Consider the following 57,671-nt stretch of genomic DNA (forward strand, 5'->3'; position numbering starts at 1 on the left):
GGGCGTAGCCCGAGGCCACCTCGAACAGGATGGCGTGGCGCGCGGCAAGCGCGGGCACGTCCGTGGAATAGCCACCGCCGATGACGCCGCAGACCGGAATGCCCTGCGTGCGAAAGTGGCTGATCACCATGTCGTCGCGGGCCCGCAGGCCGTCATCCGATAGCGCCAGCCGGCCAAGCCGGTCCTCGGCATGGACGTCGACGCCGGCATTGTAGAACACGATGTCCCAATGCGCCTGGGCGGACAGGTCCGGCAGGATGGCGGCTAGCCTCTCCATGTAAGCTGCGTCATCCGTGCCGTCGGGCAGCGCGACATCGAGGTCGGAGGCGATCTTGCGCACGGGGTAGTTGCGGTCGCCATGCATGGAAAAGGTGAACACGCGCGGATCATCAGCGAGAATATCCGCCGTGCCGTCGCCTTGATGCACGTCGAGATCGACGACCAGGATGTTTTGTGCCGAGCCTTCGGCAAGCAGGACCAGCGCGGCGACGGCGACATCGTTGAAGGTGCAGAAGCCCGCACCTTGCGCGCGCCGCGCATGATGGCTGCCGCCGGCGGTGTTGCAGGCAATGCCGTGGCGCAATGCGAGCCGCGCCGCCAGCATCGTGCCGCCGGCGGCAAGCTGCGCGCGCAGCGAGACACGCGGGGTCACCGGAAAGCCGATCTCGCGTTCGATTTTTTCGGGCACCGAACAGCTGATGACCTGGGCGACATAGTCCGCCGCATGCGCAAGCTCCAGCCATGACGCCGGCGCCGGTTCGGCGGTGTTGAGCGTGTCGCGTCCAGCCAGTCCGCGTGCACGCAAGGCGTCCATCAGCAGCGGATATTTACTCATCGGAAAGCGATGGTTGGTGGCGAAGCCGGCGTCGTAGTCGGGGTGATGGACGATCTGCAGGGGCATGAACTGGATCCGGCGGGCTCGCGCCAGACCGGGGAATTCGGTTGGCCCTCGCGGGAAGAATGATTGCGCGGTGGCCGGAAAATGGGGCACATCGGCTGTTCGATCAAGCTCAAACAGCAAGGCAGCAATCCTTGGACAAGGGTGCAACCCCAGTCGACGCCAGATCCTCAATCGGCCTCGGATCTTTTGTCGTCACCAACCGTTCCGTGCTCGCCATCGCCGTGCCGATGACGCTTGCCTATCTGACGACGCCGATGCTCGGTCTGGTCGACACGGCTGTCGTCGGTCAGTTCGGCGACGCCGCCCTGCTCGGCGGCCTGGCGGCCGGCGCACTGGTCTTCGACGTCGTTTTCACCTCCTTCAATTTCCTGCGTTCGGGCACCACCGGGCTCGTCGCCCAGGCTTTCGGGCGCGCCGATGCCCTGGAGGAACAGGCGGTGTTCTGGCGTGCCGTGCTGATCGCGGTCGTCGCCGGCATCGTGCTCGCGGCCCTTGCGCCCCTGGTCGCCATCGCCGGGCAAAAATTCATGGGCGCCGAACCGCGCGTCAGCGAGGCGATGGCCGTCTACATCAGGATCAGGCTGCTTGCTGCCCCCTTTTCGCTGATCAACTATGCCATCCTTGGCTATGTGCTGGGGCGCGGCGAGGGCGGGCTCGGGCTGATGCTGCAACTGGTGCTCAACGGCATCAACATCGCGCTCTGCTTCCTGCTCGGGCTGGAGCTTGGCTGGGGCGTCGCCGGCGTCGCCTGGGCGACCGTCACCGGCGAGTTCCTTGCCATGCTGCTCGGCCTGGCGATCGTGATCCGCCGGTTCCGCGCGGCGCCGCCTTTGCCGCGCCATCGCCTGCTCGACATGGCCGCCTTCCTGCGCATGCTGTCGCTCAACCGCGACATCATGATCCGCTCGTTCTCACTGCTCGCCGCTTTTGCGCTGTTCACCCGCCAGGGCGCCCAGTTCGGCACGGTGACGCTGGCCGCCAACGCCGTGCTGATGAACTTCTTTCTCGTCGCCGGCTATTTCCTCGATGGCTTCGCCACCGCCGCCGAACAGCTGGCGGGCCGTGCCGTCGGCGCGCGCGCCGCCGCACCGTTCCGGCAGGCCGTGCGGCTGACCCTGTTCTGGGGCTTTGGCTTGGCCGGGGCTGCAACTCTGGTGCTGCTGTTTGGCGGCGCCAATCTGGTTGCTCTTGTGACGACGTCGCAGGAAGTCCGTGCAGTGGCCGACACCTACCTACCGTGGGCGGCGTTCACCGCGCTGAGCGGTGTGCTGGCGTTCCAGATGGATGGCGTCTTCATCGGCGCGACCTGGTCGCGCGACATGCGCAACATGATGCTTTTGTCGTTTCTCGCCTTCAGCGCCGCGCTGCTCACTTTGGCGCCCGCTTTCGGCAACAATGGTTTGTGGGCGGCGCTGCACGTCTTCCTGCTGGTGCGAGGCTTCAGCCTGCTCACCATTCTGCTGTTGCGGATGCAAACGGCGTTCAGCTGAGCGGCCTCATTGCCCATCGATCGAGATGGCTGTCGCGCAACTCGCGAATGGATCTGAGCCGTTCCGTGCCGGCAAAGCGTGCCATCGCGGCGACAATCCGGCCCGGCAGCGCAGGCCCGGCATAGATCATGCCGGTGTAGAGCTGCACCAGATCGGCGCCGGCACGGATCTTGTCCAGCGCGGCCTCGGCAGAATCGACGCCACCGACGCCGATGATGGCGCGGTCTGGGCCAAGCAGCTTGCGCATCTTCGCCAGCACGATGGTCGAGCGTTCGAACAAGGGTTTGCCCGAGAGTCCGCCGGTTTCGCGCGCGGTGTCGCCGCTGCGCAGTGCCGGTCGGGAGATGGTGGTGTTGGAGACGATGACGCCGTCGATCCGCTTCTCGGTGACCTCTGCGGCGATGTCCTCCAGCTCTGCCTCGACCAGATCCGGCGCGATCTTGAGGAAGACCGGCGGCTGGGCTGTTGCCGTGGCGCGCGCGGCCATGACACGCGACAAAAGTTCGCCAAGCTGCTCGCGCGCCTGCATGTTGCGCAGGCCCGGCGTGTTGGGCGAGGAGATGTTGACGGTGAGATAGCTGGCGTATTGCGCAAACCGGGCGACACCGCGCTCGTAGTCGCCGATGCGGTCGCTGCTGTCCTTGTTGGCGCCGATGTTGACGCCGACGATGCCGCCACGCCCCTTGCGTGCGGCAAGGCGCTTTTCGGCCGCTACATGGCCTTCATTGTTGAAGCCCAGCCGGTTGATCACCGCTTCGTCCGCCGTCAGCCGGAAAATGCGCGGCTTCGGATTGCCGGCCTGCGGCAGCGGCGTGATCGTGCCGACCTCGGCAAAGCCGAAACCCAGGCCAAGCAGCGCGTCGGGCACCTCGGCGTTCTTATCGTAGCCCGCAGCCATGCCGAGCGGATTCGGAAACTCGAGGCCGCAGACCGTCAGCTTCAGCCGCGCGTCGAGCGTCGTCCGCGCGCCGACCGGCAGGCCGCATCGCAACGCCGCGATCGACATGCCATGCGCGGTTTCCGGGTCGAAGGTGAACAGCAGCTTCTGGCCAAGCCGGTCGAGCACGCTCATTGCCCCTCCAGTGCCGGGAACTGATGCACACCATCGGCGCCAAGCGGCAGTTGTCGGACCCACAGCACGGCCTTTAGATCGAGCGGACCATAAAGATGCGGAAACAGTGCGCCGCCGCGCGAGACTTCGTATTTCAGCGCCGCGCCCAGGCTGGTCCCGTCGATGGCGACCAGCAGCAGGTCGGTCCGGCCGGCAAAGTGCTTTGCCGCGGTTTCCTTGACCTGCGCCGCGGTGGAGAAATGGATGAAGCCGTCTGCGACATCGATTGGCGCGCCGGTGAAGCGGCCATGTGTTTCGGCCTCGCGCCAAGGCGCTTGCGGGGTTATCTTGTAGATAATCTGAGACATGGTTGCGCTATAGTCCGAACCAGCCACGTGGGAAAGGCCACGCCAAGGGTCTTCCCCATTTCCGGCGCAAACATGCGATATTTCAGGCCTTGGCCATGGAGGACAACATGCGTCTGCAGCACATCTTGATCCCCGCCGCGCTCGTTTCGCTGGTCGCGGCTTCAGCTTATTCGGAAGAAACCGACCGCTACCGGCTGGAAAAGTCTGATAACGGCTATGTCCGTATGGATACGCAGACCGGCGCCATGTCGATCTGCGAGGAACGCTCCGGCCAGCTTGTCTGCAAGATGGCGGCCGACGAACGCGCTGCTTTCCAGGACGAGGTCGACCGCTTGCAGACCTCTATGAAGGCGATGGACGAGCGCGTCACCAAGCTCGAGAATTCGCTCTCCGCCCGCCTCGAATCGAAACTGCCGAGCGAGGAGGATTTCAACAAGACGATGAGCTACATGGAACGCTTCCTGCGCGGCTTCATGGGCATCGTCAAGGATATGGACAAGGACAACGGCGCCCAGCTCAATTCGCAGAAGACCTGAGCGTCCAAAGCAGGGAAAACGCGGCGCGCTGGCTTTGCCGCTTGAAAACAGCGCGCAGCCCCTCATAATCGTCCAACTGATCCCGAAAAAAGCAAAAATTATCGGGGGATTCGGGGAGGGACATTTGCCGGCCGGCTATTCTTTCGTCATCGCCGACGATCACCCGCTGTTTCGTGGTGCGCTGCGCGAAGCGCTTGCCGGCATCGGCAATGTCGCAGCCATCCACGAAGCCGGCGATTTCGAGAGCGCCAAGGCGCTGGTCGTAGCCAACGAGGATGTCGATCTGGTGCTGCTCGACCTGTCGATGCCGGGCGCCAGCGGCCTCTCCGGCCTGATCGCGCTGCGTGGCATCCATCCGACGGTGCCGCTGATCGTGGTGTCGGCGCGTGACGATCCGGCGACCATCAGGCGGGCGCTCGATCTCGGCGCTTCCGGCTTCATCTCCAAATCGGCCAGCATGGAAGAGATCCGCGGCGCCGTGCAATCGGTGCTTGCCGGTGACATCGCCGCGCCCGTCGGCGTCGATCTTGGCGTCGAGCGTGATCCCGAAATATCCGACCTGATCAAGCGGCTGCAGGCCCTGACGCCGCAGCAGACCCGGGTGCTCGGCATGCTGGCCGAGGGCCTGCTCAACAAGCAGATCGCCTATGAACTCGGCGTCTCCGAGGCCACCATCAAGGCGCATGTCTCCGCCATCCTGCAGAAGCTCGGCGTCGACAGCCGCACCCAGGCGGTGATCCTCCTGTCCAAGATCGGCAGCGACCCGCTGCAGCCGACGAGCTAACCTATTCGGCGGCCGATGCCAGCGGCCTGACCCTGGCCATCATCGAGCGCAACACGGCCGGCTTCAGCGGCTTGTTGATCACCGCAATCTCGAGGCCGCCCGCGGCCGTGCGCACCTCGTTGGAGCGGTCCGCGGTGACCAGCACGGCCGGCAGGTTGTCGCCGTGGATCGCGCGCAGCCTGACGATGATATCGAGACCGGTTTCGCCGTCGAGATGGTAGTCGGCAAGGACGATGTCCGGGCGGTGCATCGCGGCTCCGTCCAGATCCCTTGAGCCGGACACTGTATCGACGTTGCACCCCCAGCCTTCGAGCAGCAGCCGCATACCTTCGAGGATGCGGGCATCGTTGTCGATGCAGAGCACGTGCAGCCCAGCCAGCGAAGCTGTCGCACGCGCAGGGGCTCTGGTCTCGATCTCGCGTCGCGGCTCCTGCACGGCCGCCACAGGCAGGATGACGGAAAAGCGCGTGCCCTTGCCCGGATTGGAAAAGATCCGGATCTCCAGGCGCAACACCCGGGCGATGCGGTCGACGATGGAGAGGCCGAGGCCGAGGCCCTCGGCCTCGCGCGCGCCTTCGTCCAGCCGGGTGAATTCGTGAAAGACGGTGTTCAGCTTGTCGCCGGCGATGCCGATGCCGGTGTCGATCACCTGGATTTCGGCCAGTTCGCCGCGCCGCCTGACGCCGACCAGCACACGGCCGTGGCGCGTGTATTTAATGGCGTTGGAGACCAGGTTCTGGATCAGGCGCCGCAACAGGTTGCGATCCGTCGTCACGGTCAGCGATGACGGCATGATCGTCAGCTCGAGCTTCTTTTCGGCGGCGAGCGGCCGGAAGTCGTTGCCGATCTGGCGCAGCAATCCATCGAGGTTGAAGGCGGTATCGTCCGGCTTCATCGCACCGGCGTCGAGGCGGGAGATGTCGAGCACGGCGCCGAGAATGGTCTCGACCGATTCCAGCGAGGATTCGATGTTGACCGCTGCCTTGCCGGTCGGCCCCTTGCCGGCCTTCTCGATCAGCGACGAGCAATAGAGCCGGGCGGCGTTCAGCGGCTGCAGGATGTCGTGGCCGGCGGCGGCGAGGAAGCGGGTCTTGCCGAGATTGGCCTCCTCGGCCAGCATCTGCGCCTGCGCCAGCTCTTCGTTGACGCGGGTCAGCTCGATAGTGCGGGTCTTGACGCGCTGCTCCAGCGATTCATTGGCGCGTTTCAGCGCCAGATCCTGCTCGACGCGTCCGGAAATGTCGGCATAGGTGGCGACGATGCCGCCGTCCGGCATCGGGTTGGACCGCAGCTCCAGGATGCGGCCCGAGGTTTTCAGCTCCATCTGCCATGGGCTGACGAAGCTGGTCAGCCGGTTGAGCATGGCCACGCGCTGCTCCGCCGGAATGTCGCCGCGCTCCGAGAGATGGCGCAGGATGCTGTCGAGCGAGACGCCGACCTGGCCCATCTCGTCGGGCAGGTCGAACAGGGCCCGGTACTGGCGGTTCCAGCAGATCAGGCGGAAGTCGCGGTCGAAGACGGTGATGCCTTGCTCCATCTGGTCGAGCGCGATCTGCAGCAGGTCGCGATTGTGCTGCAGCGCCTCGGTGGCGTCATCGAGTAAGCGGAAGGCATCCCTGGATTCGCGGTCGTGGCGCCGAAACAGCAGCGACAAGATCAGCCGCGCCGAAGACGAACCGACGGCGCTGGCCAGCAATTGTTCGGAAAATCGGATGACGTCCATGCTCGCCTGCTCGTTGCCGTGCAGCGAGGTTCCGTTGGTCTTTTCGAACGACTGGAAGGAGCGCTCGGTGCGCTCGACACCGAGATAGCGCCCGATCGTGTCCTTGAGGTCGTTGACGGTGATGGCGGTGCGGAAGCGGCGCAGGCTTGGCATCGGGCCGGCATCGCGTGGCACGAAGATCGACGCCTGAATGCGCTCCAGCGGCACCGATGCGCGCGAGAGGGAACCGAGCACAAAGAACACCGCGTTGACCGACAGGCTCCACAACACGCCGTGGTTCAGCGGTTCGGCGACGGTGCCGAACAGGGCCTGCGGCCGCAACGCCTCGAAGCCGAACAGCCCGTGCGCGATGATTTCGGTGTCAGGTCCGGCAAGCGATGGAAACAGCAGCGTGTAGCCCCAGACGAGGATGCCGGCGACCATGCCGAGTGCTGCACCCCGGCCATTGGCGCCGCGCCAGATCAGGCCGCCGATCAGCGCCGGCGCGAACTGTGCTATTGCCGCGAACGACATCAGGCCGATCGACGACAGGCGCGCGCTGTTGGTGCTCTCGCGGTAATAGAGGAAGGCGATGAACAGCAGGATGAAGATCGCTCCGCGCCGCACATTGAGGATGAGCGTCGACCAGTCTTCGGTCTCGGAGGTCGAGGTCTTGAGCAGGCGGCGCACGAACAGCGGAATGATGAGGTCGTTGGAGATCATGATCGACAGCGCCACGCTCTCGACGATCACCATCGCCGTCGCCGCCGACAGCCCGCCGATGAAGGCCGCCATGGCCAGCACGTCATGGCCGCTGAACAAGGGCAGCGACAGCACATAGAGATCGCTGCTGGTTCCGGTGCCGACCAGCGACAAGCCGGCAAAGGCGATCGGCAGCACGAACAGATTGATCGCTACGAGGTAGAGCGGAAACACCCATGTTGCGGTGCGCAGTTCGGCCTCGCCGCGGTTCTCGACGATGGTGACGTAGAACTGGCGCGGCAGCATGATGATGGCAAAGCCGCTCAGGCAAGTCAGCACCAGCCAGGTGGCGAGCGAGGTGTTGTAGCTCATCGCCTGCCGAACCTGTGCATTCTGGGCGAGCTTGTCTAACATGTCGCCCGGGCCGCCGAAGATCAGGAAGGTGACCATCAGGCCGATGGCCAGGAAGGCGGCAAGCTTGACCACGGTTTCGACGGCCACCGCCAGCATCAGCCCGTCCTGGTGTTCGGTGGCGTCGGCGTGGCGCGTGCCGAACAGCACCGCAAACAGCGCCAGCAGCATGGCGACGACCAGCGAGATGTCGCTGACGAAGGGATCGAAGGAGGGCGGCGATCCCGTATAGTGCTCGACCATCAGGCTGACCGAACCGGAGATCGCCTTCAACTGCAGCGCGATATAGGGGACCGCGCCGATGGTGGCGATCAGCGTGGCGATCGCCGCGACGGTAAAACTCTTGCCATAGCGGGCGCCGAGGAAGTCGGCGATCGAGGTGATCTTCTCCGTCTTGGCCAACCGCACGATGCGGTTGAGCAGCGGAAAGCCGAACACGAAGACCAGCACCGGGCCGGTATAGATGCCGAGGAATTCGAGGCCGCGTTCGGAAGAGAGGCCGACCGAGCCGAAGAAGGTCCAGGACGTGCAGTAGATCGCAAGACTGAGCGCGTAGATGAAGGGCCGGGCTCGGCTCGGCCCTGAAATGGCCGAGCGGCGGTCGCCCAGGCTGGCGATGGCGAACAGCAGCGTCACATAGGCGATCGCGATGATGACGATGAACAAGCCCTGCACGCCGGCAATATCCTCCCTGTGCCGAATTTCAACCCGGCTTGCCCAGACGCAATCACAGCTTGGCTTCCGAGTCCATCACGGCTTTGGGCGCATGAAGACCGCGATTTCTGATGCATGTCGCCCAAAAGTGCGCAGCGGTTTTGGGGCAACGACATGCACAAAAACAAAACACCCAAAGCGCGGCGCGTGAATCCGTTTCAACGCGACGCGCTTTGGAGACTACCGCCAGGTAAGGAGAAACCGGTTGCTTTCTCCTTTTTGCCGATGTTGCAACCGCAGGTTTTTGTTATGTTGCCTCAGGTCGATGCCCGCAAGGACGGAAGCGGCAGCTCGGCCGGTCATGACAAGGAGGGTCGAATGCTGAAAGAATTCCAGGAATTTATTTCCAAGGGCAATGTGATGGACCTTGCGGTCGGCGTCATCATCGGCGCGGCCTTCGGCAAGATCGTCGATTCCCTTGTCAATGACATCATCATGCCGATCGTCGGCGCGATTTTCGGCGGCTTGGACTTCAACAACTATTTCCTGGGGCTCTCCTCGGCCGTCAACGCCACCTCGCTGGCGGACGCCAAAAAGCAAGGCGCTGTTTTCGCGTATGGCAGTTTCATCACTGTCGCGTTGAACTTCCTTATCCTCGCTTTCATCATCTTTCTGATGGTCAAGGCCGTGAACAACATGCGCAAGCGGCTTGAACGCGAGAAGCCCGCAGCACCGGCCGCGCCGCCGCCCGCCGACGTCGCGCTGCTCACCGAAATTCGCGACTTGCTCGCCAAAAGATAATCAGCAAAGCATTGCTGGACCAAAACCCCGGTCGTTCGCGGCTGGGGTTTTCTGTTTTCGCATCTGGTAAGGAGCGCTGATAAACGCCCGAGATCGGAACGGACCCGCCCATGACTTTGATCGACAGCTTGCGCACGGAGGCCCGCGCCGCACCCGAAAGCGGCATTGTCGCCGTCGTCAATTACGGCCGCCTGCGCGAAGGCATGATCCCGCTCTGGGCCGGCGAGGGCGACTTGCCGACGCCTTCGTTCATCACCGATACCGCGTCGAAGGCGCTGGCCGGCGGCGAGACGTTCTACACCTGGCAAAAGGGCATCCCAGATCTCAGACAGGCGCTTTCCCGCTACTATGCCAGGCATTTCGGCAAGACCTTCCCTGAGGAGCAATTCATCGTCACCGGGTCCGGCATGCATGCCATCCAGCTGGCGCTCGACGCGCTCGCCGGTGCCGGCGACGAGGTCATCTATCTGTCGCCGGCCTGGCCGAATTTCGATGCCGCAGCAGGGATATCGGGCGCCGTTCCGGTGGCGGTCACGCTCGATCATTCCGGCAATGGCTGGTCCTGCGACGTCGAGAAGATTGCGGCGGCGATCACGCCGCGCACAAAAGCGCTGTTCATCAACACGCCGTCGAACCCGACCGGCTGGACCGCCGATCACGAGACCTTGCAGGCGATCCTCGATCTTGCGCGCACGAAGAACCTCTGGATCATCGCCGACGAAATCTATTCGCTGTTCCACTACAGCCACGGCCGTGCGCCGTCCTTCCTCGACATCGCCACGGCGGAAGACCGCATCCTGTTCGTCAACAGTTTTTCCAAGAACTGGGCGATGACCGGCTGGCGCGTCGGCTGGATCAAGACACATCCCGCCTTGCAGCAGGTGTTCGAGAACCTGATCCAGTATTCCAACTCCGGCGTCGCCCAGTTCATGCAGCGCGGTGCGGTTGCAGCCCTTGATGAGGGTGATGCCTTCGTTGCCGAACAGGTGGAGCGGGCGCGCAAGGCACGCGATCTGGTCTGCGGCATTCTCGGCGACACAGGCCGCGCCCGGTTCACCGTACCGCAAGGCGCATTCTATCTGTTCTTCACGGTCGACGGCATCACCGATTCACGCACTGCCGCTTTCGACATCGTCGACAAGGCCAATGTCGGCCTGGCGCCCGGCACCGCCTTCGGTCCCGGCGGCGAAGCCTTCCTCAGACTGTGCTTCCACCGCCGCCTCGATCAGATCGAGGAAGCCGCGCACCGGCTGGCAAAGTGGATGAAGACTATTTGATGCCCTGAGGCCGGATTGAAAATCGCTCCGGCGAGTCAGCTGGCGTGGGTTTCGAGAACCGGAGCGCAGCGGACATTCAGGTCCGTGAGCACCGGAAGCGCAGAAACCTGCGTCAGATGGCCGTCGGAGTAGAGTTTCAAACGGGCTTCAGCCGCCTGACTTGGGCACCAGCAGGGGAATGATCCGGTCGCTCTTGGCCACCGATGGCCGACCGGCGGAGCCATAGGGAATGCCGAGTGCATCCCAGGTCTCGACCAGCGCGTCCTGCAACTCGGCGATCAGCGCATCGGAGTGGAACGGCGTCGGCGTGATGCGCAGCCGCTCCGTACCGCGCGGCACGGTCGGGTAGTTGATCGGCTGGATGTAGATGCCGTGCACGCCGAGCAGGCGGTCGCTGGCCATCTTGCAGGCCTCCGGATCGCCGACCAGCAGCGGCACGATGTGCGTCGGCGAATCCATCACAGGCAGGCCGGCGGCCGAAAGGATCTGCTTGGTTCGTGTCGCCTGCTGATGCTGTGCATCGCGCTCGGCCTGCGAGCGTTTGAGGTGGCGGATCGAGGCGGTGGTGGCGGCGGCGATCGCCGGCGGCAGCGCCGTGGTGAAGATGAAGCCCGGCGCATAGGAGCGCACCGCGTCGATCACCGCGCTTGTGCCGGTGATGTACCCGCCCAGCGTGCCGAACGCCTTGGCCAGGGTGCCCTGGATTATATCGATCCGGTCGGCCAGTCCCTCGCGCTCGGTGATGCCGCCGCCGCGCGGTCCGTACATGCCGACGGCATGGACCTCGTCGATATAGGTCATGGCGTTGTAGCGCTCGGCGAGCTCGACGATCTGCTTTATCGGCGCGATGTCGCCATCCATCGAATAGACGCTCTCGAAGACGATCAGCTTGGCGCGTTCGCGGCCCGCCGCCTGCAGCAGGCTTTCCAGATGCGCGACATCATTATGGCGGAAGATCTTCTTTTCCGCACCGGAGCGCCGCACGCCTTCGATCATCGAGGCGTGGTTCAACTCGTCCGAGATGATCAGGCAGTTGGGCAAAAGCCGGGCGATGGTCGAAATCGAGGCCTCGTTGGAGACAAAGCCGGAGGTGAAGACGAGTGCGGCTTCCTTATCGTGCAGGTCGGCAAGCTCCACTTCGAGCTCGACCAGCGGGTTGCTGGTGCCCGAAATGTTGCGGGTGCCGCCGGCGCCCGACCCCATTTTGCCGGCCGCGTTCTGGAACGCGGCGATGACGTCGGGATGCTGGCCCATGCCGAGATAGTCGTTGGAGCACCAGACGGTGATTTCCTCGGCGCGGCCATTGGAACGCCAGATGGCGCGCGGAAACTTGCCCGCGATGCGCTCAAGGTCGGCGAAAACGCGATAGCGACGCTCTGCATGGAGCTGGTCGATCGCTTCCTCGAAGAACCGCTGATAGTTCATGTCGACTTTCCCAATTTTGCGCGGGATCATAATCATTGCCCTATTGGTCGTCCACCGGGCCTTTTTGGTCAAAATGCCACGCCCCGGACCTGTTCCTAACGACCACGGATCGTGGCCTATTCCCTTGATGTGGATCAATTTTGTTTCAGGACGATGCCACATGCCGACAATGCCGGTTACCACGAGTTCTAATGGCCAGGCGGCAGGCTTTCCAGTAAGGCGGGGGTTGAGACAGTTTCCGATAAATCTTGAGATGCGAGGTCACGGATGACGGTTTTGGTAACAGGCGGCGCCGGTTATATCGGCAGCCACATGGTCTGGGAACTGCTGGATGCCGGCGAGAGCGTGGTCGTTCTCGACCGTCTTTCCACCGGTTTCGAATGGGCGGTGGCGCCGGAGGCAAAGCTGGTGGTTGGCGATGTCGCCGACAGGGAATTGGTCGGTTCGATCATCATGGACAATCATGTCGATGCGATCATCCACTTCGCCGGCTCGATCGTGGTCCCGGAATCGGTTGCCGACCCGCTCAGTTATTATGAGAACAACACCAGCAAGACGCGCACGCTGATCGAGACCGCGGTCCGAGAGGGCGTGCCCAATTTCATCTTTTCCTCGACCGCTGCCGTCTATGGCGGTGCCGGACTGGAGCCGGTGCGCGAGGATGCTCGCCTGGCGCCGGAATCGCCCTATGGCCTGTCCAAGCTGATGAGCGAATGGATGCTGCGCGATGCGGCGGTCGCGCATGGGTTGCGCTATACGGCGCTGCGCTACTTCAACGTCGCCGGCGCCGACCCGAAGGGCCGCACCGGCCAGTCGACGCCGGGCGCCACCCATCTGATCAAGGTCGCCTGCGAGACGGCGCTCGGCAAGCGGCCGTTCATGCAGGTGTTCGGCACCGACTATCCGACGCCGGACGGCACCTGCATGCGCGACTATATCCATGTCAGCGATCTGGCGGCGGCGCATCGCCTGGCCCTGCAGCGGCTGCGCGCCGGGGGGCAGAGCCTCGTCGCCAATTGCGGCTACAGCCATGGCTATTCGGTGCTCGAGGTCATCGACAGCGTGCGCCGCGCCTTCGGCCACGATTTCGAGGTGAAGATGGGCGATCGCCGCCCCGGCGACGCCGCCGCGGTGGTTGCCAATTCGGATCTCGCCCGCGCCGAACTCGGCTGGACCCCGCAGCGCGACGATCTCGACCAGATCGTTGCCGACGCGCTCGCCTGGGAGCGCATCCTGACCGGCAAGAACTCCGCGCGCGGCTGAGCCGGGCTCTCCCAAGGGCTCGCAAGGCACGTGGCGAAGCGCTATTGAAGGCATTCGCGGCACGGCGTGGAGGCGCTGCGCCGCGAAGAGCTTTTGGGGGGATGGCATGAAGATAACGGTGCTCGGGGCCGGTGTCGTCGGTACGGCAGCCGCCTATTATCTGGCCAGCGACGGCCACGAGGTCACCGTGATCGAGCGCCATGCGGCGCCGGCGCGCGGCACCAGCCAGTCGAACGCCGGCCTGGTCTCGCCGGGCGATGCCACCGCCTGGGCTTCGCCGGCGGCGCTGAAGACCTTCCTGCGCGCGCTCTACAACCATGATCTCGGCATCAAGGTGCGGCTGCGCTTCGATCCCTACTTCCTCGCCTGGAGCCTGCGCTTCCTGCGCCAATGCACGAAAGAGCGCCTGCGTGCCAACAGCCGGGTCAAGCTGCGCCTGGCGCTCTATTCGCGCGACTGTATCAACGCCATCTCCGCCGATACCGGCATTCACTATGACGAGCGCAAGAAGGGCATCCTCTATTTCTTCCGCTCGCAGCACAGTCTCGACACCGGCACCGACAACTATCGCTATCTGGCCGAGCATGGCCTGCCGATCGAGATCGTCGGCCGCGACCGGCTGATCGAGCTCGAGCCGGGTCTTGCCGGAGTGAAGGAAAAGATCGCCGGCGGCGTCTATTCGCCGATCGACCAGACCGGCGATTCCCGGCAGTTCGTGGAAAAGCTCGCCGCCCACGCGGCCGGGAAACTCGGCGTGACGTTTCTCTACGGCACGACGGTCGAGGGCCTCGACATCGAGGGTGACCGGGTGCGCGCGGTGATGACCTCGGCCGGACCGGTTCTCGGCGATGCCGTGGTCATGTCGATGGGGCCGGAAAGCGGCCTGCTCGGGCGCCGCTACGGCATCGACCTGCCTATCTACCCGGTGAAGGGTTATACCGCGACGATTCCGCTTGAGGACGAAAGCAAGGGCCCGACCATGGGCGGCGCCGACGAGGATCAGTTGATTGCCTATTCCAGGCTTGGCAACCGGCTGCGGCTCGCTTCGACAGCCGAATTCACCGGCTTCGACCGCAGCCATAAGCCCAGCGACTTCGCTGCCATGTTCAGGACTGGCAAGGATCTGTTCCCCGGTGCCTTCGACGAGAACAAGGCCGAGCTGTGGGCAGGCCTGCGGCCGATGATGCCGAACTCGGTGCCGGTCATCGGCCAGGCACGCTATGAGAATCTCTATCTCGACACCGGGCACGGCCATGTCGGCTGGACCATGGCCTGCGGCTCCGGCAAATTCCTCGCCGACCTCGTCGCCGGCCGCAAGCCGGAGATCGACCCGCAAGGGCTGGTCTACGGGGGCTAGAGATGTCGGGACCGCAAGTCGCCATCGACCTTGGCCGCATCGAGCGCAATGCGCGCACGATCATCGAGCGCTGCGCGCTGTCTGGCATCAAGGTCTTCGGCGTCACTAAGGGCACATGCGGCATGCCGCAAGTGGCGCGCGCCATGTTGCGCGGCGGTGTCGCCGGTATCGCCGAATCGCGCTTCGAGAACATCCGCCGGCTGCGCGACAGTGGCATCAACGCGCCGATCATGCTGCTGCGCAGTCCGCCGATGGCGCGTGTCGAGGAGGTGGTGAGCACCGTCGACATCAGCCTGCAGTCGGAACTCGCCACCATCCGCGAGATTTCGCGCATCGCCGAGCGCATGGGCCGCATCCACGACATCATGCTGATGATCGATCTCGGCGATCTCCGCGAAGGCATTTGGCCGAATGACCTCATCCCGACGGTCGAACAGATACTACAGTTCAAGGGCGTGCGCATTGCCGGCATCGGCACCAATCTCGGCTGCTTCGGCGCCATCATGCCGACGCCGGAAAACCTTGGGCAACTCGTCGCCCATGCCTACAAGACCGAGCGCCTGTCCGGCAAAAGCCTCGACTGGATTTCCGGGGGCGCCTCGTCGTCGCTGCCGCTGTTGCTCGAAGGCAAGCTGCCGGCCGGCATCAACAATCTGCGGGTCGGCGAGGCGATCCTGCAGGGCGGCGTCGAGACCTTCCGCGACACGCCATGGGCCGAGCTCGAACCCGATGCCTGCCGGCTGACCAGCGACATCATCGAGGTCAAGCTCAAGCCGTCACGGCCGATCGGCCAATCGGGCTACGACGCCTTCGGCAACCAGCCGGTCTTTCCCGACGAGGGCGACAGGCTGCGCGCCATCGCCAATATCGGCCGCGAGGACGTGCTGGTCGAGGGGCTGACACCGATCGCCAAGGGGATACGGGTGCTCGGCGCCTCCAGCGACCATCTGCTGCTCGATGTCGCCGATGCCGATCCGCCGCCGGCTGTCGGCGACCGCGTTGCCTTCCGCATGAGCTATGGCGCCATGCTGCTGGCGATGACTTCGGAATATGTCGAGAAAGCCCCGATGCATGACGTCGAGGACTTTTCCGGCCGCAAGATGGTGCAGATCACGGCCGAGCAGGGGGCTGTCGGCATACTGGCTCGGGAAGGCACCGGCGCGCGGCTGGAAGCGATGAATTTCGACGTCGTCGAACTGGCCGATGTCGAGCGGCCGCCATCGGGGCTGATCCGGCTGACTGCCGGCGCCGACCGTCGCATCGCCCACAAGGCGCTGACCGCAGCGGCGCGCGCGACGCATTCCTTCGGCCTGATCTGGATCGATTCCATCGCCGCCCTGATGCCCGAGGACGAGGACGGCATCGACTTGCCGCAAGGCTCGGTCTTGGCGCGTACCCTCGGCCTCGACCACAAGGCGGGTGCGCTGCAGCCGCAGCTGTCGCCGGAGAATGTCGTCATTGTCGGCTTGCGCCATGCCGACCCGGCCGAAGCACGGGTGCTGAAGGATTCACGCGTGTCGGCCTTCACCATGACCGATATCGATGCCATGGGCATGCGCGACCTGATGCATGAGGCGATACGCATCGCCACATCCGGCACGCAAGGCTTCCATGTCAGCTACTCGCCTACCGCAACCGAATTCGCGGGCTGGGCTGCGGGCTCCGGCGGGCTGACCGTGCGCGAGACGCATCAGGCGATGGAGGCGATCGCGCTCTCCGGCGGTCTGCTGTCGATGGATGTTTCGGGGCTGACCGCGGATCTGGAGCCCCGGATCGGCACCGACGTGATCAACTTCGTCATGTCGGTTTTCGGCAAGCGGATCTTGTAGCTGAGCATGGTCCCGAAAAGTGGGTTCCGGTTTTCTCGGACAAACGGAAATCGTTTGTCCAGAGACCATGCCCAAACAGACAGACCCTATCCCTGCACTTCGACTGTCGCGCGCCAGGCACTGGCGTAGTCGGCCCAGACCGGGTCGGTTGGCGGATCCATTCTTTCGCCTTTGCCCTGCGCCATCCGTTGATCGGTTGCCAGCAATGCGGCGCCGATGCTGGTGCCGGTGGCAGCCTCGGACGCAACAACGGCACGTGCCGTGCCGGCTGCCAGCATGCCGACAAAGAGCCGGTTGCGGGCAAAGGGCCCTTCGACTGTGGTCGGGCCGTCGGCGCCGATCAGGTCGAGGCAGGTCGCCGTCATCAACGCCAGATAGAACGAGATGGCAGCAAAGCGCTGGCCATTGTTCATGCCGTCGGCGTTGAGCCATATCGCAGTCTGATGCGGGAACGGTCCCGACCCTTGCTGGGTCGACGGCAGCAGCAGCACCTTTCGCGCCAGCACGGCGCCGACATCGGCTTCGGTCCACTGCTCCGGTAGGTCCTTCGTCAGCACGGAAAACTCGCGGCCACCCATGAAGCGCGCCGAGGGAACGGGATCGCCGAGTGCGTTGACATTGACCAGAGTGTCGCGCGCGGCATCCAGCGCAATCTGTTTGCCGCCGACCGCCATCGACACCACCCAGGTGCCGGTCGAGACGACGGAGAAAGGCGGTTTGTCGGAGAGACGATGCGGCAGCAGCGAGGCGTTGGAATCATGCAGGCCGCAGAAGACCGGCGTTTGCGGATCGAGTCCGGTTCGCACCGCAACGATAGGCAGGATCGGGCCGAGGCGATCCCTCGCCGTCCGCACCGGCGCCATCAGCCCGCGCCATTCTAGGCTGTCGATCAATGATGAAAAATCCGCCGTCCACGGGTTCCACAGATCGGTGTGGCAGCCGAGTGAAGTCACCTCGTTAGCGGCGATGCCGGTCAGTCGCAAGGCCCAGTATTGCGGGTACATCAGCATCGCGGCAGCCCTGGCGAACTCCGCCGCGAAGCTTTTCTGCTGCCAGAAGAATTGTGCACCGAGATTGAGGCCGAGCGGCAGGCGCGGTGTGCCGGTCTCGGCGAAAGGCGGGCGGATCGCGTCATAATCCGCTGCCAGCCGGTCGGGGCCGTCGAATTCATAGTCGAGCACCGGCAGCACCAGCTCGCCCGCGGCGTCGACCAGCACGCCCGTCGCGCCATGTGTCGTGATCGAAATGGCGTCGATGCGCTGTTCGCGGTTGAGGCTGGCAAGGCTGTCGAGGATGAATGTCCACAGTGCCTCGACATCGTGGTGCGGATAGGGCGGCCGTCGCACCGGCGCATTGACCGCCCGGCGCAGCGCCACCTCGCTCAACGTCGCGAGGTCGACCAGCGCCACCTTGGCGTTGGTCTTGCCGATGTCGATGACGGCGATGTGGCTGATAGCGCTCATGCCATGTGGAACACGGTTTCCAGCGGCACGGCCACCGGCTCGTTGTCCGGCCTGGTCTCCATGATGTCGGCCATGTGTGCCCACCAGCGCTGCATCACCGGATGCTTGGGCAGTTCGTCCATGCTGTGGTTGTCTCGCCGCCACAGCACGCCGAACAGGATATTGGTCTCTTCGTCGAGATGGATGGAATAATCGGAGACGCCGGCCTGTTTGAGCAATAAGACCAGCGACGGCCAGATCTCGTCATGGCGCTGCTTGTACTCGGCCTTCATGCCCGGCTTGAGCTTCATCTTGAACGCGTATTTCTCAGGCATCAGCTGTTACCACGCAGCCGCCGCCAGACAATCGGCAGCGCGATGACGATGATCAGGAGCAGGCCGATGAAGATCGACATGACGATGCCGGGCACGTTGAGCAGGCCAAGGCCGAAGGTCACCAGCCCCATGATGAAGGCGGCGAGCACGACGCCCAGAATGCTGCCAGCACCACCAAGAATGCTGACGCCGCCGAGCACCACCATGGTGATGACTTCCAGCTCATAGCCCTGCGCGATCGAGGGTCGGGTCGAGCCGAGCCGCGAGGTGATCAGCACCGAGGCGATACCCGACATCAGCCCGGTCAGGCAGAACAGGATGAACTTGGTGCGGCCGACGCGCACGCCGGAAAACTGCGCAGCTATCGGATTGTTGCCGATCGCAAAGACACGACGGCCGAAACTCGTGCGATGCAGAAGGAACCAGTAAATGACGGCCGCGATCAGGAAGAGCACCAGTTCGAACGACACCACCCACCAGACATAGCCCTGGCCGAAAAAGGCGAAACTTGAGGGATAGCCCTTGTAGGCCTGGTCGCCGAGGATGATGAAGGCGATGCCGCGAAACAGGCTCATCGTGCCGATGGTGACGACGATCGACGGCAGGCCGAGCCTTGTCACCAGCAGACCGTTGAAGGCGCCGCAGCCGAGCCCGACGACGATGCCGATCAGCACCAGCACCGGCGTGCCGGCGCCGGCCTGCACCGCCATGCCCATCATGGTCGACGCCAGCGCGATGATGGCGGCCACCGACAGATCGATCTCGCCCGAAATGATCAGCAGCGCCATGGCGAAGGCGATCAGACCCTTCTCGGTGAAATTGAAGGTGAGATCGGACAGCGAGTACGGGTCGAGGAAATAGGGCGAGGCGAAGCTGTTGATGGCGAAGATGGCGACCGCCACCACGACCAGCAGCGCTTCCCAGGAAAAGATCGCCGCACGGAACGGCTTGTCGAGCCGGTCGGGAATGTGGCGCGGGGCAGGGATGTCGGTCATGTCACCGCCTCCACCTTTCTGAGGATGATGCGGCCCTGCTGGCGTTCGCCGCGCGCGTTGAGCACGACGGCGAGGATGATGGCGCTGCCCGAAATCGCCATCTGCCAGAAGGGTGAGATGTTGATGACCGGCAGCGCGTTGGAGATGATGCCGAGGAACAGCGCCCCCAACACCGCGCCGCCGACCGAACCGATGCCGCCGGCGATGGAAATGCCGCCGATGACGCAGGCGGCAATGATGTTGAGCTCATAGCCGTTGGCGACCTCGACCGAGGCGATCACATAGCGCGAGATCCAGAGATAGCCCGAGAGGCCGCCGATCATGCCGGAGATGCAGAAGACGATGAATTTTGTGCGGCCGACATCGATGCCGGCATAGACCGAAGCCGTCGGGTTGACGCCGATGGCATAGATCGAGCGGCCGAGCGCGGTGCGCGTCATCAAGACGAAGAACAGCGCAATGACCAGGATGGCGATCCACGACAGCACCGGAATGCCGAGGAAGGCCGCACGCTGAAAGCCGATGAAATCCGGGCTCATCTTGTCGGCATTGACCCAGGCACCGCCGGACAGGACGAAGGTGGCGCCGCGATAGATGGTCAGCGTGCCCAACGTGACCACGATCGAAGGGATGTTTAGCCGCCACACCAAAAGGCCGTTGATGGCGCCGAGCACCAGCCCGACCAGCAGTGCGATGACGATCAGCAGCGGGATCGGGATCGCCGGATGCGTGGCGTTCAGCATCGCCACCACCATGCCGGTGAAGCAGAGGTTGGACGCCATCGACAGATCGATCGACCGGGTCAGGATGACGACCATCTGGCCCAGCGCCAGGATCATCAGGATCGAGGTGTCGTTGAACACCTGGCGCAGATTGCCGGGGTCGGCAAAGGCCGGGAAGCGCGTCGAGATCAATCCGATCAGCACGACGATGGCCGCGAACAGCCAGATTTCACGGTATTTGAGGAAAGCCTTCATGCCGCGATCCCTGCTGCTGTCCTGACAAGCGTCTCGGCGTCCAGTCCCTTGTTGTCGTAGACCGCTGCGACGAGACCCTCGCGCATGACGACGACGCGGTCGGACATGCCGAGGATTTCAGGCAGTTCCGACGACACCATGATCACCGACAGGCCTTGCGCCACCAACTCGGCCATGAAGCCGTGCACGGCGGCCTTGGAGCCGATGTCGATGCCCTTGGTCGGCTCGTCGAGGATGATCACCTTGGGCGCGGTCGCCAACCATTTGGCGATGACGATCTTCTGCTGGTTGCCGCCCGACAGCGTGCCGACATCCTGGCTGAGCGAGGAGGCCCTGAGGTCGAGCCGCTCGGTGTAGGAACGGGCGAGCGCAAATTCCTCGGACAACCGAAGCAGGCCTGACTTGGAGGTGCGCTTGAGCGACGGCAGCGAGACGTTCTGGAAGATCGGCAGGCCGATCACCACGCCTTGCTTGCCGCGTTCTTCCGGCACATAGACGATGCCGGCATCGATGGAATCCGCCGCCGATTTCGGCGCGATCGTCTTGCCTTCCAGCGTGATCGTGCCGCTTGAGGTGCGGGTAATGCCTGATATCGCCTGCATCACCTCGCTGCGCCCAGCGCCGACCAGGCCGTAGAAGCCGAGGATTTCGCCCTTGTGCAGCTCGAAGCCGATATTGTTGAACTCGGTCGGGTGCGACAGGCCTGAGACGGAGAGCACCGGTGCGCCGATCTCGGCCTTGCGTTGCGGGAAGATGTGATCGACGGCGCGGCCGACCATCAGGCGCACGATCTGGCTCTGGCCGGCATCCCTGATCAGGCCTTCACCGACCATCTCGCCATCGCGGAACACCGTGTAGCGGTCGGCGATGCGGTAGATCTCGTCGAACTTGTGGCTGATGAACAGGATCGCCTTGCCTTCGCTCTTGAGGAACTCGATGAGCAGGAAAAGCTCCTCGATCTCCTTCATCGAAAGGGCGGCGGTCGGCTCGTCCATGATGACGATCTGCGCGTCGATCGACATGGCACGCGCAACGGCGACCAGATGCTTGTTGGCGATGCCGAGGTCCTTCAGCCGCGCGTCGGCGCCGATATGGCCGGCATGCATGGTGTCGAGCACCTCGCGCGCATTCTTGCGCATCGTGCGCCAGTCGATGGTGCCGAAACGCGTGCGTGGCGCGTGGCCGAGAAAGATATTTTCGGCAACCGTCAAATCGTCGAACAGCACGGTTTCCTGGTGGATGGCGGTGACGCCATAGCCGAAGGCGGCATGCGCGCTGGGCAGGGTGACGGCCTGGCCGTCGATGCTGATTGTGCCCCCGTCGGGCTGGTAGATGCCGGTCATGATCTTGACCAGCGTCGACTTGCCGGCGCCGTTCTCGCCGATCAACGCGGTTACCTGGCCCGGATAGAGCGACAGGCTGACATTGTGCAGCGCGCGCACACCGGGAAAGCTTTTGGAGATGCCGGACAGAGTCAGGCGTGGGGCCGAGGCCAGAGGCCGCTCCTTCACCGTGCCGGGTTGGGCTGTCGTGTCCATAGTCGTATCAAGCCCTGAAACAAGGTCCGTTTAAAGTCGCGGCGGGACGTGAGCCCCGCCGCGCCAACTCTAGAGGGCTCCAGATCAATAGATCTTGGAGAACTTTTCGATGTTCGACTTGTCGAACTGGAAGGGCGGAGCCATCGCAGCCGAGTTGGTGTCGTCGAGCGTCACCTTGCCGACGCGGCCGATCGACAGCGTGGCACCGGGCTTGGCCTCTTCCTTCTTCACCGCCAGATCATGGGCGAGGTAGACGGCCGAGTAGCCGAGGTCGATCGGATTCCACAGGGCAACCGCCTGGCTGGAACCGTTGTCGATGAACTTCTTGAACTCGGACGGCAGCGCGAGGCCGGTGACATTGACCTTGCCGATCAGGTTTTCGTCGGTGACGACCTGGGCGGCGGCAACGACGCCGACGGTGGTCGGCGCGATGATCGCCTTGAGGTTCGGGTAGGACTTCAGCAGGCCCTTGGCCTCGTCGGTGCTTTTGGCCGAATCGTCATCGCCATAGACGGTGGCGACGAGTTTGATCTTGGGGAACTTCTCCGGCAGGATTTTCTTGGCCGCATCGATCCAGGCGTTCTGGTTGGTGGCGGTCGAGGAGGCCGACAGGATGGCGACGTCGCCGCCTTCCGGCAAATAGTCGGCGGCGAGCTTGATGATGGTCTCGCCGATCAGGCCGGTGTCGGACGGGTTGAGGTGAAGCTGGCGGCCTTCCTTGGCGACGCCCGAATCCCAGGAGATGACGGTGATGCCGCGCTCCATGGCCTTCTTCAGCACCGGCACCAGCGCATCCGCGTCATTGGCCGAAATGGCGATGGCGTTGACCTTCTGGGCGATCAGCGAATTGACCACTTCGATCTGCGCTTCGGCGGTCGCCTTGGTCGGGCCGGTGTAGATGATGTCGACATCGCCGAGCTCCTTGGCCGCCTCTTCGGCGCCCTTGTTGGCGGCATCGAAGAAGCCGTTGCCAAGCGACTTCACCACCAGCGCGATCTTGACGTTTTCGGCATAGGCTGCGTTCACGAACATGGCGGCTGAAAAGGCCGCCGTTACCATCAATTTCTTCAAGAAGCTCATCGAATATCCTCCCTTGAGCGTTGCATTCCATCGTCGCTGCGGGCGTGAGGGTATCTCAGGCCTGCAGTGAAGATTCTTCCTTTGCCGACTTGCGGGCGACGATCAGCGTCACGCCAGCGGTCTCTAACATCTTGGCTTCGCGATCCTCGATGCCGTCATCAGTGATGACGGTGGCGATGCGCGATAGGCCGCACAAGATCAGGCTGGAGCGTTTGCGGAATTTTGACGAGTCGACCAGCACCACCAGTTCGTCGGCCTGGTCGATCAGCTTCTGCTCCGCCTGGATCAGCAGCGGATCGCCCTCCATCAGGCCGAGCGGCCCGAGCCCCTGCGCGCCCATGAACATGCGGCGCGCATAGAAATTGCGCGTCACGTCATTGTCGAAGGGCGACAGGATGATGTTCTGCTCTCGATAGATGGTGCCTCCCGACAACATCACCGTGTTCTTGGAATGCTTGAGCAGGTGCTCGGCGATCGGGAACGAATTGGTGAAGATCGGCATGCGGCGGCCGGTCAGGAAATGCACCATCTGGAAGGTGGTGGTGCCGCCATTGATGATGATCGGTTCGCCGTCCTTGCACAGCTCCACCGCTTCACGTGCGATTGCCCGCTTCTGCGAGGCGTTGATCGTTTCGTTGACGGAAAACGGCCGGCCGGCCAGCCCGATGAATTGCGGCGGCGAGATTGCCTCGGCGCCGCCGCGCACACGGCGCAGCCGCTTCTGGACGTGTAGGGCCGCGATATCGCGCCGGATCGTCGCCTCGGAAGACTCCGTCAGGTCGACCATCTCCTGCACCGTCACAACAGGCTTTTCCTGGACGGCGGACAGAATGATCCTGTGGCGCTCTTTTTCGTGCATGGTTCCTCCCTGCCTGGCCATCTAGGCACCCAAAACGCGCAGTGTCAATCATTTCCGATCATAAAATTTCATTGTGCAGTGCAATATGATCGATTTTGATCGTTTGTGATTGACAAGCTGGCTGCTTCCGTGGAAATTCGGGCCAAATGGGCCGCACCGTTTGCGTGCCTTTCGGGAGGATACCCTATGCTCGACAAGCGCACCGGCGCGCGCCTCGCCAATCTGTGGGATGAGGCCAAGGCTCAAGCGATGAGCGAGCCGGAACTTCTGGTCTATCGCTCGAACACGCTCGGCTCGGACAAGCGCGTCACCAACTATGGCGGCGGCAACACGTCCTCGAAGATCTGGCAGAAAGATCCGCTCACCGGCGAGACCGTCGAAGTGCTGTGGGTCAAGGGTTCGGGCGGCGACAGTGCTTCGATCAAGCTTGATGGTTTCGCCACGCTCTACATGGACAAGCTGCGCGCCCTCAAAGGCCTTTATCGCGGCGTCGAGCACGAAGACGAGATGGTGGGGTATCTGCCTCACTGCACGTTCAACCTGAATCCTCGCGCGGCCTCGATCGACACGCCGCTGCATGCCTACGTGCCGAAGCCTTTTGTCGACCACATGCATCCCGATGCCATCATCGCCATTGCCGCCGCCAAGGATTCCAAGGCGCTGACCAAGGAGATCTTCGGCGACGCCATCGGTTGGCTGCCATGGAAGCGCCCCGGCTTCGAACTCGGCCTGTGGCTGGAGAAATTCTGCCTCGAACATCCCGCCGCCAAGGGCGTCATCCTGGAAAGCCATGGCCTGTTCACCTGGGGCGACACCCCTCTGGAATGCTACGAGACGACGATCTCGGTGATCAACCAGGCGATCGAATGGTTCGAGCGCCGCTCCGAGGGCCTGGCCATCTTCGGCGGTGAAGTGGTCAAGTCGCTCGACGCCGCCGAACGCCGTGCCATTGCGGCAAAATTGATGCCGAAAATCCGCGGCCTGATCTCGGAAAAGAGCCACAAAACAGGCCATTTCGATGATTCCGCCGCTGTGCTCGAATTCGTCAACTCCAGGGATTTGCGGCCGCTGGCGGCACTCGGCACCTCGTGCCCGGACCATTTCCTGCGCACCAAGATCCGCCCGCTGGTGATCGAGTTCGATCCGGCAAAACCCGATGTCGATGCCGTCATCGCGCGCCTCGCCGACGATGTCGCCGCTTATCGTGTTGGCTACCAGGCCTATTACGACAGCTGCAAGCACCCGGACTCACCCGCCATCCGCGATCCCAATGCCGTCGTCTACCTGATGCCCGGCGTCGGCATGTTCACCTTCGCCGGCGACAAGGCGACGGCGCGTATTTCGGGTGAGTTCTACGTCAACGCCATCAACGTCATGCGCGGTGCATCGACCGTCTCGTCCTATGTCGGCCTGCCCGCACAAGAAGCCTTCGACATCGAGTACTGGCTACTCGAGGATCTGAAGCTGCAGCGCATGCCGAAGCCGAAGTCGCTTGCCGGCCAGATCGCGCTGGTCACCGGCGGCGCCGGTGGTATCGGCCGCGCGACGGCCAACCGGCTGCTGCGCGAAGGCGCCTGCGTCGTGCTGGCCGACATCGACGAAACAGCGCTCGCCAGCGCCAATGACGAACTGGCCAAGGCCTATGGCAAGGATTTCGTCCGCCCGGTGCTGATCAACGTCACCTCGGAGGACCAGGTCATTTCGGGCTTTGCCGAGACGGCGGTCGAGTTCGGCGGCATCGACATTCTGGTGTCGAATGCCGGCCTCGCCTCTTCGGCTCCGATCGAGGAGACGACGCTGGCACTGTGGAACAAGAACATGGACATCCTGTCGACCGGTTATTTCCTGGTCTCGCGGGAAGCGTTCCGGCTGTTCCGGGTGCAAAAGATCGGCGGCAACATCGTCTTCGTCGCTTCGAAGAACGGCCTTGCCGCCTCGCCCAATGCCGCCGCCTATTGCACCGCCAAGGCCGCCGAGATCCATCTCGCCCGCTGCCTGGCGCTGGAGGGCGCGGAAGCCCAGATCAGGGTCAATGTCGTCAACCCGGACGCGGTGCTTCGCGGCTCGAAGATCTGGACCGGCGAGTGGAAGGAACAGCGCGCCGCCGCCTACAAGATGTCGACCGACGATCTGGAGGAGCACTATCGCTCGCGCTCGATGCTGAAGCGCTCGGTCTTCCCGGAAGACATCGCAGAGGCGATCTATTTCCTGGCGTCCGACATGTCGGCCAAGTCCACCGGCAACATCATCAATGTCGACGCGGGCAACGCCCAGTCGTTCACGCGCTGAGCGGAGGGGACGATGGAACACATCATCTCCGCCGACCTCGTCGACACGGACAATGCCGCGCGCAAGGCCAACCTCGAGCGCGACTACGCCTCGCTCGGCGAGCGGCTCGACCGTCGCGGCATCGCCATCGATGCCATTCGTGACAAGGTCGAGAAATTCGCGGTGGCGATCCCGTCCTGGGGCGTCGGCACCGGCGGCACGCGCTTTGCCCGCTTTCCCGGCGCCGGCGAGCCGCGCGACATCTTCGACAAGATCGAGGATTGCGCCGTCATCAAGCAATTGACGCAGGCGACGCCGACCGTGTCGCTGCACATTCCGTGGGACAAGGCAGACCCGAACCGGCTGAAGCAGGCGGCCTCGCGCTTCGGCCTCGGCTTCGACGCCATGAACTCCAACACCTTTTCCGACGCCAGGGATCAGAAGCTCTCCTACAAATTCGGCTCGCTGTCGCATGCCGATGCCGGCACGCGCCGGCAAGCGGTCGAGCACAATCTCGAATGCATCGAGATCGGCAAGACGCTGGGCTCCAAGGCGTTGACGGTGTGGATCGGCGACGGCTCGAATTTTCCAGGCCAGGTCAATTTCGCCAAGGCATTCGAGCGCTATCTCGACGCCATGAAGGAGATCTACGCCGGACTGCCCGCCGACTGGAAGCTGTTCAGCGAGCACAAGATGTACGAACCGGCCTTCTATTCCACCGTCGTGCAGGACTGGGGCACCAACTACATGATCGCGCAGGAGCTGGGCGACAAGGCGTTCTGCCTGGTCGACCTCGGCCACCATGCCCCCAACGTCAACATCGAGATGATCGTGTCGCGGCTGATCCAGTTCAAGAAGCTTGGCGGCTTCCACTTCAACGATTCGAAATATGGCGACGACGACCTCGATGCCGGTTCGATCGATCCTTACCGGCTGTTCCTCGTCTTCAACGAACTGGTCGACGCCGAACTTTCCGGCGCCGAGGGTTTCGATCCCGCCCACATGCTCGACCAGAGCCACAACGTCACCGACCCGATCGAAAGCCTGATGCTGTCGGCCGTCGAAGTGCAGCGCGCCTATGCGCAGGCGCTGCTTGTCGACCGCAAGGCGCTGGAAGGCTACCAGGACAACAACGACGCGCTGATGGCGACGCAGACGCTGAAAGCCGCCTACCGCACCGATGTCGAGCCGATCCTGGCCATGGCGCGGCTGAAGACCGGCGGCGCCATCGATCCGGTCGCCGCCTATCGGGCAGCGGGCTACCGCGCCAAGGTCGCCGCGGAACGCCCGGCGGTCGCCGGTGGTTCGGGCGGGATCGTCTGAGGCGAACTCTCGTCCGATATTGCCCCTCACCGTTTTGCTTCGTGAGGGGGCACTTTGTGAATGGACTCGATCCGTCCAACACGGTCTTCTAGGTGTCCCCCGCCCGGAGAACCGCCATGCCTCTCAACCGTCGGATATTGATCGCCGCCAGTCTTTCCATCACCTTCGTCCTGGCGCCGTTGACGAGCGTCTTCGCTGCATCACCGGCGCCAGCCAAGGGCGAGCATGGCATGGTGGTGACGGCCCAGCATCTGGCGTCCGAGGTCGGCATCGAGGTCTTGAAGAAGGGCGGCAATGCTGTCGATGCGGCGGTTGCCGTCGGCTATGCGCTCGCCGTCGTCTACCCCAATGCCGGCAATATCGGCGGCGGCGGCTTCATGACCATCCGTTTCAAGGACGGCAACTCGACCTTCCTCGATTTCCGCGAACGCGCGCCGCTGGCGGCAACCAAGACCATGTATCTCGACAAGGACGGCAAACCGGTGAAGGGCGCCAGCCTTGACGGCTATCTCGCGGTCGGCGTGCCTGGCTCGGTGGCTGGTTTAGAGATGGCGCGCGAAAAATACGGCAAATTGTCCCGACAGGATCTGATGGCGCCGGCGATCAGCTACGCCAAGGACGGATTCATCCTCAATCAGGGCGACGCCGCCTCTTTTGCCGGCAGCGCCGACCGGCTGGCGAAGGATCCCGCGGCTGCCACCATCTTCCTGAAACCCGATGGCAAGCCCTATGGCATCGGCGAGCGCCTGGTCCAGCCCGACCTCGCCGCGTCGCTTGCCGCCATTTCGGAAAAAGGCCCGGATGCCTTCTACAAGGGCGCCATCGCCGACGCCATCGTCAAGGCGAGCGGCGCCAAGGGTGGCATCCTGGCCAAGCCGGATTTCGAGCAATATGCGGTGCGCGAGCTGAAGCCCGTGACCTGTAGTTATCGCGGCTACGAGATCACCTCCTCGCCGCCGCCGAGTTCCGGCGGTGTCATCATCTGCGAAATCCTTAATGTGCTCGAAGGCTATCCCTTATCCTATCTCGGCGCCGGTTCCGCCGAGACCGTCCATGTCATGGTCGAGGCGATGCGCTATGCCTATGTCGACCGCAATTCAGCGCTCGGCGATCCCGATTTCGTCGACAATCCGGTCTCGAAACTGCTTGATAAGGCCTATGCCAAGGATATCCGCGACAAGATCGACCCGTTCCGGGCCGGCGTGTCGCAGGACCTGATGCCGAAGGGCTTTGGCGAGAGCAAGGAGACGACGCATTATTCGATCATCGACAATGACGGTAATGCGGTCGCGGTCACCTATACGCTGAACGGATCCTTCGGCGCCGGCGTCGTCGCCGACGGAACCGGCATCCTGCTCAACAACGAGATGGACGATTTCACCCAGAAGCCCGGCGTGCCCAACCTCTATGGCCTGGTCCAGGGTGAGGCCAATGCCATCCAACCGAAAAAGACGCCGCTGTCATCGATGAGCCCGACCGTGGTGGCCAAGGACGGCAAGCCGTTCATGGTCATTGGCAGTCCCGGCGGTTCGCGCATCATCACCATCACGCTGGAAGCCATCGTCAACGTCATCGACCACGGCATGAACATCCAGGAGGCGATCGACGCGCCGCGCATCCATCACCAGTGGCTGCCCGATACGGTCTATATCGAGCCGTTCGGTCTGTCCCCGGACACCGAAAAGCTGCTGGCCGGCATGGGTTATCACCTCGATCTCGCTGACCAGACCTGGGGCCAGGCAGCGGGCATCCTGGTCGGCGGCAAGAGCCTGGCGGAGATCGAGAAGGGCGGCGGCGCCCGCTACAACGGCGCCATCGACAGCCGCGCCGCCTCTGGCGAGGCGCTCGGATATTGAGGTTAGCGAGGCCGGGGATAGCTCAGAGGAAGGGCTTGGAGCAGCGTGGCGATTCGGGTCGATCGCCCGCTGCTCAAGAGGGTTTGCTCATAGCCAGGATGGTCGTCACAGGACCAGCGTGAGGGTGGACGCAATCAGCATCAGGGCGGCAATGCCGACGAACAGCGCATAGATGCGCGGCCGGTCGAGCAGCAATGCGTTTCCGGATATCCAGGCAGACGTGGCACCGCCAAGCGCGAAGAGGAAGCCGTTGCGGTGCCCGAAGACCATCGACGCGGCCATCAGCCCGCCAATGATCAGCGCGCCGAACACGATGATCACGGCCACGGCGTATTTCTCGAAATCGTTGCCGCTTCCCATGCTCGGACCGATCGCGTTCAACGTCGGCAGGTCGTCCGGATCGAAGGGGTTCGTCGACCCATATTCGTCTTGACCGGCAGGCTCTCGCATCATTCGTTCTCCGTATAGCGGCAACAAATCATCAAGCCTCGCCGAGTGCAACCCGATCGCGCCGCCTTGAGGCGTTCGACCGGTCTTTAACGCCCTCGGGCGGCGGCTTGCCGCCGGCTTTTTGATTCGTGCCCCGGCCGTCTTTTGTCTCAGGCAATCCAGGACACGGCTGCCCGAAGGCGACCGTGGACCCCTCTATCATGGAATGCATTCGTGGAGGAAAAATGATGCGGGATGTGGATTGGGCTTCGCTCGCAGCGATTCTCGGTGGCGGTGACGCCGCACAGCACCATGACGAAGGCCAAATCGCCTTGCCGCCAGCGCGAATGTGGAACACGGCCGCGTCTGACCCTGGACGCGTCGCATCGTCACGGGTTGATGCGACGCGCTTCAGCTGCTGCATGCCGAGATCAGTGCCGGCCGAGGCAGGGCCCGGCCTGCCTGCGTCAGAACTTCATGCTGAGGCTGCCCTTGATGACACGGCCTTCGCCATAGATGCAGCTGAGGTCTTTGTTGCTGCCGGCCTCATAGCAGGTCGAATAGTAGGTCTTATCGAACAGGTTGGAGACATTGAGCGCCGCCTGCCAGCCATTCTTCTTGTAGCGCAATGCCGCGTCGACCAGCGTGTGGCCAGGCACGTTCACTGTGTTCGCATTGTCGCCGAAGCTGGCGCCGATGTAACGCACGCCGGCGCCGACGCTCAGGCCTTCGAGCACGCCGCTGTCAACCTCGTAATTGGCCCATAGCGATGCCTGGTGTTCCGGCACCCTGGCCGGGCGGTTGCCGATGATGGCGGCGGCATCGCTGGTTATCTCCGCGTCGAGATAGGTGTAGGCCGCCGTCATGCTGAGGCCGGAAGCCAGGTCGGCGTTAGCCTCGATCTCCAGGCCGCGATGGCGGACTTCTCCGGTCTGGACCTGGTAGACGGGATTGGCTGCTGCCGTCGGCACATTGGTCTTGCGCAGGTCGAACAGCGAAGCGGTGATGAAGCCGGGGAAGAAGGTCGGCTCGTATTTCACGCCGACTTCGTACTGCTTGCCCAGCGAAGGCAGCAGCGCGTCTCCGGACTGGGTCGGGCCGATATTGGTGGTGAAGGATTCGGCATAGCTGGCGTAGGGCGTCAGGCCATTATCGAAGAGATAGCCGATGCCGATATTGCCGGTGAAGGCATGGTCCTTCTGATCGTAGCTGCCTGCATCATCGAGCCGGTCGAAATTGGTGTGGTCGATCCAGGCCTGCCGGCCGCCGACGGTCAGGATCCAGTGGTCGGCGATCTTGGACTGGTTTTGTGCATAGAGACCGACCTGGCTGATCGTCTCCACGCGATCCGTAATGATGAGGCTCGGCGGCGTGACCGGGATCGAATAGTCCGGGCTCTGGGTGTCCAGCGCCGGACCCTCGCCGTAGCCGTTGCGCCCGTCGACCGACTGCCTGCTGTAGTCGAGACCGAACAACAGCTTGTTTTCGACCGCGCCGAAGTCAGCCTTGTATTCGGCCTGGTTGTCGACGTTGAACAGCCTTGCGGTCTCGTCCACGGTGAACAGGGTGCGCGACATCGTATGGTCGTCGATCATGTCCGGGCCACCAAGCCATTCGCCATAATAGAGCTGGCGGTAGTCGGTTTCCTGCTGCGAGTAGCGCAGGTTCTGCCGCACCGTCCAATGGTCGTCGAACTCATGGCTGAACTGGTAGCCGATCGAGCCGTGGTTGGCATCGAAACGGTCGAAATCGGGCGAGCCGGTGAAGAAATTGCGTGGCAGATTGCCATACTGCGCCGGCAGAAACTGAATCGGCGTCAGCCTGTCCCACTGGTAGTTGGCCAGGATGGTCAGCGAGGTCTGCGCATCCGGCTGCCACTTGAGCGCCGGCGCGACGAAAATGCGATCGTTGCGGGAATAGTCGGTTTCGAGCTCGCCGTTGCGAACCAGACCGGTCAGCCGGTAGGACCACACGCCGGCATCGTCGATCGGGCCACCTATATCCAGCCCGGCCTCGACCGTGTTGAAGCTGCCATAGCTGAGGAAGCCGTCATAGATCGGCTTGTCGGTCGGCCGCTTGGTGACGGCATTGACCATGCCGCCAGCCTCGTTCTCGCCGTAGAGAACCGAGGACGGTCCCTTCAGCACCTCGATTCGCTCCAGCCCGTAGGGCTCGATCTTGAAGCCGGAGAAATCGATCACCTTCTGCGGCAGCCCGTCGCGATAGATCGCCGACGTGCAGAGGTCGAAGCCACGAATCAGGCATTGGTCGAAGCGATCGTCGATGCCCCATGGCGAGATGGTGACGCCGGCAAGATAGGACAAGGCGTCCTCAAGCTGCCCCGGCTGGCGGTCGTCGAGCTGCTTGCGGGTCACCACCGAAATCGAGCGCGGAATTTCCTTCAGCGGCGTGTCGGTCTTCGAGCCGGTGGTGGTGTTTTTGGCGATGTAGCCGTCATCCGGTCCGACCGGGCTGTCGCTCTGTCCCTCGACATTGATCGGGTTGAGTTCGGTCGTGGCTTCCTGCGCAAGGGCCTGGGTGCAAAGCAGGGTCGAAAGCGATGCGACCACGAGGCCCTGGGCCCGGCTTCGCCGCCGCGCCGCACGATATGCGCTCAACCCCATCTCGATATCCCCTCACTGCCTGTAATGCGCGCAGGATCGTTCCGCTCTGCGCTAATTTAAAATTGTTGACTCGTTTAGTCATCTTCAATGTTGACTATTAAACTCATGTTTCATAGTCAACCGGCCATCGGCTGCCGATAGCCAAATTTTTGAACGGCGTCGTGTTGGAGAAAACCGTGTCTGAAATCCACGCTCAGGCGGCGTTCCGTACAGGTGCTGTGCGGTGATGGCGGTCCTTGAATCCCACCGGGCTGACCGTCTCCTCGGTCGGATCACCCGGCGCGGCGCGCTGGGGCTTTTCGTCCTGCCCTTCGCCGCAATTGCATCGCCATCTGCCGCGGCGAAGCCGCTGCGCATCGTCTGCCTGGATGACGGGCTGGCCGAGACCTTGCTCATGCTCGGCGTCAGCCCGGTCGCCATTGCCGGTCGCGACATCTGGGAGACCTGGGTGGTCGAACCGCCGCTGCCGCCTGAGATCGCCGATGTAGGCACGCTGCTCGAACCCAATCTCGAATTGCTGCAGCAGCTCAGGCCCGACATCATCCTATCCATGCCGTATCTCGACGGCATCAAGCCGCTGCTCGAACGCGTGGCGCCGGTGACGACGATCGGGCTCTATACCGAAGCCGGGCAGCCCTATCAGCGCGCCGTCGAGGCAACCCGCCAGCTCGCCAGGCTTGTCGGCAAGAAAAGCGAAGGCGAGGCGCTGATCGCGGCGACGGATGCGTATTTTTCGGAAGTTCGCCAGCAACTGGCGCCGGTTTCGGCACGGCCGATCTATGTCGTCAGCTTCATGGACCCGCGCAATGTGCGCGTCTACGGCAAGAAGAGTCTGTTTCAGGAGGTGTTCGACCGCATCGGGCTCAGCAATGCCTGGACGGCCGAGACCAATTATTGGGGGTTCTCGACCGTCGGCATCGACGGGCTGGCGACATCCAGCGACGCGCGCCTTGCCTATCTGGAGCCTTTGCCCGAGGGCGCCGGCGGCACGCTGACCGAAAGTCCGGTCTGGAACGCCATGCCTTTCGTGCGCAGCCGCTCGATCATACGCCTTCCCGCCGTCCACATGTTCGGCGCGCTTCCGTCCGCCAGCCGTTTTGCTCGGGTCCTGGCGTCGGCGATGGCCGCGGAGGCCGCCCGTGGCTGAGGATGCTGCCGCCATTGCCCAAGGGGGAAAGCCTGCGTCGGCCGGCCGGGCCTTCCCATGGAGCTTTCCTGGCAATCAGCCGGTAGGCGCGATCCTGCTCTGCGCGATGCTGCTCGCGGCGGCGGCAGCGGCAACCGTCTCGAACCTCACGGTGCAGCTGCCATCGGCGCTCTGGCTGCAATCGCTCGCCGCCCCCGACATCGCCGACATGCGGCAGGTGCTTGTCCACTACGCCTTCCTGCCCAGGCTTGCCGTCAGCCTTCTGTGTGGTGCGGCGCTCGGGCTTGCCGGAACCGTCCTGCAACAGGTTCTGCGCAACCCGCTCGCCTCGCCCGAAACGGTCGGCGTCTCGGCCGGCGCTTATCTGGCGCTGGCACTGGCGACGCTTCTGTCGCCTTCCTTGCTTGCCTTCGGCCGCGAATGGGTGGCGCTGGCCGGCGCATTCATGGCCCTTGCCGCCGTCTTCGCTCTGTCCTGGCACAAGGGCCTGTCGCCGCTTTCGGTCGTGCTGGCGGGGTTGGTCGTCAGCCTCTATGCCGGCGCCATCGGTGCCGCTCTCATTGTGCTGCGGCATGAATGGCTGGCCAGCCTGTTCATCTGGGGCGCCGGTTCGCTCGGCCAGCAGGACTGGTCGACGACGCTATGGCTTCTGCCGCGCATCGGCACTGCTGCGCTCGCGATCTTCCTCATGGTGCGACCACTGACCTTGCTTGGCCTCGACGACGAAGGCGCGCGCAGCCTTGGCGTGTCGCTCGGCGCCTATCGCTTCGCTGGGCTGGCGGCCGCCGTCGCGCTGATTGCCTTCGTCGTTTCCGCCGTCGGCGTCATCGGTTTCGTCGGCCTGGCCGCGGCGACGCTTGCGCGTATCGGTGGCGCCCGACGGCTGGGCCAGCAATTGGTGATGGCGCCGCTGATCGGCGGGGCATTGCTGTGGGCCGCCGACCAGGCCGTGCAGATCGCCACCGGACCGCAAGGCGACCTGTTGCCGACCGGAGCGATCACCGCGCTTCTCGGTGCGCCGCTGCTTCTCTGGCTACTGCCGCGTCTTGCGCTTGGCTCGGAAGCCCCGGCCTTGACGGCCGAGCGCCTGCCACGCGCAAGCCGGCCGAGCCTCCTGCTTGCGGTGATCGGCCTGGCTCTGCTTTTGCTGCTTGGGCTGGCCTTGCTCTATGGACCGGGCCCGCATGGCTGGACCTTCGCTTTCGGCGATGAGCTGCAGCCCCTGCTGTCATGGCGGTGGCCTCGCGTGCTTGCCGCGCTGAGCGCCGGCGCGATGCTGGCGCTCGCCGGGCTGATGATGCAGCGGCTGACCGGCAATCCGATGGCCAGCCCCGAAGTGCTTGGCATCAGCGCCGGTGCCGCGCTTGGCATGATGGTGGCGCTGTTTGCGCTCTCGGATGCCGGACGCCCGGTTCAGACGGCGGCGGCAACCATCGGCGCCTTCGCCGCCTTGCTGGTGACGCTGGCGATCGGCCGCCGTGCCGCGTATGCGCCGGAGCGGCTGCTGCTCGCCGGCGTTGCTCTGACGGCCTTGTTCGACGGGCTGATCCTGGTGCTCACCGCCACCGGCGATCCTCGCGCCATGCTGCTACTCAACTGGCTGACCGGCTCGACCTATGGTGTCGATGTCGGCGCCGCCCTGCTGACCGGTGGCATCGCCGTCTGCCTCTTCGCGCTCGCGCCTCTCTTCATGCGCTGGCTCGACATCCTGCCGCTCGGCCCTGCCGCCGTTCAAGGCCTTGGCATCAACCTGAAAATGACGCGGCTTCTCGTGCTGCTGGTGGTCGCCATGCTCACCGCTGCCTCAACGCTGATCGTCGGTCCGCTGACCTTCATCGGCCTGATGGCGCCGCATCTTGCCCGTCGCCTTGGCCTTTCCCGTGCGCTGCCGCAGGCCATTGGCGCGGTGCTCGCCGGCGCGCTGATCATGGTCGCCGCCGACTGGATCGGCCGCACCGCCATCTTCCCGCGCCAGATCCCGGCCGGTCTCGTCGCGACGCTGATCGGTGGCCCGGTGCTGATGTGGCTGCTGCGCCGCCGCTGACCTTTTTGTCCCTGTGGAGATATCCATGTCCAAGTCGATGCCAGCCCTGATCGCCGACACGACGGTCCACGACTTTGTCCCGGCGCATGGCGGCGCCGCCTGGCGGGTATTCCTGCATGTGCCGTCCGGGCCAGTGCCCAAGGCCGGCTGGCCCGTCCTCTACATGACCGACGGCAACGCCGTCATCGGCACAGCGGTCGACGCCATGCGTGCGCAGGCCTTCTATCCCACGGGCACCAATGTCGGCTGGGGCGTCATCGTCGCCATCGGCTATCCCGTAGAGGGCGCCTATGATCCGCTGCGGCGTTCATGGGATCTCGCCCCGCCGCCGGGCAAGACCTATCCGCCCTTCTCCGAGGGCACGCCCGAAGTCCGGACCGGTGGGGCAGGGGAATTCCTTGCCTTCATCGAGGACGAGCTGAAGCCATGGGTCGCCAGTCGGGTCACGGTCGATGCAAGCCGCCAGGCGCTTTACGGCCATTCCTTCGGTGGCCTGTTTGCGCTCTACGCCCTGTTCACGCGGCCTTCGGCCTTCCAGACCTGGATCGCGGCGAGCCCCACCATCTATTGGGAGGATCGTGCCATCGACCGCTTTCTCGAAACCTTCGAGGCCGCCGTTCCCGAGGGCCTGACGGCGACCATGATCCTGTCGGCCGGCGAATACGAGACGGAGAAGCTGGCGCCGTTCCAGATCGGCGCCGAGGACGAGGAAAAGCGCCTCCAGCAGAAGAAGGTGACACGCACCGACGAATTCGCGCGGGCAATGGTGGAGCGTCTTGATACTTTCCCCGGCGTGCGCGCGAGCTTCGAACTGCATGCCGGCGAGAACCACATGTCGATCCTGCCAGTCACCGTCAATCGCGCGGTGCAGGCGGCGTTTGCGGTGAGGGAGAAGGATACCGCCCTTTGCTGAACGCTGCAGCAAGGCGGTCGGCGCCTCGCGCCGTCATTCCTGTGAAGGGGAGGCGCTCAAGCGACGGTAGGAGACGCCGCCGAAGTTTGCCGTCACAAAGTCCGTGACGGACATCTTGCGCTTGCCTCCGTCGCTGCAGGCGTAAACCGGCCAACCGGCATCGCTGCATTCGCTGGCAGCGCAGATGCGCGCCAGACAGTTCCCGATAGTCAGCCGGAAGCCGCCCTTGCCGGCGAAGCCTTGCAACAGGCTGCCGTCCGCCGAGCGCCATGTCCGCGCACGGAATTCCGCCCGCAAAAGCAGGGGTTCGAGAGGGACCGCAAGGCTGGTTTCGCCGGCACGCCCTGCGAGCTGCAGACGGAAGCGCGCCATTGCGGTCGCGTATGCGGTCACAAGATCCGCTTGGCGAAAATAGGCGGTCGCCAGGCTTGAGCGGTCAAGCAGATGAGACATCCACTCGCCTGCCTCTACCGGCCTCACCAAGGCAACAAACGCAAGAAAGGCGAAGCAAGCTCGTGACATTTCCAGCAGCCATCTCGATCTCGGCGTGCCGGTTTGCCCCCCGGTTGCCCTCCCATAACATCCTGCCAATCGGCGCCCGGCGCAAGCCGCTTGCGGAGGCAGTTCAAAAGGCCGCCGAGCAAAGGCGCCTAGAGCCGAAGACGGTGACCCGCATCGACGAACTTGTCTGGGCGATGGCGAGGTGGAGGCGGCGTTTGCGGCAAGGGCTGAAGATCTTCACCAGCCAGGGTTCCTTAGCCGATGCGAGCCGGCGGCAGTTCGAACAGAGTGGCGCCGTTCTCCTGGCCGCGTTCGACATAGCCGATGACTCCAAACCATCTTGCGACATCCGGTCCCCGGAGCCAGCTGCGCGAGTGGATGGGGAGGTTGCCGGCAAGCGCCTGGATGTGCCGGATATGCCGCTTGCAGAAGCGGACGGTCGCCGCACGGAAGAAATCCTCCTGTGCGGCAAACAGCGTGTCGGCGGCGTCGCTGTTCTCATGCCAGGCGATGATCGCCACGGCCTTGTCGCCCTCGACAAGCGCGTGAGCACGGCCTTCCTTCAAATTCATCATCAGATTGTCGTAGGCGATCTTGCTGTCCTTGCCGGCCGCCGCGTATTCGTCCGACATCCGCTTGGACAGACCACGAAAGACATCTTCCAGATCCCCGAGCGTTGCTGCGCGTGCTCTCATTTCTCCTCCTGACGCCCCGGCAGGCAGTTTGCCCTAAGGTTGGGGGATCACCAAGCAAATCAAATCCGCTGGTGGCCTAATATGCGCAAAGTGATTTCGCCCAGAGGATGCGGGCGCCGCCGCCTAAGCCGGCAAGCCTGCAATCCGCATGGCGTCGGTGACATCATCGACGATATCAGGCGCAAGTCCCACCGCGGCGGACCAGCGGCCGATGGTGAAATGCGGGTCGAGCGACAAAAGCCGTGCTCCCGCCGCTTTTGCCTCGTCGATCCGTCCGAGCCTGGCCAGCGGTGCGGCCAGCCATCCGTGCAGCATGCTGAATCCGGGGTTCATCTCCACCGCCCGCCGGCCTGATATGACGGCCTGTTCGTGCAGGCCGGTGAGAAAATTGCCGAATCCGATCATGCCTTGCGGCACACAGCTCATGGTGTCGAGAGGGTTCAGCCGTAACGCTTGCTCGCCCCAGTCGATCGCCCGGGCAGCGTCGCCGCCATAGGCCACCGACACGCAGCCGAAGGCATAGACGAAGGCGCAGGAGGCGCTGAGCGTCAAAGCCTGCGCAAACGCCTCGTCGGCCAGCCTGCGATCATGCTCCACGATGCCGATGGTGAACCCGGCCAGAGCGAGCGCCATGGCGTCGCCCGAGCCGTGCTCGATCGCTGCATGGGCATGGCGGATCGATCGCTCCCGATTCTCCGGTTTCATGCCGCCGCGCACGAACAGCGACTGATGCGCCCAGGCGGCAAAGCCATGGGCAAGGGCATAGGTCGGCTCGATGGCGAGCGCCTGGTCCAGCAGCGGCAGGCCCTTGGCTGCACCCTGCGGCATGAAGGTGTAGACATCGGGCAGCGCGCGCAGCAGCAGATCATAGGCGTCGAGACTGTCGGGGCGCTGGCGCTTGACGCGTTCGACCTCGGCCCGGCGCAGATTGGGCTCTATTGCCGCAACCACACTGATGGTGATCTCGTCCTGCAGCGCGAACACATCGGTCAGTTCGCGGTCGTAGCGTTCGGCCCACAGATGGCTGCCGTCCTCCGCGTCGATGAGCTGGCCGGTGATGCGCACGCGGCTTCCCACCTTGCGCACGCTGCCTTCCAACACATAGCGCACGCCGAGCTCGCGCCCGACCTGCTTCACATCCACCGCGCGGCCCTTGTAGGTGAAGCTGGAATTTCGCGCGATCACGAACAGCCAGCGGATCCGCGACAGACCGGTGATGATGTCCTCGACCATGCCGTCGGCAAAATAATCCTGCTCCGGATCGCCGCTCAGGTTCACGAAGGACAGCACGGCGATGGACGGACGGGCGGGGATGCCCAGGCCAGGCTTCGGTTGCTCCACCGAGGCGATAGCCCCGGTCTCCTCGCGCACGGTGCCGACGAAGCGAAGGCCTCTGCGCAGGATGGTGCGGATGAGGCGCTGCTCCTCGCCACTGTCGTGCAGCGCATTACGCGCCGCGTTGATGCGGCTGGCAAGCGTGGCGTCCGAGACGATGCGCCCCTGCCAGACCGCGTCGATCAAATCGTCCTTGCTGACCACCCGCTCGCGATTGCGGATCAGATATTGCAGCAGGTCGAACACCTGCGGCTCGATGGAAATCAGGTCGTTGCCGCGGCGCAGTTCGCGCCGATCGCCGTCCAGGGCAAAATCCTCGAAGAGATACGGCAAAATGGCTCGCTCCAGACCGCGCGGCAAACAGGCCGACACTTTAGCCGTGTCGTGGACGCAAAATCAAAGCGATCTCAAGGTAAAATCAAGAGGTCCTGAAGGCCGCCTCAAAGCGCGTCCGTCAGCCCTGCCGCATAGTCCTCCTGCAACCAACGCAAACAACACTTGAAAAGGAGAACTCAAATGTCGAACACTGCAGCAAAGTCCGTCGTCCTCGTCCATGGCGGCTTCGTCGATGGCTCCGGCTGGGACGGGGTCTACCAGATCCTCAAGAAGAACGGCTATGACGTGACCATCGTCCAGAATCCGACCACCTCGCTCGCCGACGATGTCGCTGTGACCAAGCGGGCCATCGCCGCCGCTCCTGGCAACGTCATCCTGGTCGGCCACTCCTATGGCGGCGTCGTGGTGTCGGAAGCCGGCACCGATCCGAAAGTGGCAGGTATAGTCTACATCGCAGCCTTCGCGCCGGACGCCGGAGAGTCGGTTTCGAGCCTGATCGCCAACCCGCCGCCAGGAGCGTCGGTGCCACCGATCCTGCCGCCCGTAGACGGCTTCCTGATGCTCGACAAGGCCAAATTCGCAGCCTCGTTCGCCGCCGACGTCCGTCCCTCGCTCGCCTCCTTCATGGCGGATTCGCAGGTGCCGTGGGGCGTGGCGGCGCTCGAAGGCAAGGTCACCGCTCCAGCCTGGAAGGTGAAGCCCAGCTGGTATCTGGTCGCCACGGATGACCGGATGATCCCGCCGCCGGCTCAGCGCAATATGGCCAACCGCGCCCAAGCGACGACGGTGGAAGTGCCCGGCAGCCACGCCGTCTATGTCTCCAACCCCGCAGCTGTCGCCAAGCTCATCGAACAGGCGGCCGCCGGCATCGCCAAGAGCTGAACCGCATCACATCCGGAGATGGATGGCCTGGGCGCCTGTGGCGCCCGGGCTTGTTGCTTTGCTGGGATGATCCACGAAAGACATCCTCCAGATCCCCAAGCGTTGCTGCGCGTGCTCTCATTTCTCTACTGGCGCCCCGGCGGGCAGTTTGCCCTAAGGTTGGGGATCACCAAGCAAATCAAAATCCGGATGCAGGCCAATAGCCAATAGGAGCAAAGTTTCGCCCGAAGGATCGCGATGCAATACAGTGTCCAGTAGTTTGGCGGACGGATCGATGTCGTTCGGCCCCGATCTGACAAGCGAAGCGTGCCGCAAATCTTCCTCGCCGCGGAAGTGCTTCACATTTCGCCGTCCAGTTGTGCCGTTGCGGGCGAAAATCCGGACGTCGTGGTCAATGATGATTGGCTACGGTAGTCGTCGAACTTTATCTCGTGAATTCGGCCGTTACCTTCAGGAGGCTTCTCAACCAAGGTCGGCTGCATGGCTCGACAAACTTCAAACGCATCAACAGATTTGCAAAACCGCGATTCAATTACCTTGCGCTGAAATGGTTACAAAACGCGAAAGAGCCCGCGCATTGTCCAAAGGACACGCGGGCTTTTTGATTGTTTTGGGGGATCCCTCAATCCCCGTGTCGCGACCCATAAGCAGACATTGCCCTGAATGGCGCTGATGTAGGCAACGGCTAGAGTGGTGGCACTGGCAACAGGCTAGTTTCCTCTGTCACCCGGCTTGTGGCCAGCGTCGCGAGTGTCAGCCGTGCTGAAACTCGTCGTTACGCCGACAGTAGTGGAACAGAGCACGATGATCGCCAGAACTCTAAATAATGCGGTTCGCATGCTTCGCCTCCCTGCGCCGAAACCGGCCATCCAGTCTCGGAACTCAAGGATCATATCGCGTTATTCAAATGAACAACGAGGCGTCGCATACACCAATCGGTCATTTTTCCATGTCAGTTCGACGTAGGCTGATGTGCAATGACCCGCGCCTCCCCACTGACGCGGGCCGACCAAGCGTTGCCTTTGGCCAGCAGCCTTACCCAGGGAAGGGACGGCGCTTTCCGTCCAACTTTCCGCCTGGTTCCCGTTTCCTCGGATGCCCTTCCCGAGAGATGGGTGATGGTGCCCAGAGGCGGATTCGAACCACCGACACGCGGATTTTCAGTCCGCTGCTCTACCAACTGAGCTATCTGGGCCTGTTCCGGCAAACGAAAACTCGTTGACCGGATTTCATGAAGGCGCCGTGGGGCGCCCCTTGAAAGCGCGTGGGTTATAGCACGGGAATTCGGCCTGTCCAGCGCCTAGGTGGCGATTTCAGACAGGAAAAGCGATGCCGTGTAATACCCCGGTTTCCATGCTGCTTGCATGGCCGGAATGGCGCACGGCATGGCACGATCCGGCCTTCGTCACCCTTGCCCGCGTCGCTGTTGCGGGCTCAAATGCCATGTCACGGCTTTTAGCCGGCGATCGAGGCACAGCAATGCTTTCGCGGCACCAGGCGCGCGGCAAGTAGTCATCGCCTATCTGGCGCCGGTCACGCCTCTGCGAAAATCGGAGGGCGACATGCCAGCCAGCTTGCGGAATGACTTGTTGAAGGCGCTGAGCGAACCGAAGCCCGAATCCATGGCGACGCGCAGCACATTGGCGTCCTGATGCATCAAAAGCGCCTGCGCGTAGCTCAACCGCAGCAGGTTGACATATTCGTTGAGCGTCATGCCGGTGGATTTCTTGAACAGGCTCATGGCGTATTTGGGGTGAATGTCGGCGGCGGCAGCGATGTTCACGCAATCGATGTCGTAGAGGAAGTTCTCGGCGATGAAATCGCACATGCGCCCGACATTGCGCGACGATTGCTGGTCGAAGGGGCTGCCCGCCTCCTGCCCGGGCGCGGTTTCGGGCACGAGCCGGTAGGGCTCGAACCGCACCCGCTCCAACCTGAGCAGCAATTCGTTGACGGCGTGTTCCGCCTTGGCCTGGTCGCCGGACCGTGCGTAGCGGTTCCAGCGCTCGAAATTATGGTTGTCGGACTGGTCGGTGGCGCCGGTCACCAGCGTGGCGCCCGTCATCAGCCGGTGCCTTATGTCCGTTGGCAGGTGCAGGCGAAAAAAATGCACCAGCGGCAGATGCGCTCCGGCATAGATGGCGTCGTCGGACAAATCGTCCATCTGGTGCGGCAGGCCACCCCAGAACAGGCACATCTCGCCGGCCGAAAGCGAAATCTCGTGGTCGTTCATGCGGTAATGCACGCTGCCGCGCACGATGAAATTCACCTCGACCTGGGCGTGCCAATGTGGCTTGAGCATCACGAGGGGATTGGTGTGAAACATCTGCAGGAGCAGTGGCAGGCCTTCCACGCTGCTGGCGCCAGGCTGGTAAAACGGCCGCTCAGGCATCTTACTTTCCGCCAATTTCATATTCCCTTTGACGGCGACAGGCCCTGCCCACTGCATAGTCTAGCCACGCTCACAGTGAGAGAGCAAATGAAATGGGAGGATTTCTATGCGCATCACAATGACCTGCGCCGCGCTCGCGCTTGCCCTGGGCTCAGCCCCGGCCTTTGCGCAATCCGGCGAAATCACCATCTGGAGCTGGAACGTCGCGGCTTCGTCGCTGAAGGCGACCATTGCCGGCTTCAACAAGCAATTTCCCGACGTCAAGGTCACGGTCCAGGATCTCGGCAACCAGCCGACCTACGACAAGTCGATCGCCGGCTGCGCCGCCGGCGGCGTCGGCCTGCCGGACATAGTCACCATCGAGAACGGTGAGGCCGAGAATTACTGGAGCCAGTTCCCCGACTGCTTCGTCGACCTGCATACGCTGGGCTACACCGCCGAGGACCAGGCGAAATTCCCCGACTTCAAACGCACCGAGCTCGAAGTCGGCGACAAGGCCTACTCGATGCCGTGGGATTCGGGCCCGGTCGCCGCCTTCTATCGTCGCGACTTCTACGAAAAGGCTGGCGTCGATCCGGCGTCGATCAAGACCTGGGATGATTTCATCGCCGCCGGCAAGAAGATCCAGGCCGCCAACCCGGGCGTCACGATGACCAACGCCGATTTCAACGGCGACTCGGAATTCTTCCGCATGATCTCCAACGAGCAGGGCTGCGCCTACTTCGCCGCCGACGGCCAGTCGATCACGGTCAACCAGCCGAAATGCGTCGACGCCATGACCAAGGTCAAGGAGATGAAGGACGCCGGCATCATCTCGTCGGCGGACTGGGGCACCAAGATCACCAACAACACCGCCGGCACCGTCGCCACCCAGATCTATGGTGGCTGGTATGAAGGCACCATTCGCACCGAATCGGCCGGTGAAAACGGCAAATGGGGCGTCTATCTGATGCCGAGCCTCACCGCCGACGGGCCGCGCGCCGCCAATCTCGGTGGTTCTTCGCTGGCCATCACATCGGCGTCCAAGAACAAGGAGGCTGCCTACGCCTATCTGAAATACACGCTGGGAACCAATGAAGGCCAGATCACGATGCTGAAGGAGTTCGGCCTGGTGCCGTCGCTGGTGTCGGCGCTCAATGACCCCTATGTCTCGCAAGGCTTGCCCTACTGGGGCGGCCAGGCGGTGTGGAAGGACATTCTGGGCACCTTGCCCAAGGTTGTTCCGAGCCGCGGCACGCCGTTCCAGAGCGATGCCGAAATCATCGTCCGTGCCGTGCAGACCAAATATCTGGGCGGCGGCTATCCGGACGCCAAGGCGGCGCTCGACGACGCCGCAAGCCAGATCGCGGCGGCGACCGGATTGCCCGTCAAGTCATGACCTCCCAAGCCGGGTCCGGGGCAGGCGCTTGCGCCGCCCGGACCCGATCTCGCGCGCTCCTTGCGGGGCGTGTGATGGCTTGCATTTTCTGACAAACCGGCTCCGCTGCTGCGGGGGCATAGAATGAAACGTCGACGGATGAAGGAGGAGGAAGATGCGCAACCGCAACGCCACGGCCTATCGCTTCCTCACGCCCTATCTGCTGATCTTTGCAGTCTTCTGGGTGTGGCCGATCATCAGCTCCTTCATGATCTCCTTCCAGGCGACGCGCACCGTGCCGTGGCGGTTCGCGCCAGGCTTCAACTGGGGGCGATTAATCGGCGATCCGGCCTTCTTCAACGCGCTGAAGAACACGCTGCTCATCCTTGTCATCCAGGTGCCGGTGATGATCTCGCTGGCGCTCGTCATGGCAGTGCTTTTGAACTCGCCGTTGCTCAAGGCGCGCGGCCTCTATCGCTTTGCCTTCTTCGCCCCGGTGGTGGTCGGCGAAGTTGCCTACTCGGCGGTGTTCCGGCTGATGTTCAACCTCGATTTCGGCATCATCAACAAGCTCCTGAACAGCGTCGGCCTGCCCAAGATCGACTGGTTCTCCAACGTCACGCCGGCCATGGCGCTGATCATGATCGCGGTGACCTGGCGCTGGGCCGGTTACAACGCCATCATCCTGCTCGCCGGCATGCAGTCCATTCCCGAAGATGTCTACGAGGCGGCGACGCTCGACCGTGTCAGCAAGCTCAAGCAGTTCTTCTACATCACCCTGCCGCTGCTGAAGCCGGTCATCGTGTTCTGCCTCGTGCTGTCGATCATCGGCACCATGCAGCTGTTCACCGAGCCCTTCCTGATCACCGAGCGCGGCGGACCGGGCGGCGGCACGGAGACGCTTGGCCTACTGCTCTACCGCCAGGGTTTTCGGTCGCTCAATTTCGGCTATGCCTCGGCCGTTGCCTACACCATGGCCGGGCTGGCGATCGCCATCACGCTGGCGCAGCTGTGGCTGACGAGGGAACCGAAATGAGTTCGCGCTCCTCCGCCAGACTGGGACGCAGCATCGCCCTGCATCTGTTCCTGACGCCGCTGGCGCTGATCTGGCTGTTTCCGCTGTGGATGATGGTGGTCTTCTCGACCATGCCGGACAACGGCATCTTCAGCCCCGGCATCGAGCTTTTGCCGCACGGCAATTTCATCGACAATTTCAACAATCTGCAGCGTGACACCAATTTCGTCGGCGCCATCGGCATTTCGGTCTCGGTGGCGGTGACCTACACTGTCCTGTCGGTGCTGCTGACATCGATGGCCGGCTGGGCGCTGGCCCGCTACCAGTTTTTCGGCAAGGGCGTGGTTGTCGCCATCATCCTGGGCACCATCACGCTCCCCTATGCGGTCGTGCTGATCCCGCAATTCATCATGGTGGCGCGCGACTTCAAGCTCGCCAACACCTGGGTGGCGCTGATCGTGCCGCCGCTGTTCAACTCGCTCGGCGTGCTGTTCATGCGGCAGAGTTTTTCGATGATGCCGGACGACCTCTTCGACGCGGCGCGCGTCGAAGGCGTCAAGGAATGGCGCATCTTCCTTTTCGTCGCGCTGCCTTTGGCGCGGCCGATGCTTGCCGCACTTGCCATCATCCTGTTCCTCGCCTCCTGGAACAATTATCTGTGGCCGCTTTTGATCAACAGCCAGCCCGGTTCGATGACAGCGCCGGTGGCGCTAGGCACGCTGATCGGCCTCACCAAGGTGTCATGGGGCGGCATCATGGCGGGCGCGGTGATGCTGACGGTGCCGATGCTCGTCGTCTTCGTGCTGCTGCAGCGCCATTTCATCGCCGGCATCGCCGCCGGCGCGGTCAAGTAAACAGGATCAGCATGGCAACTGTCACGCTCAACAATGTCGTCAAGCGCTTCGGTGTCTTCGAGGTCGTCCACGGTGCCAGCATCGACATCAAGGACGGCGAATTCGTTGTCTTCGTCGGCCCTTCCGGCTGCGGAAAATCGACGCTGCTCAGGATGATCGCTGGGCTTGAGGACATCAGCGGTGGCGAGATCGCCATCGGCGGCAAGGTGGTGAACGATGTCGAGCCGGCCGACCGCGGCATCGCCATGGTGTTCCAGTCCTACGCACTCTATCCGCACATGAACGTCGAGCAGAATCTGAGCTTCGGGCTGAGGATGACCGGCAATCCCAAGGCCGATACCGACCGGCGAGTGAAGCGGGCGTCCGAGATACTGCGCATCAGCGAATTGATGGACAGGCGCCCGAAAAAACTCTCCGGCGGCCAGCGCCAGCGCGTCGCCATCGGCCGCGCCATCGTGCGCGAACCGCAGGTGTTTCTGTTCGACGAGCCGCTCTCCAATCTCGACGCCGAATTGCGCGTCCAGATGCGGGTCGAGATCTCTCGGCTGCACAAAGAACTCGGCGCCACCATGATCTATGTCACGCACGACCAGACCGAGGCGATGACACTCGCCGACAGGATCGTCGTGCTGCGCGCCGGCCATATCGAGCAGATCGGCCGGCCGCTCGATCTCTACGACAATCCCGACAATCAGTTCGTGGCGGGCTTTGTCGGTTCGCCGAAGATGAACTTCATCAACGGCCGTATTGTCGGGCACGATGCGCGTGGTGTCGTGGTCGAGCTGGCGGGTCAGGAGAAGACCCGTATCGTGCAACCGCTGACGGGCGCCGCACCCGAAGCAGGCGGCCCAAAAATCGGAAGCAAGGTCATTGTCGGTGTGCGGCCTGAACATTTCGGCAATGCCGGAGAGGGCGACACCGACCTTGTGGTTGCCATCGACGTGGTCGAGCACCTGGGCGGCACAAGTTTCCTCTATGCCAGAACGGCCAACGGCGACGACGTGGTGATCCAGCGCGACGCGGCAAAGGTCCCTGACACGCCCGAGATTACCGTTTCCATCCGCAAATCCTACCTGTTCGACGAAAAAGGGCTGCGGCTGCGCTGACCGCCGGCCCTTTCCAGCCTTCAAGGAGAATGACAATGAACGCAACCACGCCCATTCGCTGGGGCATTCTCGGCCCGGGCAGCATCGCCCAGTCCTTTGCCGGTGGCGTGGCCGCTTCGCGCACTGGAAAACTGGTCGCCATCGGCGCGCGAAATCCCGGCAAGCCCGGCCTCGCCGAGAGTTTTCCCGGTGCCCGCATCCTCGACGGCTACGACGCGCTACTCGCCGATCCCGACATCGACGCCGTCTACATTTCGATACCGCATCCCGGTCATGCGCAATGGGCGATCAAGGCGGCGGAAGCGGGAAAGCATGTGCTGTGCGAAAAGCCGCTTGCGCTGACCGCCTTCGAGGCCGACGCCATGATCCATGCCGCGCGCAAGGCCGGCACGTTCCTCGGCGAAGCCTTCATGTACCGGCTGCATCCGCAGACGCTGAAGCTGGTGGAGCTGATCAGGTCTGGTGTCATTGGCGACATCAGGATGATCAAGTCTAGTTTCGGCTTCGCCATGCCGGGCTTCATGCCGCAGCACCGGCTCTATGCCAACGATCTCGCCGGCGGCGGCATTCTCGACGTCGGCGGCTATCCCGTCTCGATGGTGCGGCTGATTGCCGGCGCCGCAGTCGGAAAACCTTTCGCTGAGCCAGACAAAGTGGTCGGCACCGCCCATCTTGGCCAGTCCGGCGTCGACGAATGGGCCTCCGCGCTGCTGCATTTCCCAGGTGGCATTGTCGCCGAAGTCTCCTGCAGCATCTCGCTCAACCAGGACAATGTCTTGCGCATCCTGGGCACCAAAGGCCGCATCGAAGTGCCGGACTTCTGGTTCGCCGGCGGCAACCGTGATGTCGGCCTCGGCCAGATCGACGTGATCGCATCCGATGGCGCGCGTGAGACCATCAGCGTCAACGAGAAGCGCCATGTCTATTCCTTCGAAGTCGATGCCGCCGGTGAGGCCATCCGCGCCGGGCGGCAGGAGTTCGCCTGGCCGGGCATGGCGTGGGCGGAGAGCCTCGGCACCTTGCGCGTGCTGGACAGATGGCGCGCGGCAGCCGGCCTCGAATACGGGATCGAGAAGGCCCAACAACGCGTCAACACCATCTCCGGCCGGCCTTTGCGGTCCGGCGGCACGGCGATCGCCAAGCGAACGATCCCTGGCCTGTCGAAGCCGGCGTCGGTGGTGGCGCTCGGCTTCGAGGATTTCCGCACCTTCTCCTCGGGTTCGATCCTGCTCGATGCCTTTTTCGAGGCCGGAGGTAATCTCTTCGACACTGGCTATGTCTATGGCGGCGGCTACACTGAGAAGCTGCTCGGCGAGTGGCTGAAAAACCGCGGCGTGCGCGCGCAATCGGTGGTCATCGCCAAGGGCGCGCATTCGCCGCTCTGCTATCCCGATATGATCGGCAAGCAGCTCGACCAGTCGCTCGACCGCCTGCAGACCGACCATGTCGATGTCTATTTCATGCACCGCGACAATCCGGATGTGCCTGTCGGCGAATTCGTCGATGCGATGGATCGCGAGGTGAAGGCTGGCCGCATCCGCGGCCCGTTCGGCGGCTCGAACTGGACGATGGAACGCATGGACGAGGCGATTGCCTATGCCGAACGCACCGGCAAGCAAAAGCCCGGCGCGCTGTCCAACAATTTCTCGCTGGCCGAAATGCTGGAGCCGATCTGGGCAGGCTGCGTCACTGCGTCCAGCGATGCCTGGAAGACCTGGCTGACATCTAGGCAGATGCCGAACTTCGCCTGGTCAAGCCAGGGGCGTGGCTTCTTCACCGATCGCGCCGGGCGCGACAAGCGCGACAATGAGGAACTGGTGCGGGTGTGGTACTCGGAGCGGAATTTCGGCCGCCGCGACAGGGCGATCGAACTTGCCGCGAGACTGGGCAAGAGCCCGATCCATATTGCGCTGGCCTATGTGCTCGCTCAGCCGTTCCCATCCATCCCGCTGATCGGGCCACGCACGCTGGACGAACTCGATGACAGTCTGCGCGCCCTCGACATCACGCTGTCGCAAGCCGATCTCGAATGGCTGGATGGCGGCAGCCGGCGCGCTGCCTAGCCAGTTGCCTGTCTAACAGTGGCGGTGTCAGGCCTCCCTGACGCCGCGCCGTGCCGGGGTTCTCAAATTGGCATACATGCCGGTGGTGCGGAATTGGCTCGGCGTGATGCCGTAGCAGCGGCGGAAGACCTTCGAAAAATAGTTGGCGTCCTCGAAACCGCACAGGATGGCGACTTCCTTCACCGGCAGGAAATCCGCCTTGGTCAGCAGCTTTGCCGCCCGTTGCAGGCGCTGCTGCAGCACGAACTCGGCGGGCGGCAGGCCTTCGCTTTCGGCGAAGCAGCGCGAGAAATGGGCCCGGCTGAGGCCACTGATCTGAACCAGGTCCGCCACCGGCAGCGGCCGGTCGAGATTGGCGTTGATGTGATCGATGACCGGCTGCATGACGCTCTGTTTTTCGGCAAAGGCATGTGAGCCGAAGACATCGTCATAGAGCGCCATCGCCGCCTCGTAAGCGACGGCGGACGCAGCCCCCGGCGAAGCGGCTCCTTTGATCAGACGCAGGCTGCAATCGGCAAGATGATCGATCGTCGCCGGTTGCAGCCGAAATACCGGACCCGAGACGCTGAGGATCGACTTGTGGATGCGCAGCGCCTCCTCGCCGTTCATCGAAATCCAGAAATATTCCCAGCGCTCGTCCCCGGCCAGCCAGTAGCGGTGGTTGTGCGGCACCAGCACCAGCAAGGTGTCGTTCTTCTGCAGGCGGTAGTTGCGGTTCTCGTAGCGCAGCCGGCCGGTTCCGCTGATCGTGTGCTGGAGCACGGTGAACGGCGTCTGGCCGCGCCTGCGCCCATCCCAGTCGTAGATTTCGTCCTCGCGCACCTCGTAGCCCGTGCTCGTCGGCATGGCGTGCAGGCGCTGGCGGCCGCGCGGCAGCGAGATCGTGCGCATGGACTGTCCGTTGGCGATCAAATCTTGCAGCACAAAATTACCCTTGAAAGCATAATCCTTCTCTGGTCGCGCTCGCGAATAAGCGCATAATCCCCGTCGAAAAGCGAGAGAGATCCGCAGTCGAGGAGCGGACAGGGAGGTTGGCGAGCCGGATTCCGGCTTGTCCTGTATACATGTCGCGGCATGTGGCTACAGCTTCCCATTGTCATTCCTTGTCTGCCATGTGAACGGAATGAGGTGCGGCTGATGAGTTTCAAAATCGCTATCATCGGTGCCGGCAGCGTCGGCTTCACCAAGAAATTGTTCACCGATATCCTCTGCGTACCCGAGTTCAAGGACATCGAATTCGCGCTGACCGATATCAGTGAGCACAATCTCCAGATGATCAAGGCGATCCTCGACAGGATCGTCGAGGCGAACAGATTGCCGACCAGGGTGACGGCGACCACCGACCGCCGCAAGGCGCTCGAAGGCGCACGCTACGTCATCAGCTGCGTACGGGTCGGCGGTCTCGAAGCCTATGCCGACGATATCCGCATTCCCCTGAAATACGGCATCGACCAATGCGTCGGCGACACGATCTGCGCTGGCGGCATTCTCTATGGCCAGCGCAACATTCCGGTGATCCTGGATTTCTGCAAGGACATGCGCGAGGTCGCCGAGACCAACGTCAAATTCCTGAACTACGCCAACCCGATGGCGATGAACACCTGGGCAGCGATCGAATACGGCAAGGTCGACACGGTCGGGCTCTGCCACGGCGTCCAGCACGGCGCCGAACAGATTGCCGAGGTGCTCGGCGCGAAGTCCAGACAGGAGCTCGACTATGTCTGTTCCGGCATCAACCACCAGACCTGGTTCATCGACCTGCGCCTCAATGGCCGCAAGATCGGCAAGGACGAGCTGGTCGCCGCCTTCGAGGCGCATCCGGTCTATTCCCAGCAGGAGAAGCTGCGCATCGATGTCCTGAAGCGCTTCGGCGTCTATTCGACCGAAAGCAACGGCCATCTGTCCGAATATCTGCCCTGGTACCGCAAACGCCCCGACGAGATCACGCGCTGGATCGATATGTCCGACTGGATCCACGGCGAGACGGGCGGCTATCTCCGCCACTCCACCGAAACCCGCAACTGGTTCGAGACGGAATATCCGCAGTTCCTCCAAGCGGCGTCACAGCCGATCGATCCCGGGAAGCGCTCCAACGAGCATGCCAGCCACATACTGGAGGCGCTGGAGACCAACCGCGTCTATCGCGGCCACTTCAACGTCAGGAACAATGGGGTGATCACCAACCTGCCGCAGGACGCCATCATCGAGTCGCCCGGCTTCGTCGACCGTTTCGGCATCAACATGGCCGCCGGCATCACCCTGCCGGAAGCCTGCGCCGCCACCTGCATTGCCTCGATCAACGTCCAGCGCATGTCGGTGCATGCCGCGATATCAGGCGACATCGATCTGCTGAAGCTCGCCGTGCTGCATGATCCCCTGGTCGGCGCGGTTTCGACCCCGGAGGAGGTCTGGCAGATGGTCGATGAAATGGTCGTCGCCCAGGCGGCCTGGCTGCCGCAATATGCCCATGCGGTTCCGGCCGCCAGGGAACGGCTGTCGACATCGGCGGTAAAGACCCGCGAGTGGGCGGGCGCCGCGCGGCGCAGCGTTCGCTCGATCGAGGAATTGCGCGCCGAAAAAGCAGCGCTGAAACAAGCTGGCTGAAGCGGGCAGGTTGAAACCTCATGCGGTGATGGTGGATCTACGGGAGGCGGATCCACTGCCACGAAGCCGTTTTGAGTTCGAGGAGAAGCGGAGCAGGTGCAAACGCTCCGGAACAAACAAGAGGGAGAGAGACAGTGAGGAATTTACGCAATATCGGCCTTGCTGCCGGACTGGCGCTGAGCGTCTCGGGTTCGGCACTCAGTGCATACGCTTCCGAGCCGACGGTTCCGCCGGCGCCGACACCATTTCCCGCCGAGGGCAAGATCAAATATGTCGCGCGCGATTCCATTCTGGAGTTCAAGGCGCTCCCGCAATATCACGAGCCCGACTGGATCACCGAGAAATACGTCAAGACCGGCAAGTTGCCGCCGGTGAAAGACAGGCTGCCGAAAGAACCGCTGGTCTTCAAGACGGGTAACATGCAGGACGGCATCGGCGTCTATGGCGATACGATGCGCCATGTCATCGGCGGGCGGCCGGAAGGCTGGAACTACGGCGCCGGCCAGACGCAAGGCTGGGGCGGCATCGACATCGGCCTTTCCGAATGCCTGACGCGCACCGCGCCGCTGTTCCAGGTCGAGGCGAAGGACACCGAGCCGCTGCCGAACCTGGCCAGGAGCTGGGACTGGTCGAGCGATGGCCACAAGCTCACCATGCATCTGGTCGAAGGGGCGAAGTGGTCGGACGGCGTTGCCTTCAACGCCGACGATGTCATGTTCTATTGGGACGACGAGGTCGTTGATCCCAATGTCTCGCCGCTGAACGGTGCCACACAGGAAACCTTCGGTGTCGGCACGACGCTGAAGAAGATCGACGACTACACCGTCGAGTGGACCTTCAAGGAGGCGTTTCCGAAACAATATCTCTATGCGATGGCCTACGGCACCTTCTGTCCCGGTCCCGCGCACATATTGAAGCCGCAGCATCCGAAATATTCGAAGAACACCTACGACCTGTTTAAGAACGCCTTTCCGCCGGAATTCATGAACATGCCGGTGATGGGCGCCTGGGTGCCGGTCGAGTACCGGCCGGACGACATCATCGTCATGCGCCGCAACCCCTACTATTGGAAGGTCGACGAGAAGGGCAACCAGCTGCCTTACCTCAACGAGCTGCAATACAAGCTGTCGACCTGGGCCGACCGCGACGTCCAGGCGGTTGCCGGCTCGGCCGACTTCTCCAATCTGGAGCAGCCGGAAAACTTCGTCGCCTCGCTGAAGCGCGCTGCGGAGGCAAATGCGCCCGCACGCCTGGCCTTTGGCCCGCGGCTCATCGGTTACAATCTGCGCATGAATTTTTCCGCCAATGGCTGGGGCAACCCGGACGAACGCGGGCAAGCTGTGCGCGAGCTGAACCGCAACGAGGACTTCCGCAAGGCCGTCACCATGGCGCTCGACCGCAAGGCGCTCGGCGACTCGCTGGTCAAGGGTCCGTTCACCGCCATCTATGCCGGCGGCCTGTCGTCAGGCACCAGTTTCTATGACCGCGATTCGACCGTCTACTACCCCTTCGACCTCGAGGGCGCCAAGGCGGAGCTCGCCAAGGCCGGCCTCAAGGATACGGACGGCGACGGTTTCGTGAACTTCCCGGCCGGCACCGCCGGCGGCAAGAACGTCGAGGTCGTGATGCTGGTCAACAACGACTACACAACCGACAAGAGCCTTGCCGAAGGCGTCGTCGCCCAGATGGAAAAGCTCGGAATTCGGGTCGTGCTCAACGGGCTCAACGGCACCCAGCGCGACGCCTCGCAATATTCCGGCCGCTTCGACTGGCTGGTCCGGCGCAACGACCAGGAACTGACATCGGTGGTGCAGAACACCGAGCAACTCGCTCCCGTTGGTCCGAAGACCAGCTGGAACCACCGCGCGCCCGAAAGCGGCGAGGTAGACTTGATGCCTTTCGAAAAGGACCTCGTCGATATCGTCAACAAGTTCGTCTCGTCCGAGGACAATGACCAGCGCGCGAGCTTGATGAAGCAGTTCCAGAAGATTTCGACGGAACACGTCTACAATGTCGGCCTGACGGAATATCCTGGCGCGCTGATCATCAACAAGCGCTTCTCGAACATTCCGCAGGGCACGCCGATCTTCATGTTCAACTGGGCCGAGGATTCAATCATCCGCGAACGGGTCTTTGTCGCCGCCGACAAGCAGGCGAAATACGAATTGTTCCCTGAGGAGCTTCCCGGCAAACCCGGAGACAAAGGCCCGATGGACTAGGAGCCCGATGAGATGAATTAGGTTTACCTCCCTGACCAAGAGAACTCCGGCCGCGCCGCTGGCGCGGTCGGACAAAACCAACCTCCGGACGCAACCAAAAGGCGCGATCGGCGAGACAAGGAAGCGGACCGTCCATGCTGCGATTCCTGCTCACGCGCATAGCGTCGGCAATACCGGTCCTCGCCATTCTGAGCCTGGTCACCTTTGCCATCATCCAGGCGCCGCCGGGCGACTATGCCGACTACATCCGCTCGCAGCTGATCAACCAGGGTGGAGCCTCCTTCGCCGAGGCCGACGCGCAGGCCAAGGCCTATCGCATCGAGCATGGCCTCGATAAGCCGCTGCCCGTGCAGTATCTCAACTGGATCGGCGGCATCATCACCCGCGGCGATTTCGGCTACAGCCTTTACTACAACAAGCCGGTCGCCGATGTGGTCGGCGAGCGCCTGCCGCGCACGCTCATTCTGGCGCTCGTCTGCCATCTGCTGGCCTCGGTGCTCGGCATCACATTCGGCATATGGGCGGCGACCCGGCAATACACCTGGATCGACTCGACGCTGTCGGCCATCTCCTTCCTCGGCATGACGGTGCCGCGCTTCCTGATGGCGCTGATCATCGTCTATCTCATGGTCTTCCAGTTCAACGTGTCGGAGATAGGCAGCTTCTTCTCGCCGCAATATGGCGGCGCTCCGTGGTCGTGGGCCAAATTCGTCGACCTGGTCAGGCATGTCTGGCCGGTCGTGGCGATCGCTACCTTCGGCGGGCTTGCCTACAATATGCGCGTCATGCGCGGCAATCTGCTCGACACGCTGAACGCGCAATATGTCGAGACGGCCAGGGCCAAGGGGCTGACCGGCGCCGCCGTCGTCATGCGCCATGCCGTGCCCAACGCGCTGCACCCGCTCGTCATGTATCAGGGCGTGGTGCTGCCCTACATGCTCACCGGCGAGATCGAGACGGCGATCATCTTCGCGCTGCCGACCGTCGGCCCGGCAATCGTCGGCTCCATGGCTGTCGGCGACGTCTATGTCACCGCCACCTTCATGATGGTCCTGTCGGCGACGCTGATCGTCGGCAACATCATCGCCGACATGCTGCTCGTCCTGCTCGATCCGCGCGTGCGCCAGTTCGGGGAGGGTTAGATGTTGGCGCGCGATCCATCACCGCCACCGCTGCCGGCCGAAGGTCCCATCGTAGCCAAACCGGCGCGCGGCAATGAGAGCTACATCGCGCTGGTCTGGCGCCGGCTGAAGCGCTCCTGGACCGGCATGGCTGGGCTTTGGCTGGTCGTGCTGCTGCTGGTGATGGCCGTGTTCGCCGAGTTCATGGCGCCAATGGACCCGAAGGTCACGGATGTCGGTTTCGCTCCCCCGCAGTTGCCGAGCTTCTATGACAAGGACGGCGGTTTCGTCGCGCGGCCGAGGGTCTATGCGCTGGCCGATTCGGTGGACCTCGATCCGGTCACTTTCCAGCCCGTCGTCGGTCCCGACTATGACCATCCAAGGCTGCTTGGTTTCTTCGTGCATGGCGCGCCCTACAAGCTGTTCGGGCTGTTGCCGGCGGACCGGCATCTGTTCGGCTCGCTGGACGGCCAACCAGTGCATTTCCTCGGCACCGACAAATTCGGCCGTGACGTGCTGTCGCGCGCCATCCATGGTTCGCGTGTCTCGCTGATGATCGCGCTGACGGTCGTCTTCATCATCACCGTCATCGGCACCACCGTCGGCATGGTCTCCGGTTATTTCGGCGGCAGGTTCGATGTCTGGATGCAACGCTTCGTCGAACTGGTGCTCGCCTTCCCGCAGCTGCCGCTCTATCTGGCGCTGACGACGCTGATCCCGGTCACCGCTCCCACCAACGTCTTCCTGGCTTTCGTCATCATCGTCATGTCGGCGTTGGGCTGGGCGCAGATGTCGCGCGAGGTGCGCGGCAAGACGCTGGCGCTGGCGCGGATCGAGTATGTGCGCGCCGCCATGGCGGTCGGCGCCACCGACCGGCGCATCATCATGCAGCACATCTTTCCCAATGTGATGAGCCATGTGATCGTCGCCGTGACGCTGGCGATCCCGACGGTGGTGCTGCTCGAATCCTTCCTCGGTTTCCTCGGCTTCGCCGTCAAGCCGCCGCTGATCTCGTGGGGCCTCATGCTGCAGGACACCGCGACCTATTCCGTCATCGGCACCTATCCCTGGATACTGTCGCCGGTCGGTTTCGTGCTCGTCACCGTCTTTGCCTTCAACGCGCTGGGCGACGGCCTGCGCGACGCCGTCGATCCCTATTGAGGTGGCACAGATGTCCGTCGCGTTCGCCGAATCCTTCGCACCGATCGTCCGCCACGACCATGACGGGCGCCAGGACCAGCCCATCATCGACGCCCGCAATGTCGCGGTGGCCTTCAAGGTCGAGCATGGCGTCGTCGAGGCGGTCAAGGACATCTCGTTCCAGCTCTATCGCGGCGAGACGATAGCGATCGTCGGCGAATCCGGTTCCGGCAAGTCGGTGACGGCGCGCACCGTAATGGGACTGCTGTCGCGACGCGCCACGGTGTCGCCCGGATCGAGCGTTTGCTATGACGGGCAAAACATCCTGAAATTTCCTGAGAACGCCCGCCGCAAGCTGCGCGGCAACCGCATCTCGATGATCTTCCAGGAGCCGATGAGCTCGCTCAACCCGATCTATACGGTCGGCAGCCAGATCGTCGAGGCGATCAGGGTGCATCGCAGGGTCAGCCGCAAGCATGCGTGGGCGCGCGCACTCGAACTTCTGCAGCACGTGCAGATTCCCGATCCTGTCGCGCGGCTCAAGCAGTATCCGCACCAGCTATCGGGCGGGCAACGCCAGCGGGTGATGATCGCCATGGCGCTGGCCAACAATCCCGATGTGCTGATCGCCGATGAGCCGACCACGGCGCTCGATGTCACCGTCCAGGCGCAGATCCTGAACCTGATCCGCAGCCTGCAGAAAGAGCTGCGCATGGCGGTGATCCTGATCACCCACGACCTGACCGTGGTGCGCCAGTTCTCCGACTACGTCTATGTCATGCAGCATGGCGAAATGTGCGAGCACAACGTCACCGAACGGCTTTTCGCCGATCCGCAGCATCCCTATACGAGGCGGCTTCTCGCTTCCGAGCCGCACGGGCAGCCGAAGCCGCTGCCGGAGGGCTGCGGCACCATTCTCGAGGCCAGCGGCGTGCGCGTCTCATTCATGCTGCGCCACGGCACTTTCCTGAAGCCGGATTGGCGAGAGCTGGTCGCCGTCGACGATCTCAGCCTCAGCCTGTGCCGCCATGAGACGCTGGGGCTGGTCGGCGAATCCGGCTCCGGCAAGACCACCTTCGGTCAGGCCCTGCTTAGATTGATAGACGCCAAGCGCGGCGAGATCCGTTTCGACGGCAAGCCGATCCACGGCCTGTCGCGGGCCGAGATGCGGCCGTTGCGCTCGCGCATGCAGATCGTCTTCCAGGATCCGTTCTCCTCGCTCAACCCGCGCATGACGATCGGCCAGATCATCGAGGAAGGGCTGATCGTCAACAGCATAGGGGCGACGCGGCGCGAGCGGGTCGAACGGGTGCGCGATGCGCTGGCCAGCGCCGGCATGCCGGGCGATATACTGTCACGGTTTCCGCACGAATTCTCCGGCGGACAGCGGCAACGCATTGCGATCGCCCGCGCCATCGCGTTGGAACCCGAATTCATCCTGCTCGACGAGCCGACATCGGCGCTCGACCTTTCGGTCCAGGCGCAGATCATCGACCTGCTGCGCAAGCTGCAGGACGAGCGCGGCCTCAGCTACCTCTTCATCTCGCATGACCTCAAGGTGGTGCGTGCGCTATGCCACCGCGTCATCGTCATGCAGAACGGCAAGATCGTCGAGCAGGGCCCCGTCGACGACGTCCTGTCCAATCCCAAGACCGCCTACACCGAACGGC

44 protein-coding genes and 1 tRNA gene (2 of these 45 only partly in view) are annotated in these 57,671 nt (G+C 63.3%); 25 read left to right on the forward strand and 20 right to left on the reverse strand.

Annotated elements, in window-relative coordinates:
- Positions 1–901, reverse strand: partial view of a histone deacetylase gene (locus EJ076_RS08970; RefSeq protein WP_126067648.1) — the 5' portion only. Its footprint begins 5 nt before the window's first position; the window shows 901 of its 906 coding nt (coding positions 1–901); it begins with the start codon at positions 899–901; its stop codon lies beyond the left edge, outside the window.
- 131 nt (positions 902–1,032) lie between these two features.
- Here EJ076_RS08970 and EJ076_RS08975 point away from each other — a divergent pair, with 131 nt between their 5' ends.
- On the forward strand, positions 1,033–2,391 hold the full coding sequence (locus tag EJ076_RS08975) for an MATE family efflux transporter (protein WP_126067649.1): 1,359 nt from the start codon (positions 1,033–1,035) through the stop codon (positions 2,389–2,391).
- Here EJ076_RS08975 and EJ076_RS08980 read toward each other — a convergent pair.
- Together EJ076_RS08980 and EJ076_RS08985 are read right to left on the reverse strand one after the other, a co-directional pair.
- A complete protein-coding gene (locus EJ076_RS08980) occupies positions 2,384–3,463 on the reverse strand; it encodes a quinone-dependent dihydroorotate dehydrogenase (protein WP_126067650.1) in 1,080 nt (359 codons plus the stop codon). The genes EJ076_RS08975 and EJ076_RS08980 overlap by 8 nt on opposite strands.
- Positions 3,460–3,810 carry a DUF952 domain-containing protein gene (locus tag EJ076_RS08985; protein WP_126067651.1) on the reverse strand — a complete coding sequence of 117 codons (351 nt, stop codon included), beginning with the start codon at positions 3,808–3,810 and terminating at the stop codon, positions 3,460–3,462. The genes EJ076_RS08980 and EJ076_RS08985 overlap by 4 nt, the downstream gene beginning before the upstream one ends.
- A 107-nt stretch (positions 3,811–3,917) precedes the next feature.
- On the opposite strand from EJ076_RS08985, the gene EJ076_RS08990 reads away from it, so the two are divergent.
- Both EJ076_RS08990 and EJ076_RS08995 read left to right on the forward strand, forming a co-directional pair.
- Complete coding sequence (locus tag EJ076_RS08990; protein ID WP_056588273.1) at positions 3,918–4,346, forward strand: hypothetical protein; 429 nt, start codon at positions 3,918–3,920, stop codon at positions 4,344–4,346.
- A 124-nt stretch (positions 4,347–4,470) separates the two neighbouring features.
- On the forward strand, positions 4,471–5,130 hold the full coding sequence (locus tag EJ076_RS08995) for a response regulator transcription factor (RefSeq protein WP_126067652.1): 660 nt from the start codon (positions 4,471–4,473) through the stop codon (positions 5,128–5,130).
- 1 nt (position 5,131) lies between these two features.
- Here the strand turns inward: EJ076_RS08995 and EJ076_RS09000 are convergent, their stop codons facing one another.
- The gene (locus EJ076_RS09000) at positions 5,132–8,620 is read right to left on the reverse strand and encodes a PAS domain-containing hybrid sensor histidine kinase/response regulator (RefSeq protein WP_126067653.1); all 3,489 of its coding nucleotides are present in this window, start codon (positions 8,618–8,620) and stop codon (positions 5,132–5,134) included.
- A 357-nt stretch (positions 8,621–8,977) separates the two neighbouring features.
- Here EJ076_RS09000 and mscL point away from each other — a divergent pair, with 357 nt between their 5' ends.
- The gene (gene mscL / locus EJ076_RS09005; RefSeq protein WP_056588266.1) at positions 8,978–9,400 is read left to right on the forward strand and encodes a large conductance mechanosensitive channel protein MscL; all 423 of its coding nucleotides are present in this window, start codon (positions 8,978–8,980) and stop codon (positions 9,398–9,400) included.
- A 110-nt stretch (positions 9,401–9,510) separates the two neighbouring features.
- Positions 9,511–10,677 (forward strand): pyridoxal phosphate-dependent aminotransferase, encoded by a 1,167-nt coding sequence (locus EJ076_RS09010; protein ID WP_126067654.1) that lies wholly within the window; start codon positions 9,511–9,513, stop codon positions 10,675–10,677.
- Between the two features lie 147 nt (positions 10,678–10,824).
- On the opposite strand, the gene hemA is transcribed toward EJ076_RS09010, so the two are convergent.
- A complete protein-coding gene (gene hemA, locus EJ076_RS09015) occupies positions 10,825–12,102 on the reverse strand; it encodes a 5-aminolevulinate synthase (protein WP_109666803.1) in 1,278 nt (425 codons plus the stop codon).
- Positions 12,103–12,369: 267 nt separating this feature from the next.
- On the opposite strand from hemA, the gene galE reads away from it, so the two are divergent.
- The 3 genes from galE to EJ076_RS09030 all read left to right on the forward strand — a co-directional run bounded on the left by galE (position 12,370) and on the right by EJ076_RS09030 (position 16,551).
- Entirely contained in the window at positions 12,370–13,365 is a 996-nt protein-coding gene (gene galE / locus EJ076_RS09020; RefSeq protein WP_126067655.1) for a UDP-glucose 4-epimerase GalE, read from the forward strand.
- Between the two features lie 106 nt (positions 13,366–13,471).
- Positions 13,472–14,722: a D-amino acid dehydrogenase gene (locus EJ076_RS09025; protein ID WP_126067656.1), complete on the forward strand. Its 1,251-nt coding sequence runs from the start codon at positions 13,472–13,474 to the stop codon at positions 14,720–14,722.
- Between the two features lie 2 nt (positions 14,723–14,724).
- Positions 14,725–16,551, forward strand: coding sequence for an alanine racemase (locus EJ076_RS09030; RefSeq protein WP_126067657.1), 1,827 nt, complete (start codon positions 14,725–14,727; stop codon positions 16,549–16,551).
- Between the two features lie 86 nt (positions 16,552–16,637).
- Here the strand turns inward: EJ076_RS09030 and EJ076_RS09035 are convergent, their stop codons facing one another.
- The 7 genes from EJ076_RS09035 to EJ076_RS09065 all read right to left on the reverse strand — a co-directional run bounded on the left by EJ076_RS09035 (position 16,638) and on the right by EJ076_RS09065 (position 23,777).
- Positions 16,638–18,014 carry an FGGY-family carbohydrate kinase gene (locus tag EJ076_RS09035; protein ID WP_126067658.1) on the reverse strand — a complete coding sequence of 459 codons (1,377 nt, stop codon included), beginning with the start codon at positions 18,012–18,014 and terminating at the stop codon, positions 16,638–16,640.
- Entirely contained in the window at positions 18,011–18,328 is a 318-nt protein-coding gene (gene rhaM / locus EJ076_RS09040) for an L-rhamnose mutarotase (RefSeq protein WP_109666600.1), read from the reverse strand. The genes EJ076_RS09035 and rhaM overlap by 4 nt, the downstream gene beginning before the upstream one ends.
- Positions 18,328–19,323 carry an ABC transporter permease gene (locus EJ076_RS09045; RefSeq protein WP_126067659.1) on the reverse strand — a complete coding sequence of 332 codons (996 nt, stop codon included), beginning with the start codon at positions 19,321–19,323 and terminating at the stop codon, positions 18,328–18,330. Before EJ076_RS09045 ends, rhaM begins: the two co-directional genes overlap by 1 nt.
- Entirely contained in the window at positions 19,320–20,300 is a 981-nt protein-coding gene (locus EJ076_RS09050) for an ABC transporter permease (protein ID WP_126067660.1), read from the reverse strand. Before EJ076_RS09050 ends, EJ076_RS09045 begins: the two co-directional genes overlap by 4 nt.
- A complete protein-coding gene (locus tag EJ076_RS09055) occupies positions 20,297–21,838 on the reverse strand; it encodes a sugar ABC transporter ATP-binding protein (protein WP_126067661.1) in 1,542 nt (513 codons plus the stop codon). The genes EJ076_RS09050 and EJ076_RS09055 overlap by 4 nt, the downstream gene beginning before the upstream one ends.
- A gap of 84 nt (positions 21,839–21,922) precedes the next feature.
- A complete protein-coding gene (rhaS, locus tag EJ076_RS09060; RefSeq protein ID WP_109666611.1) occupies positions 21,923–22,918 on the reverse strand; it encodes a rhamnose ABC transporter substrate-binding protein in 996 nt (331 codons plus the stop codon).
- Positions 22,919–22,973: 55 nt separating this feature from the next.
- Positions 22,974–23,777 carry a DeoR/GlpR family DNA-binding transcription regulator gene (locus tag EJ076_RS09065; RefSeq protein ID WP_057145053.1) on the reverse strand — a complete coding sequence of 268 codons (804 nt, stop codon included), beginning with the start codon at positions 23,775–23,777 and terminating at the stop codon, positions 22,974–22,976.
- Between the two features lie 186 nt (positions 23,778–23,963).
- Here EJ076_RS09065 and EJ076_RS09070 point away from each other — a divergent pair, with 186 nt between their 5' ends.
- The 3 genes from EJ076_RS09070 to ggt all read left to right on the forward strand — a co-directional run bounded on the left by EJ076_RS09070 (position 23,964) and on the right by ggt (position 29,224).
- Positions 23,964–26,066 (forward strand): bifunctional rhamnulose-1-phosphate aldolase/short-chain dehydrogenase, encoded by a 2,103-nt coding sequence (locus tag EJ076_RS09070; protein WP_126067662.1) that lies wholly within the window; start codon positions 23,964–23,966, stop codon positions 26,064–26,066.
- A 12-nt stretch (positions 26,067–26,078) separates the two neighbouring features.
- Complete coding sequence (gene rhaI, locus EJ076_RS09075) at positions 26,079–27,368, forward strand: L-rhamnose catabolism isomerase (protein ID WP_126067663.1); 1,290 nt, start codon at positions 26,079–26,081, stop codon at positions 27,366–27,368.
- A 116-nt stretch (positions 27,369–27,484) separates the two neighbouring features.
- Positions 27,485–29,224 carry a gamma-glutamyltransferase gene (gene ggt, locus EJ076_RS09080; protein WP_109666617.1) on the forward strand — a complete coding sequence of 580 codons (1,740 nt, stop codon included), beginning with the start codon at positions 27,485–27,487 and terminating at the stop codon, positions 29,222–29,224.
- 105 nt (positions 29,225–29,329) lie between these two features.
- On the opposite strand, the gene EJ076_RS09085 is transcribed toward ggt, so the two are convergent.
- Together EJ076_RS09085 and EJ076_RS09090 are read right to left on the reverse strand one after the other, a co-directional pair.
- Positions 29,330–29,677: a hypothetical protein gene (locus EJ076_RS09085; RefSeq protein WP_164548579.1), complete on the reverse strand. Its 348-nt coding sequence runs from the start codon at positions 29,675–29,677 to the stop codon at positions 29,330–29,332.
- Positions 29,678–30,120: 443 nt separating this feature from the next.
- Complete coding sequence (locus EJ076_RS09090) at positions 30,121–32,277, reverse strand: TonB-dependent siderophore receptor (RefSeq protein WP_126067664.1); 2,157 nt, start codon at positions 32,275–32,277, stop codon at positions 30,121–30,123.
- A gap of 226 nt (positions 32,278–32,503) precedes the next feature.
- On the opposite strand from EJ076_RS09090, the gene EJ076_RS09095 reads away from it, so the two are divergent.
- Genes EJ076_RS09095 through EJ076_RS09105 form a run of 3 tightly spaced genes read left to right on the forward strand, consistent with a single transcriptional unit; the run spans position 32,504 to position 36,381 of the window.
- A complete protein-coding gene (locus EJ076_RS09095) occupies positions 32,504–33,424 on the forward strand; it encodes an ABC transporter substrate-binding protein (protein ID WP_164548580.1) in 921 nt (306 codons plus the stop codon).
- Entirely contained in the window at positions 33,417–35,468 is a 2,052-nt protein-coding gene (fhuB, locus tag EJ076_RS09100; RefSeq protein ID WP_126067665.1) for a Fe(3+)-hydroxamate ABC transporter permease FhuB, read from the forward strand. Before EJ076_RS09095 ends, fhuB begins: the two co-directional genes overlap by 8 nt.
- Positions 35,469–35,493: 25 nt before the next feature.
- Positions 35,494–36,381: an alpha/beta hydrolase-fold protein gene (locus tag EJ076_RS09105; protein WP_126067666.1), complete on the forward strand. Its 888-nt coding sequence runs from the start codon at positions 35,494–35,496 to the stop codon at positions 36,379–36,381.
- 33 nt (positions 36,382–36,414) lie between these two features.
- On the opposite strand, the gene EJ076_RS09110 is transcribed toward EJ076_RS09105, so the two are convergent.
- From EJ076_RS09110 to EJ076_RS09120, 3 genes are all read right to left on the reverse strand, one after another.
- Positions 36,415–36,834: a hypothetical protein gene (locus EJ076_RS09110; RefSeq protein ID WP_164548581.1), complete on the reverse strand. Its 420-nt coding sequence runs from the start codon at positions 36,832–36,834 to the stop codon at positions 36,415–36,417.
- 302 nt (positions 36,835–37,136) lie between these two features.
- Positions 37,137–37,577, reverse strand: coding sequence for a hypothetical protein (locus EJ076_RS09115; RefSeq protein WP_109666627.1), 441 nt, complete (start codon positions 37,575–37,577; stop codon positions 37,137–37,139).
- Between the two features lie 123 nt (positions 37,578–37,700).
- Entirely contained in the window at positions 37,701–39,245 is a 1,545-nt protein-coding gene (locus tag EJ076_RS09120) for a winged helix-turn-helix domain-containing tetratricopeptide repeat protein (protein ID WP_126067667.1), read from the reverse strand.
- A 183-nt stretch (positions 39,246–39,428) separates the two neighbouring features.
- Here EJ076_RS09120 and EJ076_RS09125 point away from each other — a divergent pair, with 183 nt between their 5' ends.
- Positions 39,429–40,130 (forward strand): alpha/beta hydrolase, encoded by a 702-nt coding sequence (locus tag EJ076_RS09125; protein ID WP_109666630.1) that lies wholly within the window; start codon positions 39,429–39,431, stop codon positions 40,128–40,130.
- A gap of 1,119 nt (positions 40,131–41,249) precedes the next feature.
- On the opposite strand, the gene EJ076_RS09130 is transcribed toward EJ076_RS09125, so the two are convergent.
- Together EJ076_RS09130 and EJ076_RS09135 are read right to left on the reverse strand one after the other, a co-directional pair.
- Positions 41,250–41,325: transfer RNA gene (locus tag EJ076_RS09130), tRNA-Phe, on the reverse strand.
- 324 nt (positions 41,326–41,649) lie between these two features.
- Complete coding sequence (locus tag EJ076_RS09135; RefSeq protein WP_206438773.1) at positions 41,650–42,543, reverse strand: helix-turn-helix domain-containing protein; 894 nt, start codon at positions 42,541–42,543, stop codon at positions 41,650–41,652.
- Between the two features lie 85 nt (positions 42,544–42,628).
- On the opposite strand from EJ076_RS09135, the gene EJ076_RS09140 reads away from it, so the two are divergent.
- The 5 genes from EJ076_RS09140 to EJ076_RS09160 all read left to right on the forward strand — a co-directional run bounded on the left by EJ076_RS09140 (position 42,629) and on the right by EJ076_RS09160 (position 48,917).
- Positions 42,629–43,900: an ABC transporter substrate-binding protein gene (locus EJ076_RS09140; protein ID WP_109670578.1), complete on the forward strand. Its 1,272-nt coding sequence runs from the start codon at positions 42,629–42,631 to the stop codon at positions 43,898–43,900.
- Positions 43,901–44,054: 154 nt separating this feature from the next.
- Positions 44,055–44,915 carry a sugar ABC transporter permease gene (locus EJ076_RS09145; RefSeq protein ID WP_109670576.1) on the forward strand — a complete coding sequence of 287 codons (861 nt, stop codon included), beginning with the start codon at positions 44,055–44,057 and terminating at the stop codon, positions 44,913–44,915.
- Positions 44,912–45,748 (forward strand): carbohydrate ABC transporter permease, encoded by an 837-nt coding sequence (locus tag EJ076_RS09150; protein ID WP_126067668.1) that lies wholly within the window; start codon positions 44,912–44,914, stop codon positions 45,746–45,748. The genes EJ076_RS09145 and EJ076_RS09150 overlap by 4 nt, the downstream gene beginning before the upstream one ends.
- Positions 45,749–45,759: 11 nt before the next feature.
- The gene (gene ugpC, locus EJ076_RS09155; protein ID WP_126067669.1) at positions 45,760–46,854 is read left to right on the forward strand and encodes a sn-glycerol-3-phosphate ABC transporter ATP-binding protein UgpC; all 1,095 of its coding nucleotides are present in this window, start codon (positions 45,760–45,762) and stop codon (positions 46,852–46,854) included.
- A 35-nt stretch (positions 46,855–46,889) separates the two neighbouring features.
- Positions 46,890–48,917, forward strand: a complete 2,028-nt coding sequence (locus tag EJ076_RS09160; protein WP_126067670.1) for an aldo/keto reductase — start codon at positions 46,890–46,892, stop codon at positions 48,915–48,917.
- A 27-nt stretch (positions 48,918–48,944) separates the two neighbouring features.
- On the opposite strand, the gene EJ076_RS09165 is transcribed toward EJ076_RS09160, so the two are convergent.
- Positions 48,945–49,808, reverse strand: coding sequence for an AraC family transcriptional regulator (locus EJ076_RS09165; RefSeq protein WP_126067671.1), 864 nt, complete (start codon positions 49,806–49,808; stop codon positions 48,945–48,947).
- Positions 49,809–50,054: 246 nt separating this feature from the next.
- On the opposite strand from EJ076_RS09165, the gene EJ076_RS09170 reads away from it, so the two are divergent.
- The 5 genes from EJ076_RS09170 to EJ076_RS09190 all read left to right on the forward strand — a co-directional run.
- Positions 50,055–51,521 (forward strand): alpha-glucosidase/alpha-galactosidase, encoded by a 1,467-nt coding sequence (locus EJ076_RS09170; protein WP_126067672.1) that lies wholly within the window; start codon positions 50,055–50,057, stop codon positions 51,519–51,521.
- A 134-nt stretch (positions 51,522–51,655) separates the two neighbouring features.
- Positions 51,656–53,740, forward strand: a complete 2,085-nt coding sequence (locus tag EJ076_RS09175; protein ID WP_126067673.1) for an ABC transporter substrate-binding protein — start codon at positions 51,656–51,658, stop codon at positions 53,738–53,740.
- Between the two features lie 134 nt (positions 53,741–53,874).
- Positions 53,875–54,882, forward strand: coding sequence for an ABC transporter permease (locus EJ076_RS09180; protein WP_126067674.1), 1,008 nt, complete (start codon positions 53,875–53,877; stop codon positions 54,880–54,882).
- On the forward strand, positions 54,883–56,022 hold the full coding sequence (locus tag EJ076_RS09185) for an ABC transporter permease (RefSeq protein ID WP_126067675.1): 1,140 nt from the start codon (positions 54,883–54,885) through the stop codon (positions 56,020–56,022).
- A 10-nt stretch (positions 56,023–56,032) separates the two neighbouring features.
- Positions 56,033–57,671, forward strand: the 5' portion of a protein-coding gene (locus tag EJ076_RS09190; RefSeq protein WP_126067676.1) for an ABC transporter ATP-binding protein. 29 nt of this gene lie beyond the right edge of the window; 1,639 of the gene's 1,668 nt are visible here — the first part of the coding sequence; its start codon is at positions 56,033–56,035; its stop codon lies beyond the right edge, outside the window.

This window comes from Mesorhizobium sp. M7D.F.Ca.US.005.01.1.1 (assembly GCF_003952545.1).
GTDB classification, from domain to species: Bacteria; Pseudomonadota; Alphaproteobacteria; order Rhizobiales; family Rhizobiaceae; genus Mesorhizobium; species Mesorhizobium loti.

Coding starts and splice junctions, on each gene's coding strand:
- EJ076_RS09090 (WP_126067664.1), bottom strand. CDS start 32,277: ATGGGGTTGAGCGCATATCGTGCGGCGCGGCGGCGAAGCCGGGCCCAG.
- ugpC (WP_126067669.1), top strand. CDS start 45,760: ATGGCAACTGTCACGCTCAACAATGTCGTCAAGCGCTTCGGTGTCTTC.
- EJ076_RS09115 (WP_109666627.1), bottom strand. CDS start 37,577: ATGAGAGCACGCGCAGCAACGCTCGGGGATCTGGAAGATGTCTTTCGT.
- EJ076_RS08990 (WP_056588273.1), top strand. CDS start 3,918: ATGCGTCTGCAGCACATCTTGATCCCCGCCGCGCTCGTTTCGCTGGTC.
- EJ076_RS09055 (WP_126067661.1), bottom strand. CDS start 21,838: ATGGACACGACAGCCCAACCCGGCACGGTGAAGGAGCGGCCTCTGGCC.
- EJ076_RS09030 (WP_126067657.1), top strand. CDS start 14,725: ATGTCGGGACCGCAAGTCGCCATCGACCTTGGCCGCATCGAGCGCAAT.
- EJ076_RS09145 (WP_109670576.1), top strand. CDS start 44,055: ATGCGCAACCGCAACGCCACGGCCTATCGCTTCCTCACGCCCTATCTG.
- EJ076_RS09160 (WP_126067670.1), top strand. CDS start 46,890: ATGAACGCAACCACGCCCATTCGCTGGGGCATTCTCGGCCCGGGCAGC.
- mscL (WP_056588266.1), top strand. CDS start 8,978: ATGCTGAAAGAATTCCAGGAATTTATTTCCAAGGGCAATGTGATGGAC.
- EJ076_RS09070 (WP_126067662.1), top strand. CDS start 23,964: ATGCTCGACAAGCGCACCGGCGCGCGCCTCGCCAATCTGTGGGATGAG.
- EJ076_RS08980 (WP_126067650.1), bottom strand. CDS start 3,463: ATGAGCGTGCTCGACCGGCTTGGCCAGAAGCTGCTGTTCACCTTCGAC.
- EJ076_RS09125 (WP_109666630.1), top strand. CDS start 39,429: ATGTCGAACACTGCAGCAAAGTCCGTCGTCCTCGTCCATGGCGGCTTC.
- EJ076_RS09065 (WP_057145053.1), bottom strand. CDS start 23,777: ATGCACGAAAAAGAGCGCCACAGGATCATTCTGTCCGCCGTCCAGGAA.
- EJ076_RS09025 (WP_126067656.1), top strand. CDS start 13,472: ATGAAGATAACGGTGCTCGGGGCCGGTGTCGTCGGTACGGCAGCCGCC.
- EJ076_RS09095 (WP_164548580.1), top strand. CDS start 32,504: ATGGCGGTCCTTGAATCCCACCGGGCTGACCGTCTCCTCGGTCGGATC.
- EJ076_RS09170 (WP_126067672.1), top strand. CDS start 50,055: ATGAGTTTCAAAATCGCTATCATCGGTGCCGGCAGCGTCGGCTTCACC.
- EJ076_RS09140 (WP_109670578.1), top strand. CDS start 42,629: ATGCGCATCACAATGACCTGCGCCGCGCTCGCGCTTGCCCTGGGCTCA.
- EJ076_RS09010 (WP_126067654.1), top strand. CDS start 9,511: ATGACTTTGATCGACAGCTTGCGCACGGAGGCCCGCGCCGCACCCGAA.
- EJ076_RS09105 (WP_126067666.1), top strand. CDS start 35,494: ATGTCCAAGTCGATGCCAGCCCTGATCGCCGACACGACGGTCCACGAC.
- EJ076_RS09045 (WP_126067659.1), bottom strand. CDS start 19,323: ATGACCGACATCCCTGCCCCGCGCCACATTCCCGACCGGCTCGACAAG.
- rhaM (WP_109666600.1), bottom strand. CDS start 18,328: ATGCCTGAGAAATACGCGTTCAAGATGAAGCTCAAGCCGGGCATGAAG.
- EJ076_RS09085 (WP_164548579.1), bottom strand. CDS start 29,677: ATGATGCGAGAGCCTGCCGGTCAAGACGAATATGGGTCGACGAACCCC.
- EJ076_RS09150 (WP_126067668.1), top strand. CDS start 44,912: ATGAGTTCGCGCTCCTCCGCCAGACTGGGACGCAGCATCGCCCTGCAT.
- EJ076_RS09110 (WP_164548581.1), bottom strand. CDS start 36,834: ATGTCTCATCTGCTTGACCGCTCAAGCCTGGCGACCGCCTATTTTCGC.
- EJ076_RS09185 (WP_126067675.1), top strand. CDS start 54,883: ATGTTGGCGCGCGATCCATCACCGCCACCGCTGCCGGCCGAAGGTCCC.
- EJ076_RS09135 (WP_206438773.1), bottom strand. CDS start 42,543: ATGAAATTGGCGGAAAGTAAGATGCCTGAGCGGCCGTTTTACCAGCCT.
- rhaS (WP_109666611.1), bottom strand. CDS start 22,918: ATGAGCTTCTTGAAGAAATTGATGGTAACGGCGGCCTTTTCAGCCGCC.
- rhaI (WP_126067663.1), top strand. CDS start 26,079: ATGGAACACATCATCTCCGCCGACCTCGTCGACACGGACAATGCCGCG.
- ggt (WP_109666617.1), top strand. CDS start 27,485: ATGCCTCTCAACCGTCGGATATTGATCGCCGCCAGTCTTTCCATCACC.
- EJ076_RS08985 (WP_126067651.1), bottom strand. CDS start 3,810: ATGTCTCAGATTATCTACAAGATAACCCCGCAAGCGCCTTGGCGCGAG.
- hemA (WP_109666803.1), bottom strand. CDS start 12,102: ATGAACTATCAGCGGTTCTTCGAGGAAGCGATCGACCAGCTCCATGCA.
- EJ076_RS09180 (WP_126067674.1), top strand. CDS start 53,875: ATGCTGCGATTCCTGCTCACGCGCATAGCGTCGGCAATACCGGTCCTC.
- galE (WP_126067655.1), top strand. CDS start 12,370: ATGACGGTTTTGGTAACAGGCGGCGCCGGTTATATCGGCAGCCACATG.
- EJ076_RS09050 (WP_126067660.1), bottom strand. CDS start 20,300: ATGAAGGCTTTCCTCAAATACCGTGAAATCTGGCTGTTCGCGGCCATC.
- EJ076_RS09165 (WP_126067671.1), bottom strand. CDS start 49,808: ATGCGCACGATCTCGCTGCCGCGCGGCCGCCAGCGCCTGCACGCCATG.
- EJ076_RS09035 (WP_126067658.1), bottom strand. CDS start 18,014: ATGAGCGCTATCAGCCACATCGCCGTCATCGACATCGGCAAGACCAAC.